The following is a 52535-nucleotide window of genomic DNA, read 5'->3' as shown; positions in this document are numbered from 1 at the left end:
CACAGGTTAAACAAAGAACAAAAGAACTTCAAGAAAAAATAGGAGAATTAGAAAGATTCCAAAGATTAGCTGTTGGTCGGGAATTAAAAATGATTGAACTAAAAAAAGAAATAGAGAGATTAAAAAAAGAATTAGGGGAAAATAAAAGTCGATCGTAGAAACTATTTAAAACATTTTTATATGAACCAAGAAATCACAAAAGAAACCATCAAAAAATTAATGGAAATTAAAGGTGAAGTAAGGGGGGTAGTTTTCAAAACCGATGGAGACTATATTTTAAAAGAGAAAGGAAAAGAAGGTCTTAAAAAATTAGAAGATGAACTAGAAAAATTGGGTTATCCAATTAAATACAAAGAAATTGAGACAATGGCCTTTTATCCAGTGGGATTAAGGGCCCTTTCTCTTTTAGCCATTAAGAAAATTTTTAATTTTGATGATGAGAAAATTAAAGAAATGGGATTCTTTGCCACAAAGAAATCCTTAATTGTTAAGCTTTTTATAAGGTACTTTCTTTCTGTTCAAAGAGTTTTTTTCAAAGAGGCTCCAAAAATCTGGAAAGAGCACTGGACTACCGGTGACCTCATTCCACTCGAACTAGATGAAGAAAAGAAATATGCGATTTTAAAAGTAGAAAACTTTAATCTTCATCATCTTTATTGTTATTATTTAAGGGGCTACTTTTCTGGAATTTTACAATTGATAGTAAAAAGCCCTCAAATAACCTGTGAAGAAATTAAATGCTATTTTCGGGGAGATAGACACCATAAGTATTTATTAAAATGGAAATAAAAAAGTTAAAATATGAAAAAAACTTCTAAAACTAGAAAAAAAATCTCTAAAAAAGAAATTAAAAGATTAATATCTCTTCCTGGCAAGCTCATTGGTACTGGCCTCATCGAGGATCTTGATTTTATTTTAAAAGAAAAAGGAGAAGAGGGAGTAAAAAAAGTTGAGAAGGCAATGGCTGAATTGGGCTATCCTCTAAAATATCGGGAGCTTAAAAATTTTAAATGGTATCCCGTAGGATATTACTTACTTTCAGTTCTAGTAGCTAAAGAACTGTTTGAATGGGACGATGAGACGATTCGTCGAATGGGTGCTAATGCTCAAAAGATTTCTTTAATTACCAAAATAATGATGAAATACTTTGTTACGATGAGAAAGTGTTTTCAAGAGATATCTAATTATTGGAATATGTATTATACAGTTGGGAAAATGGAGGGTATTGACTTAAATGAAAAAGAAAGATGCGTCCTTTTAATTCTTAAGGATTTCCCTGGTCATCAAGTTTACTGCCGATATATGGAAGGAGTTATTCAACAGATCGTCTCTTATATAGTTAAAGAACCGAAATGCCGAGAGGTAAAATGTTGTCTAAAAGGAAAAGGGGAAGGCCATCTATTCAAAGTTACCTGGGAAAAATAGAAAAGAAATTTAAATTAATTCATGGGAAAAAAAATTAGAAAGAGTGAATTAGAAATTTTGTCACAACATTTAGAAGGTTTAACCGACTATACTAAAAGCCTCTGGCAATTTTTACCTTTAGCTCTTAGCTATCTCAGTTCCAAAGGCTTTATTTTAGATGTTAATCGGGCTTTTGAAGATTTTTCTTTGTGGACAATCTCAGAAATATCTGGAAAACACCTTAGTTCTGTTTTGGCCGAAAAAGAAGCTTCAGAGATTATAGATCAGACCCTCAAAAAAAGGGGCTTAAGTAATCGAGAGACAGATTTATTAACCAAAAAGAGCGAGAAGGTAGCAGTGGCTGTTTATTCTCGTGCCCGGGAAGATAGAAAAGGAAACATTATTGGGTTTTTCCTTGCCTTTGTTGATATCCGCGAGAGTAAAAAATTCCGAGAGGAATTGAAGCGACAAGTTAGTGAAAGAACTAAAGAACTCCAAAAAAAAATGGAAGAGTTAGAAAAATTTCGAAAAGTAGCTGTTGGCCGAGAATTAAAAATGATTGAACTTAAAAAAGAGATTGAGAGACTTAAAAAAGAATTAAAAAATAAAGGCCAATTATAAAACTATTTAAAATATTTTTGCATGAATCAGGAACTTACAAAAGAAACTGTTAAAAAATTAATGGAAATTAAAGGTGAAGTAAGGGGGGTGGTTTTCAAAACCGATGGAGAATTTATCTTTAAAGAAAAAGGGAAAGAAGGTTTAAAAGAATTAGAAGATGAACTAGAGAAATTAGGTTATCCAATAAAATATAAAGAAATTAAGACCATGGCTTTTTATCCAGTGGGGTTAAGGGCCCTTTCTCTTTTAGCCATTAAGAAAATTTTTAATTTTAATGATGAAAAAATTAAAGAGATGGGAATTTTTGCCACTAAGGTCTCCTTGATTGTTAAGTTTTTTATAAAATATGTTTTTTCTCTCAAATTAGCTTTTAATAAACAGACCTCAAAACTTTGGAGAAAACATTGGACTGTTGGTGAATTAGTTCCGGTTGAACTAAATGAAGAAAAAAAATATGCTATTATCCAGTTGAAAAATTTTAATCTCCACCCTGTTTATTGTCGCTATCTAGAAGGTTATTTCCCTGGGCCCTTTCAGCTAATGGTGAAAAGCCCTAAAATAACTTGCCAAGAAACTAAATGTTTTTTTCGGGGAGATGAATATCATGAATTTTTAATAAAATGGAAATAAAAGAAAAAAACAAAGAGGAAAATAAAATTTCTATCCTCCTTGAAGACTTAGCCTCTCTTGAAAGCTATGCCAGTGATTTATTTTCTTTTTTACCCTTACCAGTTTGTCTTATTAGTTCAATTGGGATAATTTTAGAAGCCAACCCTGCTCTTGAAAGAATCTCTGGTTACAAAATAGAGGAGATTATTGGAAAACCGGTAGAAAACCTTTTTATCAAAGAAGAGATTGAAATATTATCTAAAGACACCATAGAAAAAGGTTTTGTTAAGGGAAAAGAAATTAATATCTTCACAAAAGAGAAGAGAAAGGTTCCAGTAAGCGCTTCTACTGTATTGAGAAAAAGTGAGGAAGGAGAAATTATCGGCTATTTTATTGGCTTTTTTGATTTAATTGATATTAAAAAAAAGGAAGGGGAACTTAAAAATGCCCAGACTGCTCTTTTAAATATGCTTGAAGATACTGAAAAAGAGAGAGAAAGAGTTGAGGAAGAAAAAAATAAAACCTTGGCAATTATTACTAATTTTGCTGACGGTCTTTTGGTTTTTGATAAAGAAAATAATCTTTTGCTAATTAATCCTCAGGCTGAAGACTTTTTTGAGATTAAGGCTAAAAAAATAGTCGGTAAGTCTATTTCCAAAATTGCTAAATTTTCTCCCTTTAAGTCCTTAATAAATCTTTTTGGTGAAGAAATTAAGAAGATTTTTAGAAAAGAACTTTCCTTAGGAAAAAATTTAGTTTTAGAAATAACCACCACCCCTTTTATAAGAGAAAAAGAAAAATTAGGAACTTTAGTTATCTTACACGATATTACCAGAGAGAAATTAATTGAGAGAATGAAAACAGAATTTGTCTCTCTTTCTGCCCATCAATTAAGAACCCCCCTCTCGGCAATTAAATGGACGCTACGTATGTTATTAGATGGAGATTTAGGAGAAATAACAAAAGAGCAACGAGATTTCTTAAAAAAGACTTACCGATCTAATGAGAGAATGATTAATTTAATTAATGATCTTTTAAACGTAGCCAGGATAGAAGAAGGGAGATATATTTATCGACCAATATTTGCTAATATTGAAGAGATTGTTCGATCCGTAATAAACTCTTTTAACGAAGAAATTGAGAGAAAAAATATTAAATTTGAATTCAAGAAACTAGAAAAAAAATTACCGAAAATTCTGATAGATACGGAGAAAATGAAAGTAGTAATTGAGAACCTTCTTGACAATGCCATAAGATATACTTTCCCCGGTGGCCAGGTGACAGTTTCTTTAAAATATGCTAAAAAAGAAATAGAATTCTCAATAGAGGATACCGGGGTAGGAATCCCCGAAGATCAGCAAGAAAGAGTATTTACTAAGTTTTTTCGAGCAGCTAATGTAATGAGGATGGAGACTGAAGGCACTGGCCTCGGTTTATTTACCACCAAAAACATTATTGAAGCTCATGGGGGAAAAATTTGGTTTGAATCTAAAGAGAATAAAGGAACAACTTTCTATTTTACATTACCGGTTAAAGAAAAATTTAAAAAATTCTTAGAAGAACTTTAAAAATAAAAATTGAAATTAAATTTTAATCTCACTTAAAAATATGTTTATTCAATTAGTAATGCTTACTTCAATTATTTGTCTTCTTTGGGGAGGGAAGAGGATTCTTCAAAAAAGTAAAACAATAAACTATTCTCCTGGTAAATTATTGGCCTGGGGTTTACTCTCTATAGCCTTTTCAATTTTTTCCTATGCAATCAGAGATGTTTTTATTCAATTCGAATTATATAAAATTCAATATGTTTTATATCAAATTGGCGGGACAGTCCAAGCCATAGGAATCCTTCTGATATTTTGGTTTGTATTTCAAGAATTTGTTCCAAGATTCTTTATCAAAATTATCTTTCCAATAATTATAGGAGGTATAGTTTTTATGATAATAGCCATTGCCTTTTTCCCAACCATGAGTATTATAGAAGAGGCTCCTCTTGAACCAGTTCCCTATAAAGTGATTAGTCATCCCTGGCAATCAAATGCAGTAAATATAGCTTTTTTCAGCCTAATTATAGGATTCTCTATTTTAATTTTTTTCATATTTTTGTATAATTCAATAAGAGAAAAGGAGAAAAAGGGGAAAATAAAAGGATTACTTTATGGATTGGGTATTTTACTTTTATTTCTTCCAGCCCTTTTATGTGTATTTATTTCTCCAATTTTCGCCAGAATAGGATATACAATAGGAGCAATCTTAATATATAAAGCATTTGGGATGAAAATCTAGCCTCTTGCCAATTGCGGGTAATTAAAATTACTTAACAAATTTTTTAAAAAAAGGTAAAATATAATTAAAGAAACTCCAATATGCCAAAAAAAATTCTACTAATTGAAGACGAGGAGATTATGATTGATCTCCTCCAAAAAAAACTAACCAAGGAAGGTTATGATATTTCCGTAGCCAAAAACGGAGAAGAAGGACTAGAAGTAATGAGAGAAGTAAAACCCGATCTTGTTTTACTGGACATTGTTATGCCAAAAATGGGAGGATTTGAAGTGATGGAGGAAATGAGTAAAGATCCTGAGCTAAAGGAAATTCCAATAATTATTATTTCCAACTCTGGCCAACCAGTTGAATTGAGTAAAGCCCAGGAATTAGGTGCAAAAGACTGGTTAATTAAAACAGAATTTGATCCCCAGGAGGTAATTGATAAGGTGGTTAAACAAATAGGAAAGTAAAGAAGCAATTAAGAGATTACTAAATTAAATTTAAACCATGCCAAAAAATATTCTCATTATTGAGGATGATAAGTTTTTGAGAGAGTTAATTGCTCAAAAACTCGTAAAAGAAGGCTATAAGACTTTTGAAGCAGTTGATGGAGAGGAAGGAATAAAAAAGATTAAAGCCGAGAAACCAGATCTAATTTTGCTTGACCTTATCTTACCAGGAATAGATGGTTTTGAGGTTCTCTCCCGGATGAAAGAAGAGCCAACCCTAGTCCAAATTCCGGTAATTATTCTCTCTAATCTTGGTCAAAAAGATGATATCGAAAGAGGGCTAAAACTGGGGGCAGTGGATTATTTAATTAAGGCCCACTTCACCCCAGGAGAAATTATTGATAAGATAAAAAACGCCCTCAAATAAAAGTCGAAAAACTACGGGTTACAAGATTCCGAGTTTTCCGATACCTTATATTTTTTGGCGGGGACACCTTTTTAAAAAGGTGTCCACATAATTATGCCTGAGCTTCCCGAAGTAGAGACGATAGTTAGAGATTTAAGAAAGAACCCCGCCCTCTGTGCTATATGTAGCTCACTGAGCTTAGAGGGCGGGGTTTGTTGATGTATATGCCAGAATTACCAGAAGTAGAAATTACGGTGAGAGATTTACAGAAAAAAATACTCGGTCGAAAGATCGAATACATATGGACAGACTTCGAAAAACAAGTTAAAAAACCTAAAAATTTTAAGGATTTTAAAAGAGAAATTAAAGGTAAAAAAATTCAAAAAGCCTGGCGAAGAGGTAAAAATATCATTTTTGATTTATCTGACGGAAAAAGCTTATTAATTCATCAAAAACTAACTGGTCATTTACTTTTGGGGAAATGGAAGTTTAAACACGGGAAATGGCTTCCTCCGCCCGGACCCCTTTCAGAAAAAATTAATACCTACATTCATTTGTTATTTACTTTTGACAATAGCCAGATGCTAGCCCTTTCTGATCTAAGAAAATTTGCCAAGGTTGAATTATGGGATACTAAAGAATTAAAAAACTCAGAGAATCTAAAAAATTTAGGGCCTGAACCCTTAGAGAGAAGTTTTAACTTGGAGAAATTTAAGGAAACCCTAAGCGGAAAAAAGGGAAAGATTAAACAGGTTCTAATGGATCAAAAAACTATTGTTGGCATAGGCAATATTTATTCTGATGAAATATTATGGACAGCTAAAATTCATCCTTTTCGGGAAATAAAAAGTTTGAATGATATAGAACTTAAAAAAATCTATAAGGCTATGAGGAAAATTCCGAAAAGAGCTATTGAATTAAAAGGGACTTCAATTTCTGATTTCAGAACGATTTCAGGTCAAAAAGGATATTACGAAAAAGAAAGAAAAGTTTATCGCCGGGAAGGTGAGAAATGCTTTCGTTGTGGTAAAAAAATAAAAAGGGTAAAATTAGCTGGCAGATCAGCTCACTTTTGCCCAAAATGTCAGAAGTTATAAGAGCCTCAAATTCACTATGATTTTATTTCTTTACGGCCTCGATACCTATCGGTCGCGTCAAAAACTAAATGGAATCATTGAGCGCTATAAAAAAATTCACAAAAGTGGACTTAGTTTTAAAATTTTCGATTTCAAAAAAGATAGTTATGAAAAATTTAAAGATGAGATTCGATCAGTTTCAATGTTTAAAGAAAAAAAACTGCTAATTTTTAAAAATGCTTTTTTAAATTTAAAATTTTCTGAAAGATTTCTCAAAGAAAGTAAGCTTTTTTTAAACTCAGCTGAAATAATTTTATTTTATGAAGAAAAAGGAATTGATAAGAAAAACCCTCTGTTTAATTTTCTAAAAAAATATGGAAAATGCCAGGAATTTAAATTACTGACTGGGCAAAAATTAAAAAAATGGATTAAAAAGGAAATCGAAAATTACGGGACTAAGATAGAACCTCTGGCCTTGGAGAGATTAATAAATTTTGTTGGCAATAACCTTTGGCAGTTAGCTAATGAGATTAAAAAATTGATAAATTTTAGAGGTAGAAAAAAAATTGAGACAAAAGATGTTGAACTTTTAGTTAAACCAAAGATTGAAACAGATATTTTTAAAACTATCGATGCTCTAGCCTCAAGAAATAAAAAAAAGGCTTTAAATTTAATTCATAAACATTTAAAAAAGGGTGATTCCCCTTTATATCTTCTTTCAATGATTAATTTTCAGTTTCGGAATTTAATTTTAATAAAATCTTGCCAATTAGAAAAAAAATTTGAGATAAATTACATCTCAACAATTAGTAAGCGTTTAGGGGTTCATCCTTTTGTTGTCAGAAAAAGCTATTTTTTGGCCAGAAAATTTAAAATAGAAGAATTAAAAAAAATCTACCGAAAAATTTTTCAGGTAGATTTAAAAATTAAGACGGGAAGGCTTGATCCTCAAACAGCCCTTGACCTGTTAATTATGGAAGTTTAGAGGTTTTATTAATCAATTGGGTAATTCTTGACTTCTTTCTGGCTACAGCATTCTTTTTAATCATTCCTACTTTCGCTGCCTTATCTAAAGATTTATAAACCTGAGGTAGGAGTTTTTTTGCCTCTTTTATTTTCTTTTGAGAAACTAATTTTTTGACCTCTTTAATGAGGCTTTTTATTTTTTGTTTCCTTTGAATATTTCTTGACCTTTTCTTTAAACTTTGTCTTAAGGCTTTTTTTACCGATTTAGTAATTGGCATACAATTTATTTTTATTACTTTTTAATTTTTTAATCAAGTCTCTAATTTCAGCCGCTCTTTCAAAATCCAAATTCTTGGCCGCTTCCTTCATCTCTTTTTCAAGGAGTTTAACGTCTTTGATTGCCCAAAATTCAGAGGATATTTCTTTTTCTTTTGAAACAAACGGCCAACCCCTAATTTCTTTTATAATTGACCTGGGGATTATTCCCTGCTTTTTATTATATTTCCTTTGAATTTTTCTTCTTCTCTCTACCTCTTTTATGGCAGCCGCCATTGATTTTGTAATTTTATCTGCGTATAAAATAACATGGCCTTCAATATGCCTAGCTGCCCTTCCCATGGTTTGAATCAAAGTGGTTTCTGACCTTAAAAATCCTTCTTTATCAGCATCTAAAATTGCGACCAGTGCAACTTCTGGTAAGTCCAACCCTTCCCTTAAGAGATTAATTCCAACTAAGACATCATATTTTCCTTTTCTTAAGTCTTTGAGGATTTGCGGTCTCTCCAAGGTTTTAACTTCAGCATGTAACCACTGAGTGGAAATTCCTTCTTCGGCCAAATAATCAGACAAGGCTTCAGCCAACCTCTTGGTTAGAGTTAGAGCAAGGACTCTTTGTTTTTTCTTTACCCTTGCCTTAATTTCCTTGACTAAATCCTCAACCTGATTTTTTGCCGATCGAAGTTCAACTGAAGGTTCCAAAAGGCCAGTAGGCCGAATTAATTGTTCAACAACATATTTTTTACTAGCCTTCTTCCTTTCCTCTTTGGCTGGAGTGGCTGAAATATAGATTATCTGACCGGTTTTTTCTTCAAATTCTTTGAAGGTTAGGGGCCTATTATCTATTGCTGAAGGAAGCCTAAATCCATATTCAATCAAAGTTTCTTTTCTAACTCGATCTTGATTAGCCATGGCATGGAGTTGAGGTAAGGTCATATGAGATTCGTCAACAAAAATTAAGAAATTTCTTGATTTGTTCGTTGTAGCCTTGGCGGACTCCAACCCCCCCTCCACCCTCCCGCTTACCGCGGGCCCCTCGGCGGAAAAATAATCAATTAAAGTATAAGGGGCTTGGCCTGGTTTTCTAAATTCTAAATGTCTTGAATAATTTTCAATTCCATGACAGAAGCCCGCTTCTCTTAGCATTTCCAAGTCATAATTTGTTCTCTGTTCTAATCTTTGAGCTTCTATTAGTTTTTTTTCTTTTTTTAATTCCTTTAATCTTTCTTGTAGTTCCAATTTTATATTCTCAATAGCAATATTTAATTTCTCTTGAGGAGTCACCCAGAAATGGGCTGGATATAAACGATAACTAGTGGTTAGAAGTTTATAGTTTGGAGTTAATGAAGCTGGAGAGATTGAAACTTTTTCAATCCCATCGCCAAAAAATTCAACTCTCAAAATTTCTTTTCCAGTAACTAAATAAATTTCAATAATCTCTCCTCTAACTCGAAAAGTCCCTGGCCGAAAATCGATATCATTTCTTTGATATTGTAAATCAGTTAAATAAGAAAGAAAAACTTTTCTTCTAATTTTTTTTCCTGGTTTAATTTCAAGAGAAACTTTCTGATAGGTTTCTGGCGAACCAATGTTGTAAATGCAAGAAACCGAGGCAATAATAACAATATCAGGCCTTGTCAGGAGATCTTGAGTGGCGGCATGCCTTAATCTATCAATCTCTTTATTAATTTTGGCATCCTTTTCAATATAGGTGTCGGTTTGAGGAAGGTAAGCCTCTGGTTGATAGTAGTCATAATAAGAGACAAAGTAATGAACAGCATTTTTTGGAAAAAATTCTTTAAATTCTTGATAAAGTTGGGCAGCCAAAACCTTATTATGGGATATCACCAGGGTTGGTTTCTGGACACTTTCAATTACATTAGCTAAAGTAAATGTTTTTCCCGACCCCGTTACCCCTAATAAAACTTGATTTTTAATTCCAACTTTTAAATTCTTAACTAACCCCTCAATTGCCTGAGGTTGATCACCAGTTGGTTTAAATTTTGAGTAGAGTTTAAACTTCATAAATTATACTCCAAAATTGCTTCGCAATTTTGGAGACCGCATGATATAATTAATAAATATGATCTCTTGTCTTCAAGGAAAAGTTATATTTAAAGGAGAAAAATTTATAATTTTAGATGTAAGAGGTGTTGGTTATAAGGTTTTTTTATCTCAAAAGACTCTTTCAAAAATACCACAAAACAAAGAATCCCTCAAGGTTTTTTGTCACCTCATTCTTAGACAGAACGCTTTAGATTTGTGTGGATTCCCAAACCTAGGAGAACTAAAGTTTTTTGAGATGCTTTTGAGTATTCCTGGGATAGGGCCAAAAGCCGCTTTGGAGATTTCCTCTCTTGGCCCCTTGGAAAAATTAAAGGAAAAAATTTTAGCTCAAGACGAAAAAATATTTGAAGAAATCTCCCTAATCGGAAAGAAAAAAGCCCGATCAATAATTTTGGAACTTTCTGGGAAAATAAAAGAAATTTCAAAGAAAAGAATTAAAAAAACCGATGAAGTTGAAGAGGCTTTAGTAAACCTAGGTTTTCCTCGTCAGAGAGTAAAAGAGGTAATTTCTAGAATTCCAAAAGATATTCAGGATACCGAACAAAAAATCAAAAAAGCCTTGAAGATCTTGGGCCGGAGATAATTGAAATTGAAAGATGAAAGATTTAATCAAAAAAATCATTCCTGAATTTTTGATTAATTATTACCATTTTTTGTTAGCGATGCTAGGCGCTTTTTTTTATGGTTTCCCTTCCCGCCAAAAGCGAACCTCGCCCAACGGGACGGCAAAAAAAATGGTTGTAATTGGAGTAACCGGAACTAATGGAAAATCTACGGTAGTTAATTTAACAACCAAAATCCTAGAAGAGGAAGGTTTCAAGGTTGCCTCTCTGTCTTCAATTTCTTTCAAAATTTGGGGAAAAGAGTGGCTAAATACTTTAAAAATGACTATGCCTGGTCGTTTTAAATTACAAAAGTTTTTAAGACAGGCCTTAGATTCGGGCTGCCAATTTTGTGTTTTGGAGGTAACATCTGAGGGAATTTTGCAACACCGTCATAGATTTATTGATTTTGATGTAGCCGTGTTTACTAATTTAACCCCTGAACATATTGAAGCTCACGGTTCATTTGAAAAATATAGAGAGGCAAAAGGGAAGCTGTTTCAGGCAGCCAAAAAAATTCATATTGTCAATTTAGATGATGAAAATGCTCAATATTTTTTGCGATTTTTAGCTAACAAAAAATATGGCTATTCGATTGGGTCTAAATCTCAGGCGAATAAAAGAATAAACATTTTAAATGTCAAAAATTATAAAATCTCTTCAGATGGGTTAAAATTCTCTCTTGACAACATTGAATTTGAATTAAATTTACTTGCTAAATTCAATATTTATAATGCTCTGGCAGCAATTTGTATTGGGTTATCACAGGGGGTTGATTTTGAAACCTGTAAATTGGCTTTAGAAAAAGTTAAAAAAATCCCGGGCAGGATGGAAATAGTAATTAAAAATCCCTTTAAAGTTTTTGTTGATTATGCTTTCACCCCAAATGCTTTAGAAAAAGTCTATCGAATAATTTCTCAAGAATTTAGGCCAAAAAATTTAATCTGTGTTTTAGGGTCTTGTGGTGGAGGAAGAGATAAGTGGAAAAGGCCTATCCTTGGAAAATTAGCTTCCAAATATTGCAATCAAGTTATTGTGACCAATGAAGATCCCTATGATGAAGATCCGATAGAAATAATTGAGCAGATAGATCATGGAACAAAAGGTAAGGCAAAAAAAATTTTAGACAGAAAAAAAGCAATTAGAGAAGCCTTAAAAATTGCTAAATCAGGAGATGCTGTTATTATTACTGGCAAAGGATGTGAACCCTGGATATGCGTAGCCGGCGGCAGGAAGATTCCCTGGGATGATAGACGGATAGTCAGGGAAGAATTTAAAAATCTTAAAATAATAGATTTTTAATGAAAAAATATGAGATTTTAGAGCATAAGGCTGATTTAAAAATCAGGGCTTTCGGTAAAGAAAAGCCGGAGCTTTTTTTGAATATGCTTTTTGGGATGGCAGATTCTCAAAAGGCTGAAAAATTAGCAAAAAAAACAAAGAGAGAAATTAAAATAAAATCCCTTGATTTAGCTGCTCTTTTAGTTGATTTTTTGAGCGAGGCCCTTTATTTAAGTCAGGTGAATAAAGAAATCTATTTTAATGCCAAATTTATTAAATTCACCGATAGAGAAATTAAAGGAGAATTAATCGGTCAAAAAGTAAAAAGATTTGGTGAAGATATTAAGGCAGTGACTTATCATGAATTAGACGTTCTTCAAAAAAAAGACGGGACTTGGGAAGCAACGGTGTTATTTGACATCTAAGAGGTTGAAATTTTAAAATAAATAAAGGAGATGGTTCTTTGACAAAAGAAATTGCTAAAGAAGTAAAAGAGGAAATAAAAAGAATGATTGACTGGATGGCCGCTCAAAAATTAAAAGATGAACAAATAATTAAAGTAGTGGAAGAAATCCTCAACTTTAAGCAAACAATTTTTCTCACAGGCTTAGGAAGGTCTGGGTTTGATGCTGGTGCCTTTGGAATGAGACTGGCTCACTTAGGTTACGACTCCCGGGTTTTAAGAGAAACCACTGCCCCACCTGTTAAAAAAGGTGATTTATTCGTTGTCGTTTCAGGGGGCGGAGAACACGAAATTGAACAAACAAGAATAGCTCGGGAAATTGGAGCGAAAGTGATAGCAATCACTTCTCAAACTGACTCAACTTTAGCAAAGCTTGCAGACATCAAATTAATTATTCCTGGGAGATCGAAAGAAGAAAGTTTATCTTCAAGCTACAAAGAAAGAAGAATGAGAGGGCTACCAATATTTCCTTTAGGCACTGCCTTTGAAGATTTTGCAATGATAGTATTAGATGCTATAATCAGCCACTTGGCCGTAATGAAAAAAAAGACAGAGAAAGACTTACAAGAAAGACACCCAAAAATAGCATAAAATTCCCTCCTTCTTTCTAAAAGAACTCCATTTGGCGTCAAAAAGACGCCTTTTTATTTACAAATAGATAAATTTAAGCTAAAATTATATATATGATTACAAAACAAAATTTCAAAAAGATTACAGATTATTTATGGGAAATTCCAAAAAATTTCCGGCCGGATATGCGAGTTCCTGCCAGAATTTATGTTTCAGAAAAGATGTTGAAAGATATTTTCCGAGATAGGTCAATTCCTCAAGTAATAAACACCTCAACGCTTCTTGGGGTTGTAAAGTATGTTTTGGGTATGCCAGATATGCATGAGGGCTACGGTGCCCCCATTGGCGGAGTAGGGGCAATGAAATTACCAGGTGGAGTTATTTCTCCTGGCTTTGTCGGTTATGACGAAAATTGTGGGGTTAGATTGCTGAAGTCTGAACATTCTGAAAAAGAGGTCAAGCCTCACTTGGATAAATTAGCTACTGAAATTCAAAAAGAAGTTCCCTCTGGTTTGGGAAGGGGGAGAAAAATAAAGTTAAGCATTGAGCAAATTAACAAAATTTTAGAGGGAGGGGTTCCCTATCTTGTAAAACAGGGATATGGAGAAAAAGAGGATATTGAAAATTGTGAACACACAGGAAAAATGGAATTAGCTGATGCCTTTTGCGTTTCTGAAAAAGCTAAAAACAGAGGAAGGAATCAAGTTGGCACTCTCGGAAGTGGCAATCATTTTTGCCAACTTGATAGGGTTGAGGAAATTTTTGACGCAGAGGTAGCAGAAGCTTTCGGATTATTCAAGAACCAGGTAGTAGTGATGATACATACCGGTTCTAGGGGGCTTGGGCATCAAAATTGTACTGATTATTTAAGAGTAGTGATGCAGGCTATGCCAAAATATGGCATCAAACTTCCAGATAGAGAATTAGCTTGCGTTCCATTTAATTCTCCAGAAGGGCAAAGATTCTTTAAAGCAATGTCTGCCGTTTGTAATTATGCCTGGTCAAACCGCCATATGATTGCTCACTATGTAAGAAAAGCTTGGAAAAAGATATTAGGAGAAAAAGAAGAGCTTCAATTACTTTATGATGTTGCTCATAATATTGCTAAAATCGAAGAGCATGAGGTTAATGGAAAAAAAATGAAGTTAGTTATTCATCGAAAAGGAGCCACTCGGGCCTTTCCACCGGGGCATCCTGAAATCCCAGAAAAATATCGAGAAGTTGGTCAGCCAGTTTTGATCCCAGGCTCAATGGGAACTGCTTCTTATATTTTAGTTGGTCAAAAGGAAGGAGAAAATGCTTTCTTTAGTACTTGCCACGGTGCCGGTAGAACAATGTCACGGCACGCAGCGGTCAGAAGAATTTCTGGACAAGAAGTAGTGAGAGAGTTAGAATCAAAAGGAATCATTGTGAAATGCTGGTCAATGAGAGGAATTGCTGAAGAAGCGCCAATGGCTTATAAAGATGTGGAACAAGTAGTTGATGTCGTCCATCGGGCTGGTTTATCAAAAAAAGTGGCAAGGCTTGTGCCCTTGGCAGTAATTAAGGGCGAATAAAAATAATTCAAAGATTAAAACTTAAATGGGAAATTATAAATTTCAATCTAAGTTTTTTGAAAAATCAAAATTTTTAATTTCCAATGTCAAAGAAGAAATTGCCACAGTCAATCAGAAAATTTATTCGAAAGGAAAAAGCCAGGATTCGCCGGGAGGTTTTGGATTTGACGGAACAAGAAAGATTAATTTCGGAACTCTATAAAAAATTTTCAAAAATTAAAAATAAAAAAAATGAAAATAAAAGAAATCTATAATTTAGCAATAAAAATGGGAAAGGAAAGTGACTTCCGGGGAATTGAGGGGGTAGAACGGGTTTTAAAAAGAAGACAGAAAAAATTTGAGAAACTATCAGGAAATGAAAAAGAAGAATTCGATAGTGAGGCTTTGGAAAATCCCTATTTAGATTCCAGAATTTTACATATTAGCCAAGATAAAGAAATAAAAAGAATTTTAGTCGGAATTGACGTTGAGCCCGCTGAAATTCTATTAGCAAAAGAAATTGGTAATGTTGATTTAATTATTTCTCATCATCCTTTGGGTAAAGCCTTAGCAACTTTATCTGATGTAATGGAATTACAATGCGATGTTTTAAACTTGTATGGAGTACCAATAAATATTGCTGAAGGCTTAATGAAAGAAAAAATTTCCGAAGTAGCTAGGGGATTAAATAAAGTTAATCATCAAAGAACAGTTGATGTGGTCAAGATTTTAGGATTTAATTTAATGTGTTTGCATACGGTCTGTGATAATTTATCGGCAAAATTTTTAAAAGAAAAAGTTGAAAAAGAAGATAGCCTAATGAGAATTGGGGATTTAGTATCGCTTTTAAAGAAAATTCCAGAATACAAAAAGGCTATGAAATTTGGAGCGGGACCAAAAATCTTTGTTGGAGATAAAGAAAGAAGGTGTGGGAAAATTGCTCTAACTGAAATAACTGGCGGAACTGAAGGTTCTTCAAAGCTTTATGAGAAAATGGCCATAGCTGGAATTGGAACAATCGTTGGTATGCATATTTCTGAAGAACACAAAAAAGAAGCAGAAGCCGCCCATATCAATGTCGTCATCGCCGGGCATATGAGTTCTGATTCTTTGGGAGTAAATTTATTCTTAGACGAATTAGAAAAGAGAGGAATTGAAATTATTCCTTGTTCCGGGTTAATTAGAATTAGTCGTTTTAAAAAATAAAATTCAATTTTTGTTATAATTTGAGATTATGAGGACTGGAATTGCCACGATTCCGCTCGATTATGGAAAATGCCCATATTGGTTGTTTGAAAGAATGAAAAGGTTAGCTCGAGGAATAACTATAGCGATTGTAGAGGAATTTGGAGTAGAGGAGTTTTTAAGAAGAATGTCCAATCCAATTTGGTTCCAAAGTTTTGGCTGCGTACTTTCATTTGATTGGAATTCGAGCGGTTTAACTACTACAGTAATGGGGGCTCTAAAAGCTGGACTTCGGGGATTAGAATTTGACCTCGGTCTTTTTGTTTGCGGTGGAAAAGGCAGGACTTCTAGAAAAACCCCAGAACAAATTCAAAATTGGGGAGAATCTCTGGGCTGGCCGATAGAAAAAATTGATAAATTTGTTTATGCTTCAAAAATATCGGCAAAGGTAGATAGTTCTTGTTTACAAGACGATTTTCAAATTTATCATCACAATTTAATTTTCACAAAATCTGGAAAATGGTGTGTCATTCAGCAGGGGATGGCCACTGAGATCCAGAAAGCTCGTCGTTATCATTGGTTATCTTCAAATGTTAAAGATTTTGTTGAAGAACCACATTCAGGAATAATTTCTGACATTAGAGTTAAACCGTTAAATTTAACTGCCAAAGAAAGTAGCGAGAATAGGGAAATTAGCGCTAGTTTAGTAAAAGAGGAACCAAAAACTTTTTTGAAAGATTTTCGGATGATTTTAAATAAATCAGACAGTGCTTTAATTAAAAAACAAAGATTGGGAAATTTCACTTTGATGGAGCTTTATAACAGAGACTTTCGTTGGCACCCAGTCTTAAAAGAAAAATTCGATTTGAAAAGATTAGAAAAAATTATATTTTTGGCAAATGAAGCCCGACCAGAAAATTTTGAGGAATTATTGTCTATAAAAGGCGTAGGGCCAAGAACAATTCGGGCACTATCCTTGGTTTCAGAAATAATTTATGGAGCAAAACCATCTTATGAAGATCCGGCAAGATATTCCTTTGCCCACGGGGGAAAAGACCACATCCCCTATCCTGTTGACCGGAAAACTTATGATAAAACCATTGAGGCCTTGGAGAAAGGAATTAAAAGAAGTAAAATAAGTTATAAAGAAAAATTAGAAGCTCAAAAAAGATTAATTAAGAGTTTTTAAAATGAGGAAAAAATTTTTATTTACATCAGAATCAGTTTGTCCTGGGCATCCGGATAAAATTAGTGATGCTATTGCTGATGCCGTCTTGGATGATATTTTAAAAAAGGATAAATTTGCAAGAGTAGCCTGTGAAGTCTTTGCTAGTATGGGTTACGTAATTGTTGGCGGAGAGATTACTACTAAGACCTGGATAGATATTAATAATTTAGCCAGAGGAGTTATCAGAGATATTGGCTATACAAAACCTGAATATGGTTTTGATTTTAGAACAGTAGCAGTTTTAAATACTATTCATGAACAATCACCAGATATTGCTTTGGGAGTAAAAAAAACTGCAACAAAAAAACAGGGAGCTGGAGATCAAGGCTCAATGATAGGTTATGCCTGCAAAGAGACTCCTGAATTGATGCCTCTGCCAATAATGTTGGCTCATAAATTAGTAATGAGATTGGCTAAGGTTAGAAGAAAGAAGATTTTGTCCTATTTAAGACCAGATGGAAAATCACAAGTAACTTTAGAATATCAAAATGGAGTTGCAAAAAGATTGGACAGTGTAATAATTGCAGCTCAGCACGATCCAAATGTTCCTTTGAGAAAAATTAGAAAGGATATCATTGAAAAAGTTATAAAACCTATTTGTAGCCAATTTTTAGATAAAAAAACAAAATATCATATTAATAATACTGGCCGTTTTGTTATTGGTGGGCCTGTTTCAGACACCGGTATGACCGGAAGAAAAACAGTGGTAGATAGTTATGGAGTTGGAGTTCCCGTTGGTGGTGGCAGTTTCGCCGGCAAAGACCCAACAAAAGTTGATAGATCCGGCGCCTATATGGCTCGCTATATTGCCAAAAACATTGTGGCAGCAAATTTAGCTGAAAAATGCCAGGTTAGACTATCTTATGTGATTGGAGGGACAGAACCTTCAGAAATAGGAATTGACACTTTTGGTACTGGAAAAGTTTCAGAAGAAAAACTGGTTAAAATTATTCCTAGAGTTTTTAGTTTATCGCCGGGAGGAATTATTAAACAACTAAATCTTTTAAGACCAATTTATCGAAAAACTGCCTGCTACGGCCATTTTGGTAGGGAAGAACCAGGGTTTAGTTGGGAGAAAAAAGACAAAGTTAAAGAATTACTCAGGTTAATATAAAATGGGAGAAAATGAAGAAATAAGAAACAAATTTATTTTAGCTCAACCCTTGAAACTCCTCGCTTGGGAGGCTTTTTTATTTTCTCTAACTTTAGGTTTGGGAATAATTAATGCTTTAAGGATAATTCAGATTTCGAAAGAAGAGATTCAAAAAATTCCTTTAACACCAATCTCTCTTTTGCAATTTATTTTTTCTTTCATTTTTGTTGGTTTAATAATTTTTTTAATTATTAAATTTGTCAAATTTCGACCAAGAAAAGGAATTTTATTTAAATCTCTTTTTATCTTAATAGTTTCTATAGGAAGCTTCTTTTTTTTAGGTTGGTGGATTGGTGATTTCGCCTTAATTTTAATTCTGATCCTAATTTTTTATTGGCTTAAAAAACCAAATATTTTGATTCATGATTTTCTTTTAATTTCAGGAATGGTGGGCATTGGAAGTACTTTTGGGTTAAGATTACAACCCCTGACAGTGGTGACATTGCTGGTAATTTTTTCAATTTATGACATTGTCGCAGTTTATAAAACAAAACATATGGTAAGAATGGCTAAAGAAATGATTAAAGCGGGAGCAATTCCTGGAATAATTCTACCTCCAAAGATTTCTGAATTTCAAACTTCATTAGGAACTGTGAAGCCTGGCGGAAGATTTTTAATCTTAGGAGGAGGAGATATTGTTTTTCCTTTACTTTTAGTAGCTTCTTTGGTTCCTAAAGGAATTTTAGACTCTTTAATTGTTGCTATTTTTGCTACAGTTGGTCTTTTGATTAGCTTCTTAATATTCTTTTCACAAAAAACTCGTAAGCCTATCCCTGCCTTACCACCAATTGCTTTGCTTTCAATAATTGGCTATTTTTGTACTCTTTTCCTTTGATGGGTCGGGAGTTCAGCACTCGCCGAAGACGAGGCTGCCTCCTTGGCGGGCGGGGCTGTGGAAGCTTTTTGATTACTAAGGTTTTATGAAAAAGAGAGAAAAATTGGAAAAATTAAATCAGGAGATTAGAAAATGTAAAAAATGTCCTTTATGGGAGACAAGAAAAAATGCTGTCCCAGGTGAAGGACCAGTAAATGCTAAGATTATAATAATTGGGCAGGCCCCAGGTTCTTTAGAAAATCAAACTGGCCGACCATTTGTCGGAAGAGCTGGTCAATTTTTAAATCAATTATTAAAGATATCCAAAATAAATAGAAAAAAAATTTTTATTACCTCGCCTATTAAATGTTTTCCACCAAAAAATCGCAAACCAAACAAAGAAGAAATTGCGGCTTGTCTCCTCTACTTAAAAAAACAAATTGAAATCATCAATCCTAAAAAATTTATTTCATTAGGTGAAGTTGCCTTTAAAGTTTTCTTTCTCAAAAAGAAATTAAAAGATTTTCGAGGAAAATTAATAAAAAAAGGTGGCAAAGAATTTTTTGTCACCTATCATCCAGCCGCTGGAATAAGATTTCTAAAAATAAGAAAAATTTTAGAAAAAGATTTTAAAAAGATAAAATCTAAAAATTTTTAAGAAACGTCTCTTTTTAAATTATATTTTCCTGATTTGAAGGAAAAGTAATTACTTTTTTAATATTCTCTTCTTCTCTTAAGAATTTAAGAATCCTTCCTATCCCAAATCCACAACCTGAATGAGGAAGGTTTTTTTCTTGTACTTTCTGGAAATACCAACTAAAATCATCTAACTCCCCTCCTTTCTTTTTCAGTCTCTCAAACATTTTCGAATTTTCTAATCTCCATTTTAGTTCTTCTAATTTATAAACCCTCTGGGCTGCTCCGACTACCTCTCCTCCAAAAGGCAAAATTAAATCAGCTGAAAGGACTCGTTTTTGATTTCTGGAATCTGGTATCATATTGAAAAATTTCTCAACCTCAATTTCTTTTCCATAATTATATAAAGGATTTGGGAAATGGGTAATAAAAAGTGGCTGGCCGCCGAATTTTCCAATTAACTTTTGCTCATCTCTCCGGGAGATATCGCTGCCAAAGGGAAGCCCTAAGATCTCAATTGCTTTATCATAGGTAATTTTTGGAAAGATGGGTTTCGTTTTTCTTAATCTTTCCACTGTTTTTTTGCTAAGATTAATTTCCTTTTTAATTTTTGCTGGTGAGTTTAAAATATCTTCAATTACTCTATAGATAATCTTTTCAATACAATCCAAGAGTTTTTTGAAGCCTCCAGCGAATTCAATTTCCAGCATCAAAAACTCAGTCAAATGGCGGTTGTCGTTCCCTTCTTCGGCCCTAAAACTCGGACCAACTGAGTAAACTCTTTTTAAATAGGGAACAAAGACTTCGAGATAAAGCTGGGCAGTTTGGGAGAGATAGGCTCGGTGAGGCTTTTTTGGGTTAAACCAATGAAGATTTCCATTTACTCCTACTTCAAATAAAGTATCGATATTTTCGCAGGCCCCTGAGGCCCTGACTATTTTTGGCGGGAAAATTTCAAAAAAACCAGCTTCTTCTAGCCAGTTTCTCATTGATTTTATTACCAGTCTTTCTAATTTAGCTGTGGCGATTTTTTCTCTCATAATTCCAGTAAATTTAATTTTTTAAAAAATCGCCCTTTTGGGCGATTAAATTTCGACCTTTGCTCTTAGTTTTGGTGGTTTAAGCCTTTTCCACATATTTTTAACCATTTTACTCAACCAAAGACCCTTGTCAAGAGCCCTCCCTAGATCTCTTTTATCATATAGTTATTTTTTAATTTATATCCTAGTCTCCGCCAATAATTCCTTACTCCTACACCAGAAATTACAGTAATTTTATTCAATCCAAACTCTTTTTTGGTGATTTTTTCTGCCATTTTGATTAATTTTTTCCCAAGGCCTCGATGTTGAGGAGCTATTTTTCTTTTTGATATTGGAACTAACCTGCCATAAGTGTGAACCTCTCTAATTATTGCCGAATTTTCTAAAACTGGTAAGAAATATTTTTGAAAGGGCTTGCCCCCTGAAGCCCGAAGGGTGCAGGAGGGAACTCTTAATCTTAGGAAACTCAAGAGTTTCTCTCTATTTTTGTTTTCATAACTCAGAAATATTTCTTTTCCTTCAGACGCTTCATAATTTTCTCTAAATAAATAAAATTTTTCTTTTGGATTATAATCTCCTCTGACCTCCCTGCATCTAATACAACAACAGCTTTCTCCTTTTTCTTTCATTTTTTGCTGAACAACTTCTCTCAAATTAGAAATTTTACAACCCCCTTTAATTTTTGGAATTGGAATATCTCTAAAAAGCCTCGCTACTCTTACCCAATAAGGTAAGGTTTTTTTTATTTTAATTAAAAGTTCAATTAATTTCTCATCAGAATAGGTCTTGTATTTTCTTTTTTTCCAGATTTGATAGAGTTTAGATTCTTTACAGACTACACAAGGATAAATTTTTAACCAATCTGGTTTAAAACTTTTGTTTTTAAAGATTTCTTCAAAACATTTCAAATCCCTTTTTAAATCAGAGCCAGGCAAATTCGGCATCATTTGATACATTACTTTGAAGCCAGCATCTTTTAAAATTTTTGTAGTTAAAACTGTTTCTTTGACTCCGTGGCCTCTTTTACATTTTTCTAAAATATCATCAAAAATTGTCTGAACTCCGATTTCGACCATTGTTACTCCTAGTTTTCTTAAATTTAAAATCTCATTTTTGTTAATTAAATCCGGCCTGGTCTCAATACTTATTCCAATAATCCTTTGTTTTGCTTTTTCATTTATTTTTTGTTGTTTTTCCAGTATTTTCCAGCTAACCTCTTTTTTGGAAACTCCTTTTCTTTTATTTGCTGCTGCAAAACAATTAGATATGAACCAGATTTTATATTTTTTTGGATAAACAGAAAAAGTTGCTCCGATTATTCTTAGTTCGATTTTGTCAGTAGGATGGCCTTGTCTTTTTAAACTTTCAATTCTCTTTTGAGATTGTAAATAGGGATCAAATTTTAGCTTTTTTGCCCTTTCCACTGCCGGCTCCCCTGATAAATAGCTTTTTGGAAGACCTTTCTCTGAAGGGCAATAGATACATTTTCCGGGACAGGGATAAGGTTTTGTTAAAACCGAAACCACAACTACCCCAGATAGACTTCTAATTTTTCTTTTTTTTAAAAGATTTTCTAAATTTTCAGATTTTTTTATACTTTTCTTTTTAATTAGATTATGATATGCTTTTAAGAGTTCAATATTTGAAGGCAAAGGGATTTTGTATTTTTTTGCTATTTTCCTTTTAATCTTAGCTAAACCAACCTGAGTTTTTACCCGGTTTTTAATTAGTTCTTTAATTGCCTGCCCCGTAGGATCTCGAAGAGATTCCTTCGGGGTAGATTCCCAAATTTTTACCATGGAAAGGAGTTACGCCGAATATATATTAGAGAAGACTAAAGAAGATTATAACCTAATTGCCGAGGACTTTTCAAGAGTTAGATTTAAAATGTGGGAAGAAGTAAGGTTTTTAGTGGATGATTATGTAATAGCAGGGGAGAAAATTTTAGATTTAGGATGTGGAAATGGCAGATTATTTGAATTTCTAAGAGATAAGAAAATAGATTATATTGGTATTGATAATTCTGAAAAACTAATCGAGATAGCTAAAAAGAGATACCCCAAAGCCAGATTTCAAGTAGCCGATGTCTTAAATTTACCTTTCCCTGATAATTTTTTTGATAAAATTTACAGTATTGCTGTTTTACATCATATTCCTTCAGAAGAATTTCGACTTCAATTTTTAAAAGAAGCAAGAAGAGTTTTAAAGCCAGGGGGTCTTTTGATTCTAACAGTTTGGGATTTGTGGCGAAAACCATCTTTTAGAAAAAAAATTTACAAATCGATTTTATTAAAAATTATTGGAAGATCAAAACTAGATTTTTATGATATCTTAATTTCCGGGATGGGAATGAGAGATTTTTATTTCCATTGTTTCAGAAAGAGAGGGTTAGAAGATTTAGTAAAAAAGGGAAAGTTTAAGATAAAAGAAAGTGGAATTATAACGGTTCCCCTAAAAAAAAGAAAAAACTCTAATTTTTATATCATAGCTGAGAAATAAAGCCCTTGTAGTTCAACGGATAGAACGCGAGCCTCCGGAGCTTGAGATAGGGGTTCGATTCCTCTCAAGGGCATTAATATTAAGTTTATTACTTTCAAAATTTAAAGGTATTTCATGCAACACCTTTATAAATCAAAAAAATTCGCAGAAACCTGGCACAAACATCTAACAACTTATACTGATATTCCTAGGGTTTACTTAATGAATAAAGTTATGGAAAAGGCTATTGGAGATTTAAAAGGAAAAATTGTGCTTGAAGCTGGTTGTGGAGATGGATTTTTTATCCCAAATCTTCTTAAAAAAAATCCTAAAAAAATTATAGGAATTGATATTTCAAAGTGGCTTTTAGATTACGCTAAGAAAAGAATTAAATCAAAAAAAGTGGAATTTCATCAAATAGATCTAACAAAAAAGTTAAATTTTAAGAATAATTTTTTTGATATAATTGTAAGTTATAATGTTCTCCAGGAGATTAAAGATATATCTACGTCTATAAAAGAAATGGCAAGAGTTTTAAAGAAAGGAGGAAGACTGATAATTTCAATAACGCATCCCCTGTATCATTTATTCCTAAGTGCTACGGAAACAAGGAATAGTTCTTCTTTAGAGAATTTAAAAAGATATCCAAAAGTAGAGCCAATCCATTCGAGCGCAATTAAGGGATTTGAGAAATCTTTTGTCGTTTATAGAAAACCAATTTCTCTCTATGTAAATGAAATAGTGAAAAATGGTTTAAAAATAATAGAAATGAAAGATATACTAGTAAGTAAAGAAGTAGGGAAACTTAGCAAAAAACACAGAAAAAGAATTGGAGCCCCAATTTTTCTTCTTTTTAAAGTAGAAAAATAAAATTTATGGAAAAACCAATTGTTTTTAAAAATAAAAGAGGAAAGCAGTTAATGGGGATTTTGCATCTACCGGAAGGAAAGAAGAAGTTCCCTTTGATTGTAATTTGTCATGGATTTGGCGGAGATAAAACAAGAAGAGAGTTTGTGAGATTAGCCAGAGATTTGGAGAAAAATAAAATTGCCACCTTTCGATTTGATTTTGAGGGATGCGGAGATTCAGAAGGAAAACTCGAAAAAACCACAGTTAGAAAACAAGTTTCAGATTTAGAAACAGTAATAAATTTAATCTTAAAACAAAAAAATATTAATAAAAACAAAATAGTTTTTTTAGGGCATAGCTTGGGATGCCTTATTGCAGCCTTTTTCATTAAACAAAGTAAATTTCCAATAAAAACTTTAGTTTTTTGGGCTCCAGGATTCAACCAAAAAGCCCTTTTTCCTATATGGAATACTAAAAATGATTTAAAGAAATGGAGGAGACAAGGATACTTTATTAGAAAAGACAAAAAATTTGGGATAAGTTATCTAAAAGAGAACGAAAAGAAAGATTACACCCCTTTGTTTTCTCAAATTCAGGTTCCTATCTTGATTGTTCATGGCCAAAAAGATGAGACAGTTCCGATAAGGTTCTCAAGACAATTAGCCCAAAAATACAAGAATATAAAATTAATTATCCTTCCAAAAGCCGATCACAAATTTGAAGATTACTATTCACAAAAGAAGCTGATTAAAGAGACAGTAAGGTGGTTAAGGCATTTTCTAAAAAATAGTGGAAAAAGGTCTTGACAAAAATTTTTGGAAAACTACGATAAAAATTGAGGGGGTGCGAGGTAATATCCTCTAGGGACAAGCGGTATTTAATAGTAGAGGTCAAAGAAGCTTCCTTGGCTAATGTCCAGCCAGGCTTTGAAGATTAAACTAAAATTGTTAAGTCCGTTCCCCCCTCACTAAACCCCGTTAGAGAAGTTTTCTAGCGGTTTTTAGTTTGGGCAGTATACTTCTATAATTCTCTAACGAGGTAAAGCTGGGTGATTGTCACCCATTTTTAGTTTGACAAATTTTTGTTATAATAAAAATGTATGAGATATACCTCTAGGGATATTTCTCGCTATCGCTCAAAATATAAAATTGCAGTTTCAGGTGCAGCCCAGATTGGTCACTGCGCAAAAGGGGTTGAAGGATTATCTAAAGAGATTGGTCGAGAGATCGCTCGCCGAAAATGTGTTTTGGTCACTGGAGCCACAACCGGAGTTCCTTATTTTGCCGCCCTGGGCTGTAAAGAAACCGGTGGATTTAGTGTTGGTTTTTCTCCAGCAACCTCTGAAGCTGCCCATTTAAAAAAATATAAACTACCCCTAGATCCATTTAATGTCGTGATTTATACCGGGGCTGATTATGTGGGCAGAAACGTAATCATGACAAAGTCAGTAGACGGAGTAATTATTATCTGTGGTCGGATGGGAACCTTGCATGAATTTGCCACTGCTTTTGAAATCCAAAAACCAATCGGAGTATTAGAAGGTTCAGCTGGAACCGCTGATAAAATAAGAATTATTGCTACAGGTCCCTATCGAGGAGTAAAAAAAATTATTTATGATGAAAACCCCAAAAAATTAGTAAAAAAATTAATTAATTTAATAAAAAAAGAAAAAACTCATTTAAAAAGGTCGGAAAAATAAAATTATTTTAAAAAGAAAAGTTATGCCAAATGAAAAACCCCAAGTTCCCGCCGAAGGCGAGGCTCGCCAAGGGCGGCCAGAAGAAGGGAAATTAGTGGGGAAAGTTACTCACTATTTTTCGAAAATAGGAGTGGCAGTGATTGAGCTCACTGACCCCTTAAGAGCAGGAGAATCTATTAGAATTGTTGGGGGGGTAACCGATTTCACTCAGGCAGTAGGGTCAATGGAGATTGAACACGAGAAAGTAGAGGAGGCTAAGGCCGGCGACTCTATTGGCCTCAAGGTCGATCAAAAAGTCCGAGAAGGCTACAAAGTTTATAAGCTCTAAAAGCATATATCGAGCGAAGCTCGTTATAAATTATAATCTCAAATTCTTAATCTTTTAGTCTTGATTTTTAAGATTTAAGTTTTGAGATTGAACCGCCTTTAAGGCGATGAAAGAAGATGAAGTTTTTTGTTAGTCCTCAAATTCGAATTATTTTCCAGCTAATCCTAGCCGCTCTTTTAGGAGGATTGGTTGGTTTGGAACGAGAATATAAGAAAAAAGAAGCTGGTTTAAGGACATATGCCCTAGTTTCTTTAGGAGCAGCCTTATTTACCATAATTTCTTTTGAGGCTCTTAATCTTTTTGCTGGAAAGCCAGGGATTAATTTCGACCCCTCTAGGGTAATTGGCCAAGTAGTCTTAGGAGTTGGTTTTTTAGGAGCAGGATTAATTATCTATCGCCAACTTCATATTGAGGGTTTAACTACTGCTGCCGGTCTTTGGATAACAGCTGCTATTGGAGTAGCCGTTGGTACAAGGCTTTATTTTCCAGCCATTTTTGCTACTTTTTTAACCATTTTAATTTTAGCTGGTTTAAGAATAGTGGAAAAGAAAATTTTTAATAGCAGAGATTCTGAGTAATTCCTAAGAAATGATTTTTTTAAATAAAAAATTTCTTTTCGCCTTAGCAATTTTAATTGGAACAATAATTGGGGCAGGTATTTTTGGAATCCCCTATGTCATTGCCCAAAGCGGGATAATTCCCGGCTTTTTTTATTTTCTAATTTTAGGTTTATCAGTAACTTTTTTGCACCTCTTCTTTGGCGAAATTGTTCTAAGAACAAAGGAAAAACATAGATTCGTTGGTTACTCCCAAAAATATTTAGGAAAGGGAGGAAAAATTTTAATTACTATCTCGACGATCTTAGGATTGACCGGTACTCTTTTGGCCTACCTTATTCTTGGGGGGGAGTTTTTGAAAATAATATTTTCTCCTTTACTTAATTTATCTTCTTTTTATTTTAGTTTAATTTTTTGGGTAATTTTATCTTATTTTATTTTTCGAGGATTAAAACTGATTGCTCCAACTGAAATTCTTACGAATTCTGCCTTCTTTTTGATTATTTTTCTTGTTTTTTGTTTCCTTTTGCCAAAGATTAATCTCCAAAATTTCAATTTAATTAATTTTAGACATGTTTTTTTACCCTATGGAGTAATTTTGTTTGCCTTAGGAGGATGGGTGGCCATACCAGAAATGGGAGATATTTTAAAAAGCCCTAAGGAAAGGAAGGTCTTTAAAAAAATAATTATTCTAACTACTGTAATCGTGGTTATTTTATATCTCCTTTTTTCTTTAGCAGTAGTTGGAGTAAGTGGGAAAAACACTTCTCCTGAAGCCTTCTCAGGTCTAGTTCCTTTCTTGGGTCCAAAAATCATCTTTTTGGGAGCATTATTTGGAGTAATAACCTTGGCCGACTCATTTTTGGTAATTTGTCTTTACTTAAAAAATACTCTAATTTACGATTATCGTCTGCCAAAAACTTTATCTGCTATCGTTTCCTCTGGCTTACCACTAATTTTATTTTTAATTGGCCTTCGAGGTTTTATTGAAGTTATTGGTTTTGTTGGGACAATTCTGGGGGTAATTGAAGGAGTAGTAATTACTTTGATTTTCAAAAAAATTAAAAAACTCGGTGAGAGAAAGCCAGAATATAGTTTAAAAGCGCCCTCAATTTTAATTTATTTCTTAATATTTGTTTTTATTCTCGGAGCAGTTTCTCAAATATTTTACTATTTAAAATAAAAATGCCCATATTTTTTGGGCAAATAAAAAAAATAAATTTACTAATTACTAGTACTTTATCTTCAAAATTTTATAAGTTATTTTTATTGGAGAGGGGATAATAACTTCATCTCTAACTCGATGCCCCAGAAGTGCTTTTCCAACCGGTGATTCATTTGAGATTTTTCCCAAAGAGGGGTTCGCTTCTAGTGACCCAACAATTGTGAATTCGTCAATTTGGTCATCAATTTGCACCAAAACCATTGCTCCTAAATTAACAACATCTTGCCTTTCTTTAGGAGGTGATTTAATTAATTCACTATTTTTGAGAACACTTTCCAGCTCAGCTATTCTCCTCTCTATAAAACTTAAATCTTCCTGTAAAGAAAGATATTCTGGGCTTACATTTTCTGAATGTAAAATTTTTGGAAATTCACCTTTAACTTTCAGAGACCTAAGACTTTTAAGTTCTTTGTGTTCTTTTTTAATCTTTTCTAAACCTTCTTTAGTTAAATAAAATTTTTTTTCTTTAGTCATGTTAACAACCTATCTTAGTCTTTCAAAAAAACGCTGTCAAGTTTTTGAATTAAAATGATTCAATTTAATCAAAATCTAATTGAGATAGATGGTTCAAAATATGAAGGGGGTGGGGCTATATTAAGAGTAGCAACTGCTCTTTCAGTAGTGACTAAAAAATCCTGTCATGTTTTTAATATTCGTAAAAGTAGACCAAAGCCCGGTTTAAGACCCCAGCATCTTTTAGGAATTCAGGCCTTAGCTCAACTTTGTAATGGAAGATTAGAGGGTGATAAACTAGAAAGTGAGGATATAAAATTTTATCCTGGCGAAATTAGCCAAAAACAAATTTCAGTCAATGTTAGAATTAAAACTGCCGGAAGTATTACTTTAGTTTTACAGACTCTAATTTTACCCAGCCTCTTTGCTCCAGGGCCAGTGAAGATTGTTTTTAATGGAGGCGCTACTGATACTTTCTTTTCTCCAACTATTGACCATTTCAGATATTGTTTTTTAAAAATTTTAGAAAAAATCGGGGTTAAAACTGAAATAAATGTTTTGAAAAGAGGTTATTATCCAGAAGGAGGGGCAAAAGTTGAAGTAAAAATTTTTCCCTCAAAAATAAAAAACCTCAATCTTTTAGAAAGAGGAGAACTTCAAAAAATTTTAGTTATTTCTGGAGCCTCAGAATTTTTGAAAAATAAAAAAGTTGCTGAAAGGCAAATTTTTGGAGTTAGAGAAATCTTAGGAAAATTAAAATTACCAATTGAAGAAAAAGTTAAATATCATGAAACTCAATGCCCGGGAAGCCAAATTTGTCTAATTTGTCAATTTGAGAATACAGTGATTGGAGTAGATAATTTAGGAAAATTAGGAAAGAGAGCTGAAAATGTCGGAAAAGAAGCAGCCCTAGAATTATTAAGAGAACAAAAAACCCAGGCCTGCTTAGATAAACATTTGGCTGACCAAATTTTACCTTATGTGGCCCTGGTTCCCAAAGAGAGTAAATTTACAGTTTCAGAAGTTACTAATCACTGCAAAACTAACATCTGGGCAATCGAAAAATTTATAGATGGAAAGTTTGAGATAAAAGGAAATTTAATTAGTTGGAGTCCAGAAGTTTAAATTTTTAACATCACCACCCACATAAATTTCCCCCCAATTAGCTTCTCGATTTTTAACCTTGCCTCTTGGCAAAGTTTTTTATTCCTCCAGTTCTTCTATAATCTCTGGCTGGAAGAATTTGTTAATTTTAATTTCAATTGGGTCAACTGTTTTTATTTTATTATCTTTGATAATAACTCTTAATAAAAGTCCTTTCATAGTTTCTTTAGAAAATCCTTGGTCAAAAACAAAGTTGCCCAGAGAATAGGCAATATAGTTGTTTTTATATTTTTCAATTTCCTGAATAACATGGGGGTGATGGCCTATTACTAAATCTGCTCCGGCATCAATAAATAGGTGAGAGGAATATTTCTGAATAAGATTGGGTTTAGCTTGGTATTCTCTACCTGTATGTATTGAAACTACTACTATGTCTGCCTGATTTTTCGCTATTTTAATATCTTTTTCCATCTTTTCTTTATTTAACCAGGCAATACCCGAATTGTTTCCTTTTGCCTCCCAATATTTCGAACCCAAATTAGTGTAGGCTAAAAAGGCAATTTTTGTTTTATCTACCTCCTTAATTATTGGAGAATGAGCTTCAGTTTCAGTAAATCCCCCTCCTACATATTCAATCCCGGCCTTTTTCAAATTTAAAAAAGTATCCTCCATTGCCACTTTTCCATAATCGAAAATATGATTATTGGCCACTGATAAAATATCGAAACCAGCATAGGTTAAACCCTCAACCGCCTTAGGATCAGCTCGAAACGAATAAATACTTCCAACTTTTTTCCCTTTATTGGAAATTGGCCCCTCTAAATTACCAAATAAAATATCAGCTTTTTTTAAAAAATCAGCGATTTTTAAAAATGGAAATTCGTAATTACCATCACCATGATTTTTAACCATATACTCTATTCCCCGGTCTAACATAATATCGCCAACAAAAATTAGAGTTATTGCCCCTGATGAGGGTTGCCTTTTTTGAATTAACGACTGACTAACGATTGCCCCGAGATAAAGAGAGCTAATCTCGGCATTAATTTTGGAAATATAAATAGAAAATAAAAGAACTAAAAATGATAATCCAAGCAGTAAAAAAAGAGAAAACAGGTTTTTAATTCTTGGATTTTTCATTTTAAATTATTCACGGTAAAGCCGTTTTAAATTGGCTTTTTTAGCTAATTTAATTGCTTCCTGATACTCTTCATATGTAATTCTCCGGGAAAGTTCAGGAAATTCAAAAGCCCTATAGCAAGGATAATATTGGCCCATAATATTTAAAAAAGTATTAGGGGAAATTTCTTTGGCTAAAAATTTAAAAATTTTTTCAGAACCGGCCAAATCATTAGGCAAGACTAAATGCCTAACTAAAAGACCGCGAACAGCGATTCCATTTTTATCCAAAACTAAATCACCAACCTGGCGATGCATTTCCTTAATTGCCCCTTTCATTATTTCAAAATAATTTTTTGCATTGGAATATTTCAAAGCAATTTCATTATCAGAATATCTGGCATCCGGCATGTAAATATCAACAATTTTATCTAATAATTTTAAAACCTCGATTGAGTCATAAGAACTGGTGTTATAAACTAAGGGCAATTTTAATCCCTTCTCAATGGCAATAGAAAGTGATTTTATAATCTGGGGAACCTGAGGGGTGGGGGTAACCAAATTAATATTATGACAACCTAATTTTTGGAGATCAATCATCATCTGAGACAGTTTTTCAAAAGAGGTTTCATCCCCGATCCTTAATTGAGATATTCCATAATTTTGACAATAAACGCAAGCCAAATTACAAGAAGTAAAAAATATTGTTCCTGACCCGCCTCGCCTCGCCAGCGAGTCGGGCGAGGCTGGACCAAAGCGACCAACTAAGGGACTTTCTTCACCAAAATGGGGATGGTGAGCTGAAACCACAGGTTCGCGTCCCAATTGGCAAAAACCTTTTTTTTCTTTTAATCTATTAATTCGGCATTTTCTGGGACAAATTTCGCATCTTTCTAAAATCTTAAAAAGCTTTTCGATTCTTTTATTAAGTTCTTTTCTCGAAAGGCTTAAATAGCTGGGATACATTGTTTCATTATAACAAAAAGCCCGCTTTTGAGCGGGCTTTTTGTTTAGCGTTGGAATCGAGCTCTTTTTTTTCGGTGACATTCTCGACAATAGATTGGTCTATCAGAATCTGGTTGAAAGGGTAATTCAGTTATCTTTGCTCCACAATCAGCACAAGTCCAATCTCCTTTAAACATTTTGCGCTCGAACTTCTTCTCAAATTTTTCGAAGGCCATACTAGATTTCTATTAAATTTTAAATAAAAAGCGACCTTTCCGATTTTTAAGTCGCCCTACTTAATTTTGGCCCTCACTATTTTAAAAAATTATGAAGACTTAACTTAAGATACTTCGACTTATCGATCTAAACTCAGCTTAACAAAAATTTCTTAACAAGTCAAGTCCAAAACCTATTCTTTACTAAATTTTTCCAAATAAGTCCTAGTAGAAGGGCCAATAAAACCTGTTCCTCTTTCTAATCCAAGAGGTTCAAGAATTTCTTTGGAATATTTTTCTTGAAACAAAATTACCGCTTCCCTTGTAATTTGGCCAAAATAACCTGTGGTTTTAATATCTGGCCTTCCCCACACCCCTTCTTTAATTAATATTTCTTGTAAAGTTTTTATATCATCTCCCATCATTCCTATTTTTAGATTACGACTCCAGGTTTTAATTTCAGAAATTAAAGCGAAACCTTTTTCTAAGAATTCTTTAGTTTTTGGACCGAAATATCCTGTTCCTTTCTCTAAATCAAGGGGCTTTAAAATATCTTCTTTAAAATATTCTTGGAATTTAATTAAAGAATTTTTAGTAATTTCACCAAAATAACCTGTTGCCCCAGCCTCAGAATCCCAATACCCTTCGTTTATTAAAATTTGTTGTAAAATTTTTACATCGTCACCATAACTCCCTATCCCTAAGTGCTTTTGCCAGATTTTAGGATAAAATATTAAATCTTTATCAAACTTTTTTAAAGGACCAAAATAATCAAAAGTTCTTACCCTTACACTTGATTCAAATAGGCTCCCAATGTCTTCACTAATTTCCATTAACTCTTCATTTGTTAATTCTACCGGATAATCAAAATGACCTTGCCAATAGAAAATTGGAATATTTACTCCTGAAATTTCTTTTGGAAGGTTCCCCTCTGTGATTAAAAATACTCTTATTTTTGCCCTACTTTCAGAAATTTCAGAAATTCCAGAGATTAAAATCGGATAATACAAAAAATTAGATTCAAATTGATAAATTAAGGGCTTGATACTTTCTTCTTCCTTGGTATCAATTACATCAAAGACAAAGTATTTTATATCTCTCTTTAGATAACTCTTGACTCCTTCTTTGAATTCTGAAGAAATCTCTTTTATCTCTAGTCCTTTTTCAGTCGCAAAATCTTTAATCCAATTTAAAAAGTAATCTAAGTCATTTACTTTGACTACGGTTATATCATGGGCTCCGATTTTTTCATGAAAGGTAATTTCTACTCCAGCAGCCGGGGCTTTTTCTAAATCTTTACCCGCTAGCATCCATTGATTTCTTACCTCTTCTATTTTCTCATTCATTATCTCCACTAATTTCTCAAAAGAATCAAAACCCCCTTCTTTAATTTCAGAAGGATTAGAAGGTAAGGGAACGATTCTTAAAGCAGTAGCCTGGCTATCGCTTTTTATATCGTTTGAAAGAATTATTATTTCTTCTTTTCCATTCCAGGCAACTATGGCATTTTGGGCTGACTGGTCTAAATGAATTTCAGGCGGCCAAATTATCATCCCACCATCAGCAAAAATAAAAATTGGGAAAATTAAAATTAAACAAATTATTAAAAAATAAAAACGTTGCTTTTTCATATTTTTAAATTTAATTATTATTTAATTATAAATGGCTAAAGAAAAACTTTCCAGCCCACCCCAAAAGGGGTGGGCTGTTATTCTTTCAGATTAACGGCTCATTTCTTTTAACAAAGCAATTACCCTCTGAAGTTCATTTGTAATCCTTTCTAAAGCTCTTATCACTTCTTCCACCGGAAGACCGGGACAGAGAGGGCAGATAGGTTCCGGACAGGGGTGGATAATATCTCCGGTAATTTCAAATGGTCCATCACTTTCATCCCAATAAAGACGCTCTGGTGGCACTGGCCTTGGCGGAACTGGCCAGATTTCTTCAGGTTCGATAATAACTTTTTCTTCCAATGTAAATGGAATAATTCCTCTTCCAACAGAAATTCTGATTACATAATCTTTGCCATCTGGGATGTCTTTTGTAATTCTCCACGAATAAGCTCTATTAAATAAATTAACTGTAGCTACATGTTTTACAAAAACTGACTTTACTGCTGCCGGGCAGACTTCGCCAGGTTCACATTCTGGCGTTATTATTACTCTTCTAAACAGATCAATTGAGGCCTTTGGCCAAAATAGATACGGTTTTATCTCTGGTATTACCTCTTCTTCTCCGGATGGCGCTATAACCTCCCATTTCACAGTCTGAATCTCGTTTCGATCCCAGACCTCTCCTCCATTCGGAGAGATAACCCTGATTTTATATTCTATTGGGAAAATACATCTTTCTGTTTCAGGATCAACTACACCAGTTTCTGAAATTCCACATCTTTTCTGAAGTCTTTTAATTGCTTTTTCAGTTAGAGGACCAAAATAGCCTGTCACATAACCTTCTGGATAAATCTCAGTATCTGCCTTTAAGATGCTCTGGAGTGCTTTTACCTCTGCGCTTCTCATTCCTCGAGCCCAAGGAATTTCCCGGGCATTGGCAATATCTCCACCAATTCCACTGAGTAAAAAAATGATTCCTATAAAACTGATAAAAATAGCTTTTTTCTTCATAAGCCACTTTAATGACTTAGTTTTCAATCGACCTTTCTATCCAAAACGCCCTTACTCTTGAAAGGTTGCATTATTTTCGGTTTCACCCAAAAATTTTACTTCTTTAACCTTTTCTTCAATCAAATCTATCTCTCCTTCCCATTGATTTTTATCAAATTCATAAATTATTCGAGCCCTCTTTTCTTCTCTTTGCTCTGGAACAACTTTTATTGAATTTTCTTCTTTGATCAATTTCAACTGGAAGTAAGGCACTGGTATTATCTCCTTAATTTCAGCCTCTTTTGGAACAATTGTCTGAATTTCAGGATTATCTTTAGCAATCTCTTTAACTTTTTCTTCCTCTCCCTCGGCTAAAGGAAAAAATTGGGGAGTTACTTTTTCAATCCTGGATACTCTTTTTTCTTTAAGATCTACTTCAGCTAAAGCTCCTAAAAATTCTTCTCCAATCTTCAAATCTGTTTTTATTTCTTCAATTTCTATCTCCGCCCCCATCTCCGCTCTCGCTGATGGCTGAATCAAAACATAGCCTTTATTGTTTAGTATTTTTACATCTCTTACAATAGCTCCTCTTTCTATCAGTTCCTTAATTTGAGGATCTCTCATGGCAATTTCTTTAGCCTGAGCTAAAGTGTATTTTGGGGAAATTAGATTATTTAAAATCAGGACAATTAAAATAATCGCTACAGCTCCTACTGGAACGACTTTCCTAAGAATATTAAAAATCTCCCAGCTTCTTTTTTCTCGAAAATATTTATTAAGTAAAACTTCCTTAAGCTTTTTTTTATGACTGGGAATCTCAATCTCAGGGAGAGAAGTTTCTTCCAATTTTTTAATTAAATCTCCTTTCTCCATTTTTTAAATATAACGTTTTAATTATTAATTAGTGGCAAAGCTCTCTTAATTTTTTTAATCCTCGATGAAGTAAAGATTTTATTGTCCCTTCTTTTCTTCCTAAGATTTCAGCAATTTCTTTAATTTTCTTTTTCTCAAAGAATTTTAGACAAATCACCTCTTGATATTTAAGAGGAAGTTGAGAGATTTTTTCCTGTAAAGCCAAAAAATCTTTATGCCTTTTTAACTTTTCTTGAGCTTCGATAATTTCTATTAAAGGATTATGAGTAGAAATTGGCTCTGAAGTTTTCTCTAGAGGAATTACTCTATTTTTATTTTTTCTAAAGAAATTTGCTATTTCGTTTGAGGCAATACGATAAAGCCAGGAGGATAAAGAAATATTTCGCCAGCGAAATCTCCAAAGATTTTTTAAGGCCTTAAAAAAAGTCTCTGAAGTAATATCCTGAGCAATCTCAAGATTAGCCACTCTTTTTAGAATATAACCAAAAATTTTTGGGTAATGTTCATCATAAAGCCTTCCAAAAACTTCAGGATCTCTTTTTGCCTTCTTAATTAATTCTTTTTCTTTTTTTAAATCCATAATCTAACAAGTCAAATGAAAAAGGCCAATCACTTTTTTCTGCCCCCCTTCCTCTTTAATTGATTCTTCATTTATTATATTAAAGGTTTTAGTTGCCTGCTCAGTTACATCGATTATTAACTCAATCCCCTTTTCCTTTAAGAAATTTTTGGTTTCTTCAGTGACTTTAGCTAGCCCTGATTCACCTGTTCCAATAATAATTACTTCAGGCTTTTGTTCAATTGCCCTTTTTAAATCTTCAATCTCAATTAAATGACTTTCTTTTCTCCACCATTTCAAAACCTCGCCAGTCCAACGAACCTCAACATCATGGTTATAAGTTTTACCATTAATGGTAATGGAACCAAAATGATATTCTTCAATCATAAATCCTTCTGGACCCCTTTTTCAAAAAAGGTGTCCAACCGCCAAAAAATATAAGGTGTAAAATTTCCCGGGACCTTATAGCCCGTGGAAATTTTACAATATTTTATATAATTTTATTATTTTATAAATTTGACAGCTTCTTCTTTTGAAACCCTTGGTGGGGCCTTAGGTTTTTCAGCCGGATAGCCAACAGGGACAATGACAATGGGATGTAAATTTTCTGGTAAATTTAAAATTTTGGCCACCTCTTTTTCACTGAAAGCGCCAATCCAAACACTTCCTAGCCCTTGTTCGTAAGCAAGTAACATCATATTTTGGATGCTAACAGATGTGTTACAGATTGCGTAGAGATTTTTTCCTCTCTCTCTATACCACTGGCTAATTTCATCGTTAGTACAACCAACAACAACTAAAGGAGCTTCGGCAATAAAGCTTTGACTTAAAGCAGCTTCAACTAACCTTTCTTTTATTTTTTGATTGAAAACAAAATAGAATTTTCTCGATTGAAGATTGCCTGCACTGGGAGCCCAAATCAAGGCCTCAATCAGTTTATTAATGATTTTCTCTGGAATTTGTTTTTTCTGAAACCTATAAATGCTTCGCCGATTTTTAATAATTTCTAAAAGAGACATAGAAATTTTCACTTGTGTTTTTATATTAAATAAAAAGCAGGGATTTTTGAAATTAATAAAATTTATTTTAGATTGAGCCCTGACCATTTTCCGCATCTGTCTCCCCACCTCGAAACTACTTTCCCCTCGATTCTGGCCTCAATTACTTCACATTGATTAGGACAACCCCCGCATTGAAAAGAAGTGCATTTAATATCTTTATTAGAAATTTCAAAACCAAAGAATTTACTCTTTTGAAGAGCCAACTCTTTTACTAAAAGAGCTACCCCAAAGGCGCCCATTACTGTGTTATATCTTGGAACAATAATTTTTTGATTTAAGGCTTTTTCAAAGGCCTTTCTCATTCCCACATTTTCAGAAACTCCCCCTAAAAAAACAATCGGTGGTTTTATATTTTTCCCCTTGGCAACATTGGATAGAAAATTTCGAACAAGACCTTGGCAAAGACCAGCAACAATATCTTCGGTTTTGTGACCAATTTGTTGCTTATGAATCATGTCTGACTCGGCAAAAATTGTACATCGGCTGCCAATCGCTGTTGGGCTTTTTGACTTCAAGGCAAGTTCTCCGAATTTTTCTACCGGAATCCTTAATCTAAAAGCCTGAGCGTCAAGGAAGGCTCCTGTTCCGGCGGCGCAGAGTAAGTTCATAGCAAAATCAACTGCCACTTTATCTTCTAAAATTATAATTTTTGAATCTTGACCTCCAATTTCTATTATTGTTCTAACATCAGGGACAAAAAAACTTGTTCCAATAGCATGGGCAGTAATTTCGTTTTTTATTAAATCTGCCCCTGTAATTACTCCGGCCAAATGTCTGGCTGATCCGGTTGTTCCTACCCCAGTAATTTTAATATCTTTTGGAACAGCTTTTTTTAATTCCTTGAGCCCTTCTTGAACAGCCCAAATTGGATTCCCCTCTGTCCTAAAATAAAGAGAGGAAAGGATATCATTTTTCCCATCAATTAAAACCAACTTAGTTGTAATGGAGCCGACATCAATACCTAAATAAGTTTTCATATTTTTTTGTTGTGATAATTTTTTACTACATCTACAAAAGCCTCAATTCTGGTATTAATTCCGGCTTCTGCTACCTGTTCGTCTAAAGATAGAGATAAAAAAGGAATTCCTTTTTTTAAATGAATTTTCTGTAAGATAGGCCTGACAGTGGTTTCGGGCATGCATCCGAAAGGTAGAAGGTGAACCACTCCGTCAAAGTCTTTTTTAACATATTCTAACATCTCGTAAATTGCATCACGGCCGTGTCCTCCCACTGTTGATTTTAAATAGGGATTTATCTTTCTTTGAATCAACCAATCTTTCCAGGGGAAAACCCTCTTTTTTAAATGATAGGTGATATCCATTTCTCGATGGACTTCAATTCCTTCTCTCCCTAATTTTTCTTCAATTCCAAAATTTACTGCTCCATCAGTTACTGTAAATATTTCTCCTATTAAGCCTACTTTTGGAACACTTTTGTCTTTATCAATCTCAATTTCTGAAATTTTCCGTTGAATTTCTTTTTTAAATTTGGCTAATTCTCTTTTAGTGCTTATTTTATCCAGATCTAAAAAGGCCCGGATTAGAGTTTCATCGGTTTTCCCTTTTTCTCTTTCTCTTGGTCTGAGATAATTCGCCTTTTTTTCTAAATTCTCGATTAACCTTAATTTTTCAAAGAAAAACCAAGCCGCATTCATTATTTGCCAGAAAGAAGCTCCAGAAATTTTTTTTATTTTTAAATAAATATCTTTTGGAGTTTGGTCGAAATTAATAAGTTTAATATCGTGACCCATTTCTGATAAGACCTTCTCTTCGATTATTCCATAATATCTCAGCCGACAGGAACCACTGAGACTGGTCACCATAAAAATAGTATCAGCTCCTTTTTTTATGGCTGATAAATAATTCCCAACATTTATTTTTAATGGAAAACAATACATTTCAGGAGAGATTTTTGCTCCTTCTTCGATTGTTCTTGGATTAGTTTTTTCTGGGGGAACAATATCTAACCCTAATTTTTGGAATAGGGCCTTAAAAGCAATAGTATAATTCCCCCAATAGGCAAAAGTTATTTTCATATTTTTCACTTTGTGAAACGCTGATTTACACAGATTATTTTATTGTATCGATAAATGCTTCTAATCTTGTTTGGACTCCGGCGTCTGCCGTTTGCTCATCAATTATTAAATATAAAAATGGGACTTTATTTTGCTTAAATACTTTTTCTACAAACTCTTTTAATACCGCATCGCAGCCACATAAAAAAGAGGAAATCTCAATAGCCCCAGAAATAGGATATTTCAAAATCTCTTGAATTTTTTCCATCATTTCTTTGCCAAATTCCCAATGAAAATCCGGATAATCTACTTTTTGATTTTCGCCTTCTCCTTTCTGATTTTTGATTGAGATTTCATTTATGAAGATTACTTCAGTGTCTAATTTCTCTAATTTCTTTTTTATTCCAACATTAACATAATCGTCATATAAGTTGTAGGGATGAGAAATTAAAACCACTTTTTGTTTTTTAGATTTTATTTTTTTAAAAAAATCTTTTTTTTGCCTTTCCTCTAACTCTTTTTCTTTTAAAAAGGCAGCCTTTATTGCCTTTTCTATTATTACTGGGTCTTTATTCAATTTTTCTCCTAGCTTCTTGAGGTCCGTTTTAAATTCCCTTTTTCTTTCATCAAAAGTTTCAGTTAAAATTCTGGTCTTAACTAAAATTTGAGCCAATTCTGGGATTCCAAAAAATTTTGGACAGTATTCCAGTTTTTCCTCATTTGTTTTCAGTCGTGGAACAAAAATATAATCTACTTTTCCTTCCAAGAACAAGATATGGCCAAAAAAAACCTTGGTGGCAAAGCAGGCCTCGGGATCAGCCGCCCCTACTCCTTTTTCAACAATTTCTTTATTAGTTTCTGGAGACAAAATAACTTCTAATCCTAAATTTTCAAAAAAACTCTCCCAAAAATAAGGTTTTTTCCAATAAAATAGTGCTCTCGGGATTCCAATTTTAGTTTTTTTTATCATTTTTAAAATAATGTTCCCTGCTTGGACAAACCCTTTTTTTCTTCTTGAGAGAAAATTCTTATTTTCCCATAAACCCCATCGAAACCAGGTGTAATATTCACCTTTCCCTCTCTTACTCTTATAATGCCTTCGGCAATTTCTGACAAGGTGGCTGTTTCTAATTCTCGATAAGGGATTTCGAGTAAAACCTTAAATTCATTTCCGAATTTCTTTATTAAATTTTTATATTCTATAGCTACTCTTTTTGTACCGCTCGTTAGGTTTAAGGCATCGGCAATTATTTCCTCCAAAGGAACAAGGCTTTTAAACGAAATTGCTCCTTCTGGCTTAAAACCGTTTGGTCTATCTGCCAAATTCTCCACCCTATTTAAAACCCCAATAGTTAAAAGTCTTCCACAAACAGGACATATATTTCCATATTTTTTTGACTCCTGGGGACTTACGTTAATTCCGCAGTTCCTATGACCATCGTAATGGTATTTTCCTTCCTGAGGAAAAAATTCAACTGTGTAAAGAAATTTTTGAGAGTCTTTTGTTTTTATTGCTTCTAAAATTTTTGGATAACTGATTTCAATATCGAAAACATTTGCCTCTCGGCCTATTTTTTGAGGGCTATGGGCATCTGAGTTACTTATTAAAGTTATTTTATCCAAAGCCGAGAGTCTCCAGTTCATTAGAGGATTGCTGGATAAGCCCGTTTCCCCAGCGAAAATATATTTTGAATATTCTTCAAAGCATTCTTCGATAGAATCAAAGCCGGATTTGGAACCAAATAGACTAAACCAAGGTGTCCAGATATGAGCGGGAACAATTAAACAATCCTCAGAAACGTCTAAAACAATTTTAGCTAATTCCTTGGCGTCTAATCCTAAAATTGGTCTTCCGTCGGCTTTTAAATTTCCAATCCAACCCAGATGGGCATTAATTTTTTCAACGATCTCAAAAGAAGGAGCGAAAATTATAATATGAATTTTCCGAACCTTACCGCTTTTGGAATAAATACAACTAATTTCAGCAGTTAAAATAAAATAAGTTTCCGAATCTCCATTTTTTAATTTATACAAGTCCTGGGCAGCGGGTTCTAACTTTTCTTTTAATTCTTTTAGCCAGATAGGATGGGTAAAATCTCCTGTTCCCAAAACTTTAATTCCTTTAATCTTTGCCCATTTATCCAAATTCTCCAAATTCATATTTTTTGAAGTTGCTCTTGAATACTTTGAATGTAAATGAAAATCGGCAATAAATCTCATAATTACAATTTTTTATATCATTTATTTTCCCAAAAATAAAGACTAAAAAATGGCATTTGGCCACTTTCTTTAACGATTTTAACAATAATTTTTCGTCTAAGTTGCCAATTGTCCGCAGGCAGCCTCAATTTTTTCTCCAAAACTGTGACGAATAGTTACTTTTAAATTGTGTTTTTGAAGTTCTTTTTGAAAACGAAAAATAGTTTTTTTATCTGAACTCAAAAAATCAGTTTGAGTTTCATGATATTTAATTAGATTTATATGAAAAAGAGACTCTCCCTTTAAAAGTTTAACTAATTTCTGGGCAAAAGATATACTGTCGTTAATCCCTTTTAGCATCAAATATTCAAAGAATAGTTTTCTCCTAGTAGTTTTAACATAATTTCTGGCAGCCAAAATTAAATCTTTTAAAGGATAAGTTTTGTTAATTGGCATTAAAAAAGAACGGACCTTATCATCCGGGCTATGAAGGGAAATGGCTAAGTTGACTTCTAATTTTTCTTTTTGAAATCTCTTAATCCCTGGAATAATCCCAGCCGTGGAAATAGAAATTGCCCTTTGTCTTAAATTAAAGCCTTTTTTGTCATTTAAAAACCGAATGGCTTTCAAAACATTTTCATAATTTAAAAATGGTTCTCCCATTCCCATAAAAACAACATTTAACTTTCTTGTTTTTTCTTTTTTGGCAAAAAACAAAACCTGGTCTAAAATTTCCTGCCAATTCAAATTCCTTTTAAATCCCATCTTTCCGGTGGCGCAAAATCGGCATTCTAAAGGGCAGCCGGCAGCTGAAGAAACGCAAACTGTTTTGTGACCATCTTTGTGTTTCATTAAAACCGTCTCAATCGAAACTCCGTCAGAAAGTAAAAAAAGAGCTTTTTGTGTGTCTTTATCTTTTTTGAGTTTTAAAGGTTCTAAAGATAAGATTTTGATTTCTTTTTTTAATCTCTCTCTTATTTTTTTTGATAGATTAGTCATTTTCCCAAAATCAAAAATTAGGTCTCGAAAAATCGCCTGATAAATCTGAGAAAATCGATATCTTGGCTCTTTCCCTTCTTTTAAAATTTTCTTCAATTTTTCTATTTCCATAGAAGAATTTGTTCAAGGGAATTATTATCTATTTTTCATATTTTTTGTAGATCTTAAAAACTAAAATTACTCCCAGAATTTCAATAATAACTGTGAAAATTAGATGAATCCAGAACCAGGCTGACCAAGAAACCTTCAAAAAGAAATCATTTAACCAGGTCGTTAGAATCCAGATAGCGAGAATTTCCAAAACCCCGTGGATAATCAGCCCCACTAAAAGTCCGAGAATGATAACTAAGGTAAGTTTTAAATATCTTCTCATTTATTTTTTATCAAAAATATTTGTAATTAAATATTTATATTTTAATCGAGAGCGCTCCATCCAGGCTTGGTAAAATTTTTGACGCCATTCTTTCTTCCAAAAAGACATTTCTGGTAAAAATAAGAATCCATCTTTATAACCTAAATAGCGGGTTTTGAAATTAAAATGTAAAAAAGCCAAAATAGCACAAATTAAAGCTGATTTTTGATTTTCTGTTTTACAGGGGAATTTTTTAAACCCTTTTGGAAAAAATTTTAAAAAAAGATTTTCTTGAGAAATTTTTTTAACAAGAGTTGGAAATACCTCAATCAAATTTAAATCTAAAACAAACCCTTTCTTTTCAAGTTTTCTTTTGATTTCTCTAGCAAAAGAACACCAAGATGACATCAGGGCCGGCGGGATTGGAGCTATTTTTTCTTGACGAAAAATTTTAGTTGATAAAAATTTCTCATAAAGTCGCATATCCCCTTTTCCTCTTCCTTTTGTCAGGGGTGCATCAATGGCAATCACTTTTGTATCTTTTAAATAAGGTTTTATCACCTTTAAGATCTGTCCTCCCACTACATCCTGACATTTTTGGCAGTAATCTTCAAAAAAAATAAGATTTTTACCTTTTTTAGGGGCCCATTTCGAGCGAAGCGAGAAATGGGAGGATGCGGTGGGTGGGTTGTAGTCTAAAATACAAATTCCAGTTGTTTTCTTTTTCTTTCCTCCAAGATCAATCCCAATAAAAAGTTTTCTTTTTTCATTTTTTTTCATCTGTTATTCCGTTGTCAATTTCTTCTGCTGGTCTTTAATAAACATCTCAATTGAGCGATCGTAAGTTTTTTCAGCTTCTTTTGAGAAAAAACAGGCCGGAAGCTCTTTCTTTTCCCAGTGATGTTTTATACATTCACAACAAATTCCCCTTCTGGGACAATTAGGGTAAGTACAGGGACAATCTTTTAAGTTTTGTTCTTTTTTACACTCCATATCATTTTATTATTCTATCAAAAAATCGCCTTCCTGGCGATTTTTTGATTCGCATCTTACTTGGAAAATTAAAACTCTATTTCATTAACTTTCTCCCAGTTTAATTCATTCAAAACAACAACTTTATCATCTCCGATTATATATAGCAAGTCTTCTATATAGACTGCCCTTCTTGCTCTTATACTACTTACAGCCCTTGTTAACTCCAACTGATTTCCTTTATAAGAAAATACATAACCGCCCCTGGAACCGGGCAAGAAAAAGATCTGATGTTTTTTATCCAGCAAGAAGGCATGGTGAGTATTTAATATATCTGACCAGTACTCATCCAGGGTATATTTATCTGTTTCAGTTGGTTTTTGGGGCTGGGCTACATCAAATAAAGAAATTTTTACCTTAGAGCCTTCTTTCCCTATCCCTAAAATCTTATCTTTTGTTATAGGGTGCAAATAGGAAGAATACCCAGGGATTTTTAGTTCTCCTTTTAATTCGGGTTTTTTAGGATTGGATAAATCTAGCACAAAAAATGGGTCAATTTGTTTGAAAGTTACTACATATCCTTTATCTTCTATAAATCTGACAGAATAAATTCTTTCTTCTAGGCCTAAATCTTGAAGGGAACCCACCCTTTTCAAATCTTTATCTAAAATATAGATATCATTGGCGCTTTCTCTTGTTCCACCAATTCCCCACCAAAACCCTCCTCCTCCAACAGTGGTTGCTACCCTGAGGAAATCATTGTATTCATCTAAAGAAAACTGATTTAAAGGCCTACCTGGAACATTACCGGTTGCCGATACCTCAAATTTATCTAATCCTATTTTTATTATTCCTGTTGTTTCGAAATCTCTTTTGTGCGCTTTGTGATAATCTCCCATTCTATTTTCAAACTCATTTTCTATTCTCAGCCTTTCATCACTGCTTAGAGAATTAAAATATCTCTCAAGAACAACCTGAAATTCCATAAGTTTAGCCGTATCACTTATATCATAACCCTCCAGTTTTTCTAGCTTTTCAATAAGCCAATCTGGAACTATATCTTTACACTTTTCTTTGAAAAAATTAGAGAAAAACTTGATAATGCTCGCGTAATAAGAATAAGTTACATGAATCGCATCCTCTGACATATAGACTATAGATAAATCAGAAGAGCCGACAAAAGAAACGGTATTTTCAATTTCTCCAGAATCTGGGTTAAAAATTATGGCATTATAGGTAACATCTACCGGAATTGTGGGAACAGGATGATAAATATCTATACACTTTATTTCTAAAGGAACCCCCTCTACAGTCAAAGGTCGAATTGGACAAGGGTGATAGGTATCAATTTTTGTTTTGGTAATTAAGTATATTTTATCTTTATAAAGCCTGGCTGAAACCACATAATTTTTATCCTCCAGTTCTATAGTCCATTCCTTTTCTGGAGATTCAGGATCTGAAATATCGTAGCCATAAATTTTTTCTCCAGAAAAAATCACTAAAATATCTCCCTTTAAAAGTAAATCTCCTTTTTTATCAATTTTGGCATCGATTGCCAAATCTGCTGGAGGAAAGGCCTTTATTATTTTTGTTTCCCCAATTATTTTTGGCGGGATTACTTCCATAAATCCTCTCCAGTAATAACTTTCTCCCGAAGAAAAATAAATTTCTTTGCCATCTGTTTTGACAATATCCGGTTCATCAATCCCTAAAACTTGGACAGTAGTTTCTGAAACCCTTTCTGGTATTGCCCCTTTTGCTTCAAATTCAAGAGGAGCCGTTGGCACAGGAAGTCCCTCCTCAACAAGAGGTCTCATTGTTGCCCCTCCCAGCCCTACAAAACCACCATAATATCCTAATTCAGCTTCCTGTAAATAAACCTTAAAATCTTCCTCTGAAGAAAATTTTTCAACACCTTCTATTTCAGAAACAAAGGGCGGAAAAGGAATACGAGGAAAGCCGGGAAAAGTTGGAAAGGAAATAGAAGTGTATTTAAAAATTACATACATATAACCCGAAGCAATAACAAATAGGGTTATTGAAATAATTATTGCTAATTTACTGTTAATTTGTTTTGGCATATTTTTTTCTTAATTTAAATTTTTTTAGTTTCTGTAGATATTTTTCAAAATCTTTTACCTTTGGTGGCTTTTTGCCCTTGCCTGGCAAAATACTATGCCCCTCTTTTCTTAAACGCATTGCCTGGGCTTTTGTTCCACCAGGAAATTTTTCATTGTTTTTTGTTTCTTGGCCATACCTTATTTTAACTCAAGAGTTTAGGGTTGTAAAATATCCTCAACCTGGCCATTAATTGAAATTATGACATTATCTACTGTTGGAAATTGTTTAAGGGTTTCAATAATCTGAGCTCGAATTGCTGTTACCCGACAGGAACCACCAACCCGATATTCTAATTTCTCATTAAAGTCAACTTTAGCTACCCCATTTTCGATGGTTAAACTTTGGATTTTTACACCGGGGTTAATACTGGTGAAAAATCCTTGATTTTGTTCAGTAATTGTTGGTCCTTTTAAGAGTTCTTCTAGGGCAGCTCGGGCCAGCGCCTGAGTTTTGGCAATTCTTCTCTCAGCTGGGTAGACTCTATCACAATAAAGGACCTGGGGGTCTTGTTTAGTATTTCCAAAAAATACTTTTACTGTTAAAGATTCCACTGTCTTAAATTTTAAAGGAATAATAACTTTATCAATCTCTGAACCATCTTTAGCTGAAATCTGAAAAACCTCTAAGATCCCTTCTCTAGTTTTTGGTAGGGGATAAGTTAATTCTTTCTTAAAGGGCCCAAACTGACCAATTTCTGGACTTTGGGCCGTTACAATATCTTCAACTAAAATCCCACCTTCTTTTTCTCTGAGCCTTAAATTAACGGTACCTTCAAAAACTCTTGCTTTACCTTCGATCTTCAAAGGTAATCCAACCTCATCCCCCTCTTTTGGGTTAAAAACAATGATATTAGAAATTTCTTCTGGCTTTTGCCCCTCTTTTATTGGCCATAAAAAAACAAAATAACCAATAACCACTATTAGAATTAAAGCCAAAATAATGACAAAATTTTTATTCATATTTGCTTTTTACCCCGATGCCAAATTCTACTGCTCTTTTAATTTGGGGTAATTCCCAGGGATCAATATCTTTAAGCGAATTACCTCTAAAACTTTGAATTATTTTTATACCCTCAACATCAAGAGCGATTCTGTCAGTTGAAGCTAAAATTAATCCCGGCTCCCGAACCTCCCCCTTTGCAGGTCCTTTATTAATAAAACATTTTCTAGCATCCATAATAACCAAATCAGGATTGATAATTTTGTTCAACTCGGCTATTTTCTCTTGAGTGTGCCCGAGATGAAGACGAACTCGTTGAAAGGGCTTCATAAAACCAACAGAGAGCTTTAGGCTTCCTGAAAACTGGGCCTGGGAGTGGGTTTTAAGACAAGGAAGAAGGATTAATTTATCGGCTCGGTCTAAATATTCTGTTACAGAAACCTTTTTTAAATACTTAGCTCCGGGTATTTCTTTTGTCACCCATTCGCGTTCCTCAAAAACATAAATCCGGGGAGGTCTTTCCATATTTTCCAAATTAAAAACTCCAAGTCCCTCCATTATCTTTCGGCAATTGGAGCTCATAGTAGAAGAATCACCGATCATTACTATCTTAGCCCCACAATTATAAACTAATTCAGTTACAGTTTTTAGAAAACCCAAATCAGTAGAGGCTGGAAAAGGATCGGCGGTATTGAAATTGGGCTTTAATAAAACTACATCAGTAGGACTTATAAATCGCTTAAAACCACCAATCAAATCCACTGCCTTCAAAATAGATTCCTTTAAACTTTTCTCAACCCTTACCCTACTTACTTTATTCATAATTGACATCTATTGACTTCGTAAACCAATAGGCTAATTCAGTTTCAGCTAAAATTGGCTATTTTAATAATTTCCCCTGTCTATCTATTTCCCCTTTCAATATTCTCTGGCAAGAAATAGGTGTTCCATCTTCAGCTAAAACAAAATCTATTTTGACAATTTCTATAGGTTTTTTATTTCTTTTCTGACGTTCCTCATTGATTAGTTGGGCTGTTTCGTAAGTTTCCGGAGAAACCACAATATAATCAAAATCTTTTTCCAAGGCAAAGCCGAATTTATCTTCGATTTTTTCAATTCCCGGTTCAACTTTAAACTCCTTTCTAATAAAATCTTCTAACTCTTTTTTTCTGCTTTCAAAGTCTTGAACTTCTCTTTTTTTCATTTCTCCAGCCATAACATTAGAGGTTAAACCAATAATTACTTCACCCAACTCAAAGGCTCTCTTTAATAATGCTTTATGTCCATCATGTAACACATCAAAAGTTCCACCAATAACCACTTTTTTATTAAATTGATTATTCATTAAGTTATATTATTTATTTTGTTTCCAAATCCTTTGGGAAAGAATAAAGGGAGGGTTTTTTAATGATGATTTTGTAAACGTTTTCAATAAAATCTCCGCCGGCATAACCGATAATAAGGGCTAGGGCTGGAGTGAGATAGTCTAGACCCAGAAAAGTCATACCCAATTCTTTAATGGCTACGGCAGTTAAGACTCCCACGATGCCAGAAAGGAACATCATATTAAAAAAATAAGGTAGACGAAAACCAACATTTTTGTAGGAGTATTGATGCTTAATGAATCCAATTAATCCCCTGATAACTCCTCCTCCAAATCCAGCAATTAAAATTTCAATATACATCTTATTTATTAGTTTTAATTTTTCTCAATTAATTATTTGACCTTTAACAAATTATACCAAATCAAAACCCCAAGAGAAACCACGAACCAGAGCGAAGCTCGGTTCACGGCAGGCTCTCGGGGCGGCGGAAATAAAAAAACGGGCATTAAGAGTCTGCCCGTAGGACTTTATTGGTTTAGCTCTCCTCCTTTGGAACGAAAATGAGAATTGCTTCCTCCAATGTTCCTGCAACATATCTCACGGGAAGAACATTCACGAGTCGCATATTCTGCATAGTATCCTTTCTAACGGTTTCTTCTACGACTGTAGTCCATTTGGACAATAAGCTCTGGAGACTCCACACCTTGCTTGTTGCTTTTTCATTTAATTCCTTCAGATTTGCGCTTACACAAAGCACATTAGCCACGCAATCACCTCCTTTGGTTATATTATATTTTACACCCAAATAAATAATTTGTCAAATGGCGGCGAACAAAACCCCCGAGAAAAGCTCTCGGGGGGGGGCGGCGGAAATAAAAAAGCCCCGCTTTATCATGTCTCGGGGCATAGGTAAAAGAACGAATTTTAGATGTGAACTACTCGTACAGATCTTCCAGGAGCTATTGCGTGGTAGTTGCCGTCTGTTATCCTTACTGCTGCGTCGTTCTTTACTTTTTTATGAAGAGCGGATGTCGCGACCTCCCAATCTGGATGATTTTCTTTTGGTAGATTCATCAGAAAGAAAGTTCCAACCTTTAGATCTTGAAATAGTTTATCCAATCTCAATCCTCCTTTTTGTACTGTTTCTATTATATTCAATATTAGATTCTTGTTAAATAAAACCCGAGAGAAAACCTCCCAAGGCGGGGCGGCGGCTCCGCGGGACGGACGATTTTCAAACCTTTGAGTGGGTGGATTTGATTAAAAATCCTGGGGTTGTTTTGCGGCAAACAAAAGAATTATTAGAACTTACTCTAAAGATCTAAAAGTAGAAAGAATTTGATTGAAAATCAACCTTAAGATAATTGTTGAGTTCTGGATTTCTTAATCACCTCTCATCGCCTCCAATCTTGCTCGAAGCTCTTCAATCTTTCTTAGTAGTTCTTGAATTCTTGCTCTAAGATTATCAATAGATTTTTTATGAATAGATCGATCGTGAATTCGAGTAGCTTCAATTATCCCTGTTTCTTCATTCACTACACCTTTAATTAATAACTTATCTCCTATCTGAAGATCAGAAATTGTAATCTTTTTTCCACCACCATAAATCTTTGCCTTTGAAGCATCTACATCAAAATTTAAACCATGAATCTTTACTGTCAAAATACCGCTCTCTGCTGGAGTTACTGTTTCTATTGCCGCTAAATCAGCATTAACAAATGTAGCTTTTCCTTTAGAGGTGATAATGAGAGATGCTGGTGCTTTAAAGAGTTTAAATTCTGCTTTTTCTAATCGTTTCAAAAGTTTATCGAATTGTTTTTCTGCCTTTCCAACCTCGTCTTCAGTTTCGTCATCTTCGCCGGCAATGACAATTTCGTCATTTTCGTTAGTTTCGTTATCTTCGATAACTATTCCGTTTTCTTGGGCTGTAACCCAATTATTTACCAAGACATATCCTACCGAAAATAAAATTACGATTACGGATAAAATTGCTAAAACCTTTCTTTTATTCATATTTTTAAAATTAGTAAAATTTAATTGATGATAGTGTCGACCTTTGTTTTATTGTTTTATTATAACAGAACCCCGAGGAAAACTCTCGGGCAAGCGAGCTCGGTCTAGCGGACGATTTTACTTGTCCGCCGAAGTTTCAACGAAGGTGGAGAACCTTTGAATGAGTAAATATAATCAAGCAGCCTGAAATTACTTTAATAAAAGTAAGGAAATTATTACAAATTATTTAACCAAACTTTGATGATATCCAATCACCAATATAATGAGTTATAACTATAACTAATAGAGCAACAATTAGGTGCTCTGTAGTCGCTTTCCAGGGCTTTATATTTTGTTCTTTGGCAAGTTTAAAGCTAAAAATACCTATCATTAATAACCCAAAGATTATACTTATCATAATTGCTACCCAAAGCCTTAAAAGGAGAACTGGGATAATAAATACTAAAGCAAACAAGAATTTAGAGAGAAAAGTAGAAATTGTTGATTCCCATATTTCTTTTTCAGTATGTTTAGCCTCAGATTCTTCTGAAATATGAATACCCAGCGCATCTGAGAATGCATCTGCTATTGCTATTGTTAATATACCGCCGATAACTGCGAGTTTTGAATGAGTGCCAGAATGAAGTCCTACCATTAACCCAAGCGTTGTTATAATTCCAGAAGTTAGACCAAAGCTTAGCCCCGTTTTAACTGATTCCTTAAGCATATATATCAAATTATACCACAAAAACAAAAACCCCGAGAAAAACTCTCGGGGGCGGCGGAAATAAAAAAGAGGTGCCGTATTTTGTTAAGTGACACCTTTAAAAAATGGAGAGATAAAGAGCTACTATTTCTTCTTTAAGGTTCTCGGACCCGTGGGTGGGCGTTCTCTAACTATGACTAGGTATTTTCTTACTATCTTTATATCTTTAGGAAGATCTGGATCTGGGTTTACTGCATTCATAATATCTTGAACAACAGAAATGATATCGCCACAGCTTCTTTCAATGTGGTTAAAGCCTTCTCTTAAAACTCTCTGAATGTCTTGTTCTGTAAGGACAGTTAATTCCCGAAATGGCACCATTGTCCCTTTACGCGACCCTCCCAATTTCCTTTCTTTTATGATGTGTGCCCACCATCCTTTCTTATGAGATCCAGAGATCTCTAGCGAATATACTTTTATCAAGTAGTTACCTCCTAAAAGAATACTATCAAACTCCATTTAAAAAGTCAACCCCGAGAAAAACTCTCGGGGGCGGGTCCCCCTAATGGACGATGCGTGCCCCGTAGTGAATTTTGTTCTACTACTGGGGTTAGAACCTGTTTTAAGGGTGTTTAAATAAAAAAGCCTTAATTCTATGAACTAAGGCATAAAAAGGGGGGATTATATCTTTCTGTGCTGGTCAATTAAGCATCTTTTATTATAGCTCTTGCTGTGTCTATGATGTCCTGCTGTCGTTGCCAATTCTCCATATTTCCTATGAATGTTTTAATAGAAACCGTTGTTCTTGGAGAAAGATCTTTAATTCCTCTGAGCATTTCAAGTATTGTGTTAACTAATGAGTAATCAAATTGATGCACAATGTCTGGCCACTCCAATATCCTAGCTAGATTCTGAAGAGTATCAGATGGGACCCCTTCGAGCTTTGCAATAGTTCTAACAATCAGAAACAAAGGACTACCACAAGCATCAGGAAGATAGAGAAGTTTTCTCCCTCCATCTCTTTTTTTAAAGAGCTCTTGGATGACATGAGGTACCAATTCAGGCGTTATATCTCGTAAAAGCTGGTGCATTTGTCCGCTGATTTGAATATCTGTCCCGAATTTCAACTGAAATAGTTCGCCGACAAGCTTTTCTGCGTGTTCTACGTCATTCATTACTTTCACCTAACAATTATCTACCATATTTTTAAAAAATATGCAAGAAATTATGTCTTTCTTGCGTGATCAATATGTTTCTAGGCTTGTGCAACCTTTTAATAAACCTCCCGAGAAAAACTCTCGGGGCGGCGGCGACTCCGAGGGACGGACGATATTAGAGCCTGTTTAGTGGTTTCATTATCTTTAATTTGAGTTTTTACTGACTTTTTAAAATATGCTAAAATAAAAAAACTTTATATGAATAAAGCAATAGAAATTAAAGATTTAATAAAAGACTACGGGAATCTTAGAGCCCTAAAAGGTATTTCTTTTGAAGTACCTAAAGGAGAAATCTTTGGTTTAATTGGCCCAAATGCAGCTGGAAAAACTACTGCCTTGCGGGTTATTTCAACATTACTGCAAATTACTTCTGGAGAAGTGAAAGTATTTGGTTACGATGTAATCAAAGAAGCAGACGAAGTTAGAGAGAAAATAAGCTATTTACCAGAAGAGGCTGGTGCTTATAAAAATTTATCAGGAAAGGATTATTTGGAATTTATGGCTGGATTTTATTCAAATAGTAATGAAGAAAAAAGAGAAATAACGGACAGAGGAATAGGATTAGCTAAACTCGGAAAGCGCATAAAAGATAAAGTAAGCACCTATAGTAAGGGAATGACAAGAAGATTATTGGTGGCCAGAACTTTAATGATAAATCCTGAGCTAGCTATTTTAGATGAGCCGACAGCGGGATTGGATGTGATAATTTCTCAGGAAATGAGAAGAATCATTAAGGATTTTGTTAAAAAAGGGACAACGGTTTTACTATCCTCTCATAATATGCTGGAGGTGGACTTTTTATGTGATAGAATCGCTTTAATAGATAAAGGAGTAATTTTGGAAACTGGCACTCCTCAGGAATTAAAAGAAAAATATAATGCCAAAAACATTGAAGAAGTATTTATTAAAGCTATTAGATGAGAAACTTTTATAATATCTTCAAAAAAGAAATAAAAGAACTATTAACTAAACAATTGATATT

The 52535-nt window shown here is 33.7% G+C and carries 62 protein-coding genes and 1 tRNA gene; 31 read left to right on the top strand and 32 right to left on the bottom strand.

Going from position 1 to position 52535, the window contains the following annotated elements:
- The first annotated feature begins 180 nt into the window (after window positions 1–180).
- From KJA15_03920 to holA, 10 genes are all read left to right on the top strand, one after another.
- Complete coding sequence (locus KJA15_03920) at window positions 181–789, top strand: 4-vinyl reductase (GenBank protein ID MBZ9572452.1); 609 nt, start codon at window positions 181–183, stop codon at window positions 787–789.
- A gap of 12 nt (window positions 790–801) precedes the next feature.
- A complete protein-coding gene (locus tag KJA15_03915; protein ID MBZ9572451.1) occupies window positions 802–1425 on the top strand; it encodes a hypothetical protein in 624 nt (207 codons plus the stop codon).
- A 21-nt stretch (window positions 1426–1446) separates the two neighbouring features.
- Window positions 1447–2025: a PAS domain S-box protein gene (locus KJA15_03910; GenBank protein ID MBZ9572450.1), complete on the top strand. Its 579-nt coding sequence runs from the start codon at window positions 1447–1449 to the stop codon at window positions 2023–2025.
- A gap of 21 nt (window positions 2026–2046) precedes the next feature.
- Window positions 2047–2655: a hypothetical protein gene (locus KJA15_03905; GenBank protein ID MBZ9572449.1), complete on the top strand. Its 609-nt coding sequence runs from the start codon at window positions 2047–2049 to the stop codon at window positions 2653–2655.
- Entirely contained in the window at window positions 2646–4202 is a 1557-nt protein-coding gene (locus KJA15_03900) for a PAS domain S-box protein (GenBank protein ID MBZ9572448.1), read from the top strand. Before KJA15_03905 ends, KJA15_03900 begins: the two co-directional genes overlap by 10 nt.
- A 40-nt stretch (window positions 4203–4242) precedes the next feature.
- Window positions 4243–4920, top strand: coding sequence for a hypothetical protein (locus tag KJA15_03895; protein MBZ9572447.1), 678 nt, complete (start codon window positions 4243–4245; stop codon window positions 4918–4920).
- Between the two features lie 80 nt (window positions 4921–5000).
- Entirely contained in the window at window positions 5001–5372 is a 372-nt protein-coding gene (locus tag KJA15_03890) for a response regulator (protein ID MBZ9572446.1), read from the top strand.
- Between the two features lie 37 nt (window positions 5373–5409).
- Window positions 5410–5778 (top strand): response regulator, encoded by a 369-nt coding sequence (locus KJA15_03885; GenBank protein ID MBZ9572445.1) that lies wholly within the window; start codon window positions 5410–5412, stop codon window positions 5776–5778.
- A gap of 203 nt (window positions 5779–5981) precedes the next feature.
- On the top strand, window positions 5982–6854 hold the full coding sequence (gene mutM / locus KJA15_03880; protein MBZ9572444.1) for a DNA-formamidopyrimidine glycosylase: 873 nt from the start codon (window positions 5982–5984) through the stop codon (window positions 6852–6854).
- Window positions 6855–6870: 16 nt separating this feature from the next.
- Window positions 6871–7818, top strand: coding sequence for a DNA polymerase III subunit delta (gene holA, locus KJA15_03875; GenBank protein ID MBZ9572443.1), 948 nt, complete (start codon window positions 6871–6873; stop codon window positions 7816–7818).
- Here the strand turns inward: holA and rpsT are convergent.
- Together rpsT and uvrB are read right to left on the bottom strand one after the other, a co-directional pair.
- Complete coding sequence (rpsT, locus tag KJA15_03870; protein ID MBZ9572442.1) at window positions 7805–8077, bottom strand: 30S ribosomal protein S20; 273 nt, start codon at window positions 8075–8077, stop codon at window positions 7805–7807. The genes holA and rpsT overlap by 14 nt on opposite strands.
- Window positions 8064–10100 carry an excinuclease ABC subunit UvrB gene (gene uvrB / locus KJA15_03865; GenBank protein ID MBZ9572441.1) on the bottom strand — a complete coding sequence of 679 codons (2037 nt, stop codon included), beginning with the start codon at window positions 10098–10100 and terminating at the stop codon, window positions 8064–8066. Before uvrB ends, rpsT begins: the two co-directional genes overlap by 14 nt.
- Before the next feature lie 58 nt (window positions 10101–10158).
- On the opposite strand from uvrB, the gene ruvA reads away from it, so the two are divergent.
- From ruvA to KJA15_03810, 11 genes are all read left to right on the top strand, one after another.
- Window positions 10159–10725 (top strand): Holliday junction branch migration protein RuvA, encoded by a 567-nt coding sequence (ruvA, locus tag KJA15_03860; protein ID MBZ9572440.1) that lies wholly within the window; start codon window positions 10159–10161, stop codon window positions 10723–10725.
- Between the two features lie 13 nt (window positions 10726–10738).
- Window positions 10739–12046, top strand: a complete 1308-nt coding sequence (locus KJA15_03855) for a UDP-N-acetylmuramoyl-L-alanyl-D-glutamate--2,6-diaminopimelate ligase (protein ID MBZ9572439.1) — start codon at window positions 10739–10741, stop codon at window positions 12044–12046.
- Window positions 12046–12450 (top strand): archease, encoded by a 405-nt coding sequence (locus tag KJA15_03850; protein ID MBZ9572438.1) that lies wholly within the window; start codon window positions 12046–12048, stop codon window positions 12448–12450. Before KJA15_03855 ends, KJA15_03850 begins: the two co-directional genes overlap by 1 nt.
- 38 nt (window positions 12451–12488) lie before the next feature.
- Window positions 12489–13079, top strand: a complete 591-nt coding sequence (locus tag KJA15_03845; protein MBZ9572437.1) for an SIS domain-containing protein — start codon at window positions 12489–12491, stop codon at window positions 13077–13079.
- 92 nt (window positions 13080–13171) lie between these two features.
- Window positions 13172–14614, top strand: a complete 1443-nt coding sequence (locus tag KJA15_03840; protein MBZ9572436.1) for an RtcB family protein — start codon at window positions 13172–13174, stop codon at window positions 14612–14614.
- Between the two features lie 25 nt (window positions 14615–14639).
- Window positions 14640–14816 (top strand): hypothetical protein, encoded by a 177-nt coding sequence (locus KJA15_03835; protein MBZ9572435.1) that lies wholly within the window; start codon window positions 14640–14642, stop codon window positions 14814–14816.
- 29 nt (window positions 14817–14845) lie between these two features.
- Window positions 14846–15799 (top strand): Nif3-like dinuclear metal center hexameric protein, encoded by a 954-nt coding sequence (locus tag KJA15_03830; GenBank protein MBZ9572434.1) that lies wholly within the window; start codon window positions 14846–14848, stop codon window positions 15797–15799.
- A gap of 28 nt (window positions 15800–15827) precedes the next feature.
- The gene (locus KJA15_03825; protein MBZ9572433.1) at window positions 15828–16967 is read left to right on the top strand and encodes a DUF763 domain-containing protein; all 1140 of its coding nucleotides are present in this window, start codon (window positions 15828–15830) and stop codon (window positions 16965–16967) included.
- A 1-nt stretch (window position 16968) separates the two neighbouring features.
- Window positions 16969–18120, top strand: coding sequence for a methionine adenosyltransferase (metK, locus tag KJA15_03820; protein ID MBZ9572432.1), 1152 nt, complete (start codon window positions 16969–16971; stop codon window positions 18118–18120).
- A gap of 1 nt (window position 18121) precedes the next feature.
- On the top strand, window positions 18122–18994 hold the full coding sequence (locus KJA15_03815; protein ID MBZ9572431.1) for a hypothetical protein: 873 nt from the start codon (window positions 18122–18124) through the stop codon (window positions 18992–18994).
- Between the two features lie 85 nt (window positions 18995–19079).
- Window positions 19080–19631 carry a uracil-DNA glycosylase gene (locus KJA15_03810; GenBank protein MBZ9572430.1) on the top strand — a complete coding sequence of 184 codons (552 nt, stop codon included), beginning with the start codon at window positions 19080–19082 and terminating at the stop codon, window positions 19629–19631.
- Window positions 19632–19644: 13 nt separating this feature from the next.
- Here the strand turns inward: KJA15_03810 and KJA15_03805 are convergent, their stop codons facing one another.
- Window positions 19645–20649, bottom strand: coding sequence for a hypothetical protein (locus tag KJA15_03805; GenBank protein MBZ9572429.1), 1005 nt, complete (start codon window positions 20647–20649; stop codon window positions 19645–19647).
- A 143-nt stretch (window positions 20650–20792) separates the two neighbouring features.
- Window positions 20793–22448, bottom strand: a complete 1656-nt coding sequence (locus KJA15_03800) for a tRNA uridine(34) 5-carboxymethylaminomethyl modification radical SAM/GNAT enzyme Elp3 (protein MBZ9572428.1) — start codon at window positions 22446–22448, stop codon at window positions 20793–20795.
- Between KJA15_03800 and KJA15_03795 the strand changes: the two genes are divergently transcribed.
- The 8 genes from KJA15_03795 to KJA15_03760 all read left to right on the top strand — a co-directional run bounded on the left by KJA15_03795 (window position 22447) and on the right by KJA15_03760 (window position 27743).
- Window positions 22447–23148, top strand: a complete 702-nt coding sequence (locus tag KJA15_03795) for a class I SAM-dependent methyltransferase (GenBank protein ID MBZ9572427.1) — start codon at window positions 22447–22449, stop codon at window positions 23146–23148. The genes KJA15_03800 and KJA15_03795 overlap by 2 nt on opposite strands.
- A gap of 1 nt (window position 23149) precedes the next feature.
- A tRNA-Arg gene (locus tag KJA15_03790) sits at window positions 23150–23221 on the top strand.
- 41 nt (window positions 23222–23262) lie between these two features.
- A complete protein-coding gene (locus KJA15_03785; protein MBZ9572426.1) occupies window positions 23263–23997 on the top strand; it encodes a class I SAM-dependent methyltransferase in 735 nt (244 codons plus the stop codon).
- Window positions 23998–24002: 5 nt separating this feature from the next.
- Window positions 24003–24782 carry an alpha/beta fold hydrolase gene (locus KJA15_03780; protein ID MBZ9572425.1) on the top strand — a complete coding sequence of 260 codons (780 nt, stop codon included), beginning with the start codon at window positions 24003–24005 and terminating at the stop codon, window positions 24780–24782.
- Between the two features lie 293 nt (window positions 24783–25075).
- Complete coding sequence (locus tag KJA15_03775; protein ID MBZ9572424.1) at window positions 25076–25675, top strand: hypothetical protein; 600 nt, start codon at window positions 25076–25078, stop codon at window positions 25673–25675.
- A gap of 94 nt (window positions 25676–25769) precedes the next feature.
- On the top strand, window positions 25770–26003 hold the full coding sequence (locus KJA15_03770; GenBank protein ID MBZ9572423.1) for a hypothetical protein: 234 nt from the start codon (window positions 25770–25772) through the stop codon (window positions 26001–26003).
- A 116-nt stretch (window positions 26004–26119) separates the two neighbouring features.
- Window positions 26120–26581: an MgtC/SapB family protein gene (locus KJA15_03765; protein ID MBZ9572422.1), complete on the top strand. Its 462-nt coding sequence runs from the start codon at window positions 26120–26122 to the stop codon at window positions 26579–26581.
- A gap of 10 nt (window positions 26582–26591) precedes the next feature.
- On the top strand, window positions 26592–27743 hold the full coding sequence (locus KJA15_03760; protein MBZ9572421.1) for a hypothetical protein: 1152 nt from the start codon (window positions 26592–26594) through the stop codon (window positions 27741–27743).
- 48 nt (window positions 27744–27791) lie between these two features.
- On the opposite strand, the gene KJA15_03755 is transcribed toward KJA15_03760, so the two are convergent.
- Window positions 27792–28259 carry a GreA/GreB family elongation factor gene (locus KJA15_03755; GenBank protein ID MBZ9572420.1) on the bottom strand — a complete coding sequence of 156 codons (468 nt, stop codon included), beginning with the start codon at window positions 28257–28259 and terminating at the stop codon, window positions 27792–27794.
- A 54-nt stretch (window positions 28260–28313) separates the two neighbouring features.
- Here KJA15_03755 and KJA15_03750 point away from each other — a divergent pair, with 54 nt between their 5' ends.
- Window positions 28314–29363, top strand: a complete 1050-nt coding sequence (locus tag KJA15_03750; protein ID MBZ9572419.1) for an RNA 3'-terminal phosphate cyclase — start codon at window positions 28314–28316, stop codon at window positions 29361–29363.
- A 78-nt stretch (window positions 29364–29441) separates the two neighbouring features.
- Here KJA15_03750 and KJA15_03745 read toward each other — a convergent pair whose 3' ends face one another.
- The 27 genes from KJA15_03745 to KJA15_03615 form a co-directional block, all read right to left on the bottom strand.
- Window positions 29442–30482: a CapA family protein gene (locus KJA15_03745; protein ID MBZ9572418.1), complete on the bottom strand. Its 1041-nt coding sequence runs from the start codon at window positions 30480–30482 to the stop codon at window positions 29442–29444.
- A gap of 6 nt (window positions 30483–30488) precedes the next feature.
- Entirely contained in the window at window positions 30489–31427 is a 939-nt protein-coding gene (locus KJA15_03740; protein MBZ9572417.1) for a radical SAM protein, read from the bottom strand.
- 44 nt (window positions 31428–31471) lie between these two features.
- On the bottom strand, window positions 31472–31642 hold the full coding sequence (locus KJA15_03735) for a hypothetical protein (protein ID MBZ9572416.1): 171 nt from the start codon (window positions 31640–31642) through the stop codon (window positions 31472–31474).
- Between the two features lie 173 nt (window positions 31643–31815).
- A complete protein-coding gene (locus KJA15_03730) occupies window positions 31816–33252 on the bottom strand; it encodes a DUF2330 domain-containing protein (protein ID MBZ9572415.1) in 1437 nt (478 codons plus the stop codon).
- A gap of 90 nt (window positions 33253–33342) precedes the next feature.
- A complete protein-coding gene (locus KJA15_03725) occupies window positions 33343–34245 on the bottom strand; it encodes a peptidoglycan-binding protein (protein ID MBZ9572414.1) in 903 nt (300 codons plus the stop codon).
- 51 nt (window positions 34246–34296) lie between these two features.
- Window positions 34297–35097 carry a hypothetical protein gene (locus tag KJA15_03720; GenBank protein MBZ9572413.1) on the bottom strand — a complete coding sequence of 267 codons (801 nt, stop codon included), beginning with the start codon at window positions 35095–35097 and terminating at the stop codon, window positions 34297–34299.
- 28 nt (window positions 35098–35125) lie between these two features.
- Complete coding sequence (locus KJA15_03715) at window positions 35126–35677, bottom strand: RNA polymerase sigma factor (protein ID MBZ9572412.1); 552 nt, start codon at window positions 35675–35677, stop codon at window positions 35126–35128.
- A gap of 3 nt (window positions 35678–35680) precedes the next feature.
- On the bottom strand, window positions 35681–36043 hold the full coding sequence (locus KJA15_03710) for a hypothetical protein (GenBank protein ID MBZ9572411.1): 363 nt from the start codon (window positions 36041–36043) through the stop codon (window positions 35681–35683).
- Between the two features lie 116 nt (window positions 36044–36159).
- A complete protein-coding gene (locus tag KJA15_03705) occupies window positions 36160–36675 on the bottom strand; it encodes a nitroreductase family protein (GenBank protein ID MBZ9572410.1) in 516 nt (171 codons plus the stop codon).
- A 62-nt stretch (window positions 36676–36737) separates the two neighbouring features.
- Complete coding sequence (locus tag KJA15_03700; protein ID MBZ9572409.1) at window positions 36738–37694, bottom strand: 2-hydroxyglutaryl-CoA dehydratase; 957 nt, start codon at window positions 37692–37694, stop codon at window positions 36738–36740.
- Window positions 37691–38752 (bottom strand): 2-hydroxyacyl-CoA dehydratase, encoded by a 1062-nt coding sequence (locus KJA15_03695; GenBank protein MBZ9572408.1) that lies wholly within the window; start codon window positions 38750–38752, stop codon window positions 37691–37693. The genes KJA15_03700 and KJA15_03695 overlap by 4 nt, the downstream gene beginning before the upstream one ends.
- A 34-nt stretch (window positions 38753–38786) precedes the next feature.
- Complete coding sequence (locus tag KJA15_03690) at window positions 38787–39701, bottom strand: hypothetical protein (protein ID MBZ9572407.1); 915 nt, start codon at window positions 39699–39701, stop codon at window positions 38787–38789.
- Window positions 39702–39703: 2 nt separating this feature from the next.
- Window positions 39704–40951 (bottom strand): DNA helicase UvrD, encoded by a 1248-nt coding sequence (locus tag KJA15_03685; GenBank protein ID MBZ9572406.1) that lies wholly within the window; start codon window positions 40949–40951, stop codon window positions 39704–39706.
- Window positions 40952–41047: 96 nt separating this feature from the next.
- Window positions 41048–42040 carry a 23S rRNA (adenine(2503)-C(2))-methyltransferase RlmN gene (rlmN, locus tag KJA15_03680; protein MBZ9572405.1) on the bottom strand — a complete coding sequence of 331 codons (993 nt, stop codon included), beginning with the start codon at window positions 42038–42040 and terminating at the stop codon, window positions 41048–41050.
- Between the two features lie 28 nt (window positions 42041–42068).
- Complete coding sequence (locus KJA15_03675) at window positions 42069–42302, bottom strand: hypothetical protein (GenBank protein ID MBZ9572404.1); 234 nt, start codon at window positions 42300–42302, stop codon at window positions 42069–42071.
- Window positions 42303–43061: a hypothetical protein gene (locus tag KJA15_03670; protein MBZ9572403.1), complete on the bottom strand. Its 759-nt coding sequence runs from the start codon at window positions 43059–43061 to the stop codon at window positions 42303–42305.
- A 3-nt stretch (window positions 43062–43064) separates the two neighbouring features.
- A complete protein-coding gene (locus tag KJA15_03665; GenBank protein MBZ9572402.1) occupies window positions 43065–43274 on the bottom strand; it encodes a hypothetical protein in 210 nt (69 codons plus the stop codon).
- 68 nt (window positions 43275–43342) lie between these two features.
- Window positions 43343–45334, bottom strand: a complete 1992-nt coding sequence (locus KJA15_03660) for a beta-propeller domain-containing protein (GenBank protein ID MBZ9572401.1) — start codon at window positions 45332–45334, stop codon at window positions 43343–43345.
- A gap of 195 nt (window positions 45335–45529) precedes the next feature.
- On the bottom strand, window positions 45530–46333 hold the full coding sequence (locus tag KJA15_03655) for a GerMN domain-containing protein (protein MBZ9572400.1): 804 nt from the start codon (window positions 46331–46333) through the stop codon (window positions 45530–45532).
- The gene (locus KJA15_03650) at window positions 46326–47135 is read right to left on the bottom strand and encodes a DUF362 domain-containing protein (GenBank protein ID MBZ9572399.1); all 810 of its coding nucleotides are present in this window, start codon (window positions 47133–47135) and stop codon (window positions 46326–46328) included. The genes KJA15_03655 and KJA15_03650 overlap by 8 nt, the downstream gene beginning before the upstream one ends.
- A 58-nt stretch (window positions 47136–47193) precedes the next feature.
- Window positions 47194–47658: a phosphopantetheine adenylyltransferase gene (locus tag KJA15_03645; GenBank protein MBZ9572398.1), complete on the bottom strand. Its 465-nt coding sequence runs from the start codon at window positions 47656–47658 to the stop codon at window positions 47194–47196.
- Between the two features lie 13 nt (window positions 47659–47671).
- Entirely contained in the window at window positions 47672–47998 is a 327-nt protein-coding gene (locus KJA15_03640; protein ID MBZ9572397.1) for a hypothetical protein, read from the bottom strand.
- A 175-nt stretch (window positions 47999–48173) separates the two neighbouring features.
- Window positions 48174–48443: a hypothetical protein gene (locus tag KJA15_03635; protein ID MBZ9572396.1), complete on the bottom strand. Its 270-nt coding sequence runs from the start codon at window positions 48441–48443 to the stop codon at window positions 48174–48176.
- A 578-nt stretch (window positions 48444–49021) separates the two neighbouring features.
- Complete coding sequence (locus tag KJA15_03630; GenBank protein ID MBZ9572395.1) at window positions 49022–49651, bottom strand: hypothetical protein; 630 nt, start codon at window positions 49649–49651, stop codon at window positions 49022–49024.
- 226 nt (window positions 49652–49877) lie between these two features.
- Window positions 49878–50357 carry a hypothetical protein gene (locus KJA15_03625; protein ID MBZ9572394.1) on the bottom strand — a complete coding sequence of 160 codons (480 nt, stop codon included), beginning with the start codon at window positions 50355–50357 and terminating at the stop codon, window positions 49878–49880.
- 123 nt (window positions 50358–50480) lie between these two features.
- Complete coding sequence (locus KJA15_03620; GenBank protein ID MBZ9572393.1) at window positions 50481–50855, bottom strand: hypothetical protein; 375 nt, start codon at window positions 50853–50855, stop codon at window positions 50481–50483.
- 185 nt (window positions 50856–51040) lie between these two features.
- On the bottom strand, window positions 51041–51511 hold the full coding sequence (locus KJA15_03615) for a hypothetical protein (GenBank protein ID MBZ9572392.1): 471 nt from the start codon (window positions 51509–51511) through the stop codon (window positions 51041–51043).
- Between the two features lie 240 nt (window positions 51512–51751).
- Here KJA15_03615 and KJA15_03610 point away from each other — a divergent pair, with 240 nt between their 5' ends.
- Entirely contained in the window at window positions 51752–52474 is a 723-nt protein-coding gene (locus KJA15_03610; protein MBZ9572391.1) for an ABC transporter ATP-binding protein, read from the top strand.
- Window positions 52475–52535: the final 61 nt, after the last annotated feature.

This window comes from Patescibacteria group bacterium (assembly GCA_020148145.1).
GTDB lineage: Bacteria > Patescibacteriota > Minisyncoccia > Minisyncoccales > JAHCRE01 > JAHCRE01.
Note: the sequence above shows the minus strand (reverse complement) of the source record. Positions and strands in the feature narration are given on the sequence as shown.

What these genes read in the sequence shown, in the direction of transcription:
- KJA15_03920 (MBZ9572452.1), top strand. Translation starts at nt 181, where the DNA reads ATGAACCAAGAAATCACAAAAGAAACCATCAAAAAATTAATGGAAATT.
- KJA15_03915 (MBZ9572451.1), top strand. Translation starts at nt 802, where the DNA reads ATGAAAAAAACTTCTAAAACTAGAAAAAAAATCTCTAAAAAAGAAATT.
- KJA15_03910 (MBZ9572450.1), top strand. Translation starts at nt 1,447, where the DNA reads ATGGGAAAAAAAATTAGAAAGAGTGAATTAGAAATTTTGTCACAACAT.
- KJA15_03905 (MBZ9572449.1), top strand. Translation starts at nt 2,047, where the DNA reads ATGAATCAGGAACTTACAAAAGAAACTGTTAAAAAATTAATGGAAATT.
- KJA15_03900 (MBZ9572448.1), top strand. Translation starts at nt 2,646, where the DNA reads ATGGAAATAAAAGAAAAAAACAAAGAGGAAAATAAAATTTCTATCCTC.
- KJA15_03895 (MBZ9572447.1), top strand. Translation starts at nt 4,243, where the DNA reads ATGTTTATTCAATTAGTAATGCTTACTTCAATTATTTGTCTTCTTTGG.
- KJA15_03890 (MBZ9572446.1), top strand. Translation starts at nt 5,001, where the DNA reads ATGCCAAAAAAAATTCTACTAATTGAAGACGAGGAGATTATGATTGAT.
- KJA15_03885 (MBZ9572445.1), top strand. Translation starts at nt 5,410, where the DNA reads ATGCCAAAAAATATTCTCATTATTGAGGATGATAAGTTTTTGAGAGAG.
- mutM (MBZ9572444.1), top strand. Translation starts at nt 5,982, where the DNA reads ATGCCAGAATTACCAGAAGTAGAAATTACGGTGAGAGATTTACAGAAA.
- holA (MBZ9572443.1), top strand. Translation starts at nt 6,871, where the DNA reads ATGATTTTATTTCTTTACGGCCTCGATACCTATCGGTCGCGTCAAAAA.
- rpsT (MBZ9572442.1), bottom strand. Translation starts at nt 8,077, where the DNA reads ATGCCAATTACTAAATCGGTAAAAAAAGCCTTAAGACAAAGTTTAAAG.
- uvrB (MBZ9572441.1), bottom strand. Translation starts at nt 10,100, where the DNA reads ATGAAGTTTAAACTCTACTCAAAATTTAAACCAACTGGTGATCAACCT.
- ruvA (MBZ9572440.1), top strand. Translation starts at nt 10,159, where the DNA reads ATGATCTCTTGTCTTCAAGGAAAAGTTATATTTAAAGGAGAAAAATTT.
- KJA15_03855 (MBZ9572439.1), top strand. Translation starts at nt 10,739, where the DNA reads ATGAAAGATTTAATCAAAAAAATCATTCCTGAATTTTTGATTAATTAT.
- KJA15_03850 (MBZ9572438.1), top strand. Translation starts at nt 12,046, where the DNA reads ATGAAAAAATATGAGATTTTAGAGCATAAGGCTGATTTAAAAATCAGG.
- KJA15_03840 (MBZ9572436.1), top strand. Translation starts at nt 13,172, where the DNA reads ATGATTACAAAACAAAATTTCAAAAAGATTACAGATTATTTATGGGAA.
- KJA15_03835 (MBZ9572435.1), top strand. Translation starts at nt 14,640, where the DNA reads ATGGGAAATTATAAATTTCAATCTAAGTTTTTTGAAAAATCAAAATTT.
- KJA15_03830 (MBZ9572434.1), top strand. Translation starts at nt 14,846, where the DNA reads ATGAAAATAAAAGAAATCTATAATTTAGCAATAAAAATGGGAAAGGAA.
- KJA15_03825 (MBZ9572433.1), top strand. Translation starts at nt 15,828, where the DNA reads ATGAGGACTGGAATTGCCACGATTCCGCTCGATTATGGAAAATGCCCA.
- metK (MBZ9572432.1), top strand. Translation starts at nt 16,969, where the DNA reads ATGAGGAAAAAATTTTTATTTACATCAGAATCAGTTTGTCCTGGGCAT.
- KJA15_03815 (MBZ9572431.1), top strand. Translation starts at nt 18,122, where the DNA reads ATGGGAGAAAATGAAGAAATAAGAAACAAATTTATTTTAGCTCAACCC.
- KJA15_03810 (MBZ9572430.1), top strand. Translation starts at nt 19,080, where the DNA reads ATGAAAAAGAGAGAAAAATTGGAAAAATTAAATCAGGAGATTAGAAAA.
- KJA15_03805 (MBZ9572429.1), bottom strand. Translation starts at nt 20,649, where the DNA reads ATGAGAGAAAAAATCGCCACAGCTAAATTAGAAAGACTGGTAATAAAA.
- KJA15_03795 (MBZ9572427.1), top strand. Translation starts at nt 22,447, where the DNA reads ATGGAAAGGAGTTACGCCGAATATATATTAGAGAAGACTAAAGAAGAT.
- KJA15_03800 (MBZ9572428.1), bottom strand. Translation starts at nt 22,448, where the DNA reads ATGGTAAAAATTTGGGAATCTACCCCGAAGGAATCTCTTCGAGATCCT.
- KJA15_03785 (MBZ9572426.1), top strand. Translation starts at nt 23,263, where the DNA reads ATGCAACACCTTTATAAATCAAAAAAATTCGCAGAAACCTGGCACAAA.
- KJA15_03780 (MBZ9572425.1), top strand. Translation starts at nt 24,003, where the DNA reads ATGGAAAAACCAATTGTTTTTAAAAATAAAAGAGGAAAGCAGTTAATG.
- KJA15_03775 (MBZ9572424.1), top strand. Translation starts at nt 25,076, where the DNA reads ATGAGATATACCTCTAGGGATATTTCTCGCTATCGCTCAAAATATAAA.
- KJA15_03765 (MBZ9572422.1), top strand. Translation starts at nt 26,120, where the DNA reads ATGAAGTTTTTTGTTAGTCCTCAAATTCGAATTATTTTCCAGCTAATC.
- KJA15_03760 (MBZ9572421.1), top strand. Translation starts at nt 26,592, where the DNA reads ATGATTTTTTTAAATAAAAAATTTCTTTTCGCCTTAGCAATTTTAATT.
- KJA15_03755 (MBZ9572420.1), bottom strand. Translation starts at nt 28,259, where the DNA reads ATGACTAAAGAAAAAAAATTTTATTTAACTAAAGAAGGTTTAGAAAAG.
- KJA15_03750 (MBZ9572419.1), top strand. Translation starts at nt 28,314, where the DNA reads ATGATTCAATTTAATCAAAATCTAATTGAGATAGATGGTTCAAAATAT.
- KJA15_03745 (MBZ9572418.1), bottom strand. Translation starts at nt 30,482, where the DNA reads ATGAAAAATCCAAGAATTAAAAACCTGTTTTCTCTTTTTTTACTGCTT.
- KJA15_03740 (MBZ9572417.1), bottom strand. Translation starts at nt 31,427, where the DNA reads ATGTATCCCAGCTATTTAAGCCTTTCGAGAAAAGAACTTAATAAAAGA.
- KJA15_03735 (MBZ9572416.1), bottom strand. Translation starts at nt 31,642, where the DNA reads ATGGCCTTCGAAAAATTTGAGAAGAAGTTCGAGCGCAAAATGTTTAAA.
- KJA15_03730 (MBZ9572415.1), bottom strand. Translation starts at nt 33,252, where the DNA reads ATGAAAAAGCAACGTTTTTATTTTTTAATAATTTGTTTAATTTTAATT.
- KJA15_03725 (MBZ9572414.1), bottom strand. Translation starts at nt 34,245, where the DNA reads ATGAAGAAAAAAGCTATTTTTATCAGTTTTATAGGAATCATTTTTTTA.
- KJA15_03720 (MBZ9572413.1), bottom strand. Translation starts at nt 35,097, where the DNA reads ATGGAGAAAGGAGATTTAATTAAAAAATTGGAAGAAACTTCTCTCCCT.
- KJA15_03715 (MBZ9572412.1), bottom strand. Translation starts at nt 35,677, where the DNA reads ATGGATTTAAAAAAAGAAAAAGAATTAATTAAGAAGGCAAAAAGAGAT.
- KJA15_03710 (MBZ9572411.1), bottom strand. Translation starts at nt 36,043, where the DNA reads ATGATTGAAGAATATCATTTTGGTTCCATTACCATTAATGGTAAAACT.
- KJA15_03705 (MBZ9572410.1), bottom strand. Translation starts at nt 36,675, where the DNA reads ATGTCTCTTTTAGAAATTATTAAAAATCGGCGAAGCATTTATAGGTTT.
- KJA15_03700 (MBZ9572409.1), bottom strand. Translation starts at nt 37,694, where the DNA reads ATGAAAACTTATTTAGGTATTGATGTCGGCTCCATTACAACTAAGTTG.
- KJA15_03695 (MBZ9572408.1), bottom strand. Translation starts at nt 38,752, where the DNA reads ATGAAAATAACTTTTGCCTATTGGGGGAATTATACTATTGCTTTTAAG.
- KJA15_03690 (MBZ9572407.1), bottom strand. Translation starts at nt 39,701, where the DNA reads ATGATAAAAAAAACTAAAATTGGAATCCCGAGAGCACTATTTTATTGG.
- KJA15_03685 (MBZ9572406.1), bottom strand. Translation starts at nt 40,951, where the DNA reads ATGAGATTTATTGCCGATTTTCATTTACATTCAAAGTATTCAAGAGCA.
- rlmN (MBZ9572405.1), bottom strand. Translation starts at nt 42,040, where the DNA reads ATGGAAATAGAAAAATTGAAGAAAATTTTAAAAGAAGGGAAAGAGCCA.
- KJA15_03675 (MBZ9572404.1), bottom strand. Translation starts at nt 42,302, where the DNA reads ATGAGAAGATATTTAAAACTTACCTTAGTTATCATTCTCGGACTTTTA.
- KJA15_03670 (MBZ9572403.1), bottom strand. Translation starts at nt 43,061, where the DNA reads ATGAAAAAAAATGAAAAAAGAAAACTTTTTATTGGGATTGATCTTGGA.
- KJA15_03665 (MBZ9572402.1), bottom strand. Translation starts at nt 43,274, where the DNA reads ATGGAGTGTAAAAAAGAACAAAACTTAAAAGATTGTCCCTGTACTTAC.
- KJA15_03660 (MBZ9572401.1), bottom strand. Translation starts at nt 45,334, where the DNA reads ATGCCAAAACAAATTAACAGTAAATTAGCAATAATTATTTCAATAACC.
- KJA15_03655 (MBZ9572400.1), bottom strand. Translation starts at nt 46,333, where the DNA reads ATGAATAAAAATTTTGTCATTATTTTGGCTTTAATTCTAATAGTGGTT.
- KJA15_03650 (MBZ9572399.1), bottom strand. Translation starts at nt 47,135, where the DNA reads ATGAATAAAGTAAGTAGGGTAAGGGTTGAGAAAAGTTTAAAGGAATCT.
- KJA15_03645 (MBZ9572398.1), bottom strand. Translation starts at nt 47,658, where the DNA reads ATGAATAATCAATTTAATAAAAAAGTGGTTATTGGTGGAACTTTTGAT.
- KJA15_03640 (MBZ9572397.1), bottom strand. Translation starts at nt 47,998, where the DNA reads ATGTATATTGAAATTTTAATTGCTGGATTTGGAGGAGGAGTTATCAGG.
- KJA15_03630 (MBZ9572395.1), bottom strand. Translation starts at nt 49,651, where the DNA reads ATGAATAAAAGAAAGGTTTTAGCAATTTTATCCGTAATCGTAATTTTA.
- KJA15_03625 (MBZ9572394.1), bottom strand. Translation starts at nt 50,357, where the DNA reads ATGCTTAAGGAATCAGTTAAAACGGGGCTAAGCTTTGGTCTAACTTCT.
- KJA15_03620 (MBZ9572393.1), bottom strand. Translation starts at nt 50,855, where the DNA reads ATGGAGTTTGATAGTATTCTTTTAGGAGGTAACTACTTGATAAAAGTA.
- KJA15_03615 (MBZ9572392.1), bottom strand. Translation starts at nt 51,511, where the DNA reads ATGAATGACGTAGAACACGCAGAAAAGCTTGTCGGCGAACTATTTCAG.
- KJA15_03610 (MBZ9572391.1), top strand. Translation starts at nt 51,752, where the DNA reads ATGAATAAAGCAATAGAAATTAAAGATTTAATAAAAGACTACGGGAAT.